The sequence below is a fragment of the Amphibacillus jilinensis Y1 genome (assembly GCF_000306965.1).
GTDB lineage: Bacteria > Bacillota > Bacilli > Bacillales > Amphibacillaceae > Amphibacillus_C > Amphibacillus_C jilinensis.
On the sequence record NZ_JH976435.1, the window covers coordinates 309,880 to 367,550 of the forward strand.

Genomic DNA, 57,671 nt, shown 5'->3' on the forward strand with positions numbered 1-57,671 from the left:
TAAATAAATTAGCTTAAAATAATGATATTTCTTGACAAAACAGCAGGATTTTGAAAATAGTATGTGACGTTTTCTTGACATTACTTATACGCACTATTAGAATTAATGGTGTATAATTCATTTTTTTAAAATTATACACAACTATTAATGACGCATTTTAAATGAGTAAGACAAGTACATGCCGACTTAACTTAAGTTTAAAAATGAATAGCAAGAGGAGGTGAAACCATGAATTATACGGACTTTTTGGTTATCGTCATCTCCAGTTTGGCTATCCTAATCGTCGGTATTGTTGTTGGCTATCTGATTCGTAAATCAATTGCAGAGAAAAAGATTTCAAGTGCAGAAGAGTTGGCTAAACAGATCGTAGCTGAGGGGCATCGCAATGCAGAAGTTGCTAAGAAAGAAGCCCTTTTAGAAGCGAAGGATGAGAATCATAAATTTCGTCAGCAAGCAGAGGACGAACTTCGCGAACGACGTGTTGAACTTCAGAAGCAAGAAAATCGTCTCATGCAAAAAGAGGAGAACCTTGATCGCAAAGACGAAACGTTAGATAAACGTGAGCGTATGCAAGAGAAGAAGGAAAACTCATTAACAGAAAAACAACAACAAATTGAAGAAATGGAAGGCAAAGTGGAGGCCTTGTTGAAAGATCAACAGGCTGAACTGGAGCGCATTTCTGGTTATACATCGGATCAAGCAAAACAAGTGATTTTGGAACGGGTCGAAAAAGAAGTTAGTCATGAAACAGCACTTATTATTAAAGAGGCAGAAAATCGTACAAAAGAAGAAGCAGACAAAAAGGCTAAGGAGATTTTATCACTCGCTATGCAACGTTGTGCAGCCGATCATGTTGCAGAAACGACTGTGTCTGTAGTAAATCTACCAAATGATGAAATGAAAGGCCGAATTATTGGTCGTGAAGGTCGGAATATTCGAACTTTAGAAACCTTAACAGGTATCGATTTAATTATTGATGACACGCCAGAAGCTGTCATTTTATCTGGTTTCGATCCAATTCGTCGCGAGACAGCGCGAATTGCCTTAGAGAAATTAGTGCAAGATGGTCGTATTCACCCCGCACGTATTGAAGAGATGGTTGATAAGTCGAGACGTGAAGTGGATGAATATATTCGGGAAGTCGGTGAACAGACGACTTTCGAAGTAGGTGTACATGGTTTGCATCCTGACTTAATTAAGATTCTTGGACGCCTCAAGTACCGTACAAGCTATGGTCAAAATGTTTTGAAACACTCAATTGAAGTGGCCCATTTAGCTGGTTTACTTGCATCAGAGTTAGGGCAAGATGTTATGTTGGCTAAGCGAGCTGGACTATTACATGACATCGGAAAAGCGATTGATCATGAAGTAGAAGGTAGTCATGTTGAGATTGGAAAAGAGCTTGCAATGAAATACAAAGAAAAAGAAGTGGTTATTAATGCTATTGCCTCTCATCATGGTGATGAAGAGCCTACTTCTATTATTTCAGTCCTCGTTGCAGCTGCCGATGCTTTATCCGCTGCACGACCAGGTGCGAGAAGTGAAACATTAGAAAATTATATTAAAAGACTGGAAAAGCTTGAAGAGATTTCTGAATCTTATGATGGGGTTGAGAAATCATTTGCTATTCAAGCTGGGCGAGAAGTTCGAATCATGGTTAAGCCGGATGAAATTGATGATCTTGAATCCGTGCGTATTGCTAGGGATATTCGTAAGCGAATTGAAGAAGAATTGAATTTTCCTGGACATATTAAAGTAACCGTTATTCGTGAAACACGTGCAGTAGAGTATGCAAAGTAAATATGCTTTCATAGTAAAAAAGCGAAAGGAGCGACCAATATGTGGTCGCTTCTTTTTGACAAGAGTAGGAAACTATGTGAAACTGAGTGTTATATAATTAGAAGTATAGAGTGAAGGAGCACATTAATGCGTATTTTATTTATTGGAGATATTGTTGGATCAATGGGGAGAGACCAACTTCAAACCTACTTACCCAAATTAAAACAGAAGTATCAACCTCAACTAACCATTGTAAATGGAGAAAATGCGGCTTCAGGTAAAGGCATTACTGAGAAGATTTATAAGCAATTTTTAGACTGGGGTGCTGACGTTTTAACGATGGGGAATCATACTTTTGATAAAAAAGAAATTTTTGAATTCATCGACCGTGCGAAGCGAATGATTAGACCGGCAAATTTTCCTGTTGGTACACCAGGTAATGGAATAACGTTTACTAACGTGAATGGTACAGAAGTAGCAGTAATTAATTTGCAAGGCAGAACGTTTATGCCGACTATTGACGACCCATTTCGAAAAGCTGATGAACTGATAGCAGAAGCCCGAAAAAGAACGTCAATCATTTTTGTGGATTTTCATGCTGAAGCTTCGAGTGAGAAATTGGCACTAGCTTGGTATTTAGATGGACGTATCAGTGCTTTAGTTGGTACGCATACGCATGTGCAAACAGCTGACAATCGAATACTTGATCAAGGGACTGCCTACATCACTGATGTGGGTATGACAGGTCCTTATGATGGAATTATTGGTACTGAACGTGAGGCGGTCATTAAGAAATTTTTAACCAATCTTCCTGTGCGTTTTGAAGCCATGAAGCATGGAAAACATCAGCTCAGTGGTGTAGTTATTGATATTGATCCTGTTTCAGGTAAGGCCAAACAAATTAATCGTATTTTGATTACCGAGGATCAACCTTTTTTCAGTTAATCATTCGATTAAAAGTAAGCATATCAGCAATTTGTGAGAATATAGTAAAAGTGGAACGACTTTAGAAAACCAAGGAGGTAGCAAAAGTGGACGTATTAAAAGTTTCAGCTAAATCAAACCCAAATTCAGTAGCAGGTGCCTTAGCAAATGTGTTGCGCGAACGTGGTTCGGCAGAAATTCAGGCCATTGGTGCAGGTGCACTTAATCAATCTGTGAAGGCTGTAGCAATAGCTCGTGGTTTTGTTGCACCTAGTGGAGTTGACTTAATATGTATCCCTGCTTTTACAGATATTAAAATCGATGATGAAGAAAGAACAGCAATTAAACTCATTGTTGAACCTCGTTAATTGGCTTTCCTGTTTGTATCTTACAAACAGGATTTTTCACATTTTAAGGAGAGTGACTGACGATGTTAATCGATGCACATTGTGATTTGTTATATCAACTTTGGCAGCATTCATACGATATTAATCAATCAAAGCAGCTTCAATTTGATTTAACGAAGTGGCGTAATAGCCCTGTGCGTATTCAGGCTTTTGCTATATTTGTACCTGATGATGTTCCAGAGTATAAGCAATATGATGTGGCATTGAAAATGGTGGAGCTTTTTTATGAAAAAATCATTACACCCAATCCTGACATAGTGCAAATTAAAACAAAAAAAGATATTGAAGATTTAGAAAATCATCAACGTGGTGCCATCTTAACTTTAGAAGGTTGTCATCCAATAGGAAGAGATTTAAACAAATTAAAGCAATTGCTTGATTATGGTGTCCGAATTGTCGGGTTGACATGGAATAACAACAATGCTATTGCTGATAGTATTGATCATCCTCATGGAAAGGGATTAAGCAGTTTTGGTTATGAAGTCATTGATTTATTAAATGACGAACAAATTTGGACAGATGTTTCACATTTATCTATCAAAGGATTTTATGATGTTATATCTACTGCACATGGCGTGATGGCATCGCATAGCAATGCTTTTTCGGTATGTCCACATAGGCGTAATCTTGATGATCAGCAGATAGCCGCACTAATCAAACGTGAGGGTTGGATTGGTGTTACTTTTGTTCCTTACTTTACAAAGCCAAATGAGCCAGTGCAAATTAATGATGTCATGAAACATATTGATTATTTTCTCGAATGCGGGGCAAGAGATCATCTAGGTTTTGGCTCTGACTTCGATGGTATATCAACGACCATTCAAAATTTAGAAACAGTTGAAAATTATGTTAATATAATAGAGGCACTAGATAAAAGATACGATAAATCAACGGTTAAGCAAATTACTGGTGCAAATTTTATAAGAAAATTCCCTAGATTGAAAGAGTAAATCAAGCTTTTTCACACAAAAAAGTATGCTAACGTGTTAAAATGGACAAAGATGTACGTGTAAGGAAGGAGTCATTTTCAAATGAACGAAAAACAACGTAAAGAAAGTAGTCAAATAAAACAAGATACAGATGCAAACTTAGATCGTTTAAAAAAGATGGATTCAGATGAGTTGATCGGTAAGTATTTTCAGACAACTTATGAGCCACCAAATTTAAAGAAAGCTAAAAAGCGGCTCAAGAAAGATGTCGATATTCATTACGACTTTAGTATTCCGGAGGATATGAAAGGCATCGGAAAAGACAAAAAATTTCTGATTCGCACATATGGATGTCAAATGAATGAACATGATACCGAAGTTATGGCGGGCTTATTAACGGATTTAGGCTATCAACCCGCAGAAGATACGAATGATGCAGATGTGATCTTATTAAATACATGTGCGATACGGGAAAATGCTGAAAATAAAGTTTTTGGTGAAATCGGTCACTTAAAACCGCTTAAAATGGAAAATCCTGATCTGATTATCGGTGTATGTGGCTGTATGTCTCAAGAAGAATCTGTTGTTAATCGTATTCTTAAGAAACATCCTTTTGTTGATATGATTTTTGGCACCCATAATATTCATCGTTTACCAAGCTTGTTAAAAGAAGCGATGTTTTCTAAAGCAATGGTTGTTGAGGTCTGGTCCAAAGAAGGCGACATTATTGAGAATTTACCAAAAGTCCGCAAAGGTAATATTAAAGCATGGGTTAATATCATGTATGGTTGTGATAAGTTTTGTACGTACTGTATTGTTCCATATACAAGAGGAAAAGAGCGCAGCCGTTTACCAGAGGATATCATTCAAGAAGTACGCCACCTTGCAGCTCAAGGTTATCAAGAAGTGACTTTACTTGGACAAAATGTGAATGCTTACGGGAAAGACCTTGAGTTCGAATATGGTTTAGGTGATTTGATGGAAGAAATACGTAAGATTGACATCCCTCGTGTTCGTTTTACAACTTCTCACCCACGCGACTTTGATGACCGTCTGATTGAAGTATTGGCTAAAGGTGGTAATTTACTTGATCATATTCACTTACCTGTTCAATCCGGTAGCTCTGATGTATTACGAATAATGGCACGCCGTTATACACGTGAAGATTATTTAAGATTGGTTCGTAAAATTCGTGAAGCAATGCCAAATGCAACATTAACGACAGATATTATCGTTGGCTTTCCAAATGAAACTGATGAACAATTTGAGGAAACAATGACATTAATGAAAGAAGTGGGATTTGAAGCGGCATATACTTTCATTTATTCACCACGTGAAGGTACACCGGCTGCACGATGGGAAGATAATATCCCAATGGAAGTGAAGAAAGAACGTCTTCAACGACTTAACGCCCTTGTTAATGAGCAATCCAAATCAGCTATGGAGAAGTATGAAGGGCAAATAGTTAAGGTTTTAGTAGAAGGAGAAAGCAAAAAAGATCCTGAAGTATTATCAGGTTATACTGAACGGAATAAGTTAGTAAACTTCAAAGCATCTAAAACACTTATTGGTAAAATTGTTCCGGTCAAGATTACAAAAGCTAAAACATGGTCATTAGACGGTGAACTCGTTGAGATGACGTCCGGAGTGTATTAAAAAGTGACATACTCAAAAGAAGAAATCTTTAAAAAGGTTGAAGAAATTACCAATGACTTAAATGCATTAGAAGAAGTGGAGCGCTATAAAGCACTCGAAGAACGCTTGAATGCTAATCAGAAAGTTAAGGACAAAATTAATCAAATTAAAGCATTACAGAAACAAGCTGTTAATTTACAAGCCTATGGAAAGCATGAGGCTGTTAAACAAATTGATCGACAAATTGATACAATCCAAGCTGAAATTGACGATATTCCCATTGTTGCAGAATTTAAAACCTCACAAGTTATTGTTAATGATGTGTTACAATCACTAATTGGTAATATAGAGACTCAAGTTAGTGATAAATTAGATCAAAATGAATAAAGAAGGTTCGTTATCAAATCGCACCGATGACTTTTATCGGCTAGCGCAGCTTAACAAATCTCCCGACTACAATCGGGGGATTTGTTGTGTTTTGAGAACGAAAAAAAGTGGGTGAGGGCTACAGAACATAGGTCATGTAAACGTTACCACACGCTGTGGTGATTTTAGTCTATGATCTTACCCGTCAACTGATGGTTAGTTGGGTGAATTAGGGTACTAGCGGCCGTTATCACTCACCTTTGTTTTTTACGGACTGGTTATCTATGATAAATTCCGTCGCAAATTACCGAGTGAGCTGTTAGCTTCAGACATGAGCTGCTCTGGATTTATAAAAATAATCTGTGTTTACAGTAGCAACGATTAGGCAAATGCATAGGATGAACTATGTGGTAAGTGTCACTTCGCCTAGCTATATTGAATAAACTGAACATGAAGAAAGAGGAGGTTATTGTCTATGTCATTTCTTGATCAAGATTATCGAGAAATTATTACAAAAGCTGTCATCGGTAAGGGTCGTAAGTTTACGCAAGATACCCATATTATTAGTCCAACACATCAGCCATCTAGCATTTTAGGGTGTTGGATCATTAATCATTTATATAATGCCAAACGCAAAGGTGACGAGGTAGTAGAAGTAAGTGGGAGCTACGATATCAACGTTTGGTATTCATACAATGATCATACAAAGACAGAAGTTGTTACTGAGCGAGTGACGTATTCAGATCCCATTAAACTTGCTGTTAAAGATAAGCAAACAGTAGGATCTCACATTGAAGTTCATGCCAAACCGTTACAACAACCCAATTCATTATCCTGTACGATAGAGAAAGCAGATCGAAAAATTAAAACGGAAGTAGAACGCGAATTTTTAGTTGAAGTTATCGGTGATACAAAAGTAGCTGTTCGTGTTGATCCAAGTGGTGTTGTAGAAGGCGAAGAAGATTGGGTTGATCAGTTAACAGATGATGAGTTAATCAATTTAGAACCTAATGATACGAATTGACAGGTTAAGCGTACATGTTGTTGTACGCTTTCTTTTTTTATCACAGATAACCATCCGTAATCAAAAATGTAAAATTTAATAATATTCTTTGAATCTACAGGTAAAAACCAGAGTTAATGATATGCTATAATAATAGTATTGAAATTTTTATATAGTTTAGGAGATCGATTAATGAGTAATTATACGCCAATGATTGAGCAATATTTAAAAATAAAAGCACAATACCAAGATAGTTTTCTCTTCTTTCGTTTAGGTGACTTTTATGAGATGTTTTTTGATGATGCATTAAAAGCATCTCGAGAGTTAGAGATTACGCTTACAAGTCGTGATGGTGGAGGAGAAGAACGTATACCTATGTGTGGTGTGCCTTACCATGCAGCAAGTAATTACATAAAAACACTAATTGAAAGAGGATTTAAAGTTGCAATATGTGAGCAGGTTGAAGACCCTAAAGTTGCCAAGGGTGTTGTGAAACGAGAAGTTATTCAACTTATTACGCCAGGTACAGTGATGGAAGGCGCAATGCTTGACGAAAAAGAAAATAATTATTTAGCAAGTATAACAAGTTTTGAACAAGGACATTATGTCCTGGCATACAATGATTTGTCCACAGGCGAGACGAGTGCAGCGCTCGTTCAAACAGGTTGGGATAGTGTGTTAAGTGAACTCTATAATAGACCGATTAGAGAAGTTGTTATTTCAAAAGACTTACCCGTAGATCATCAAGTTGATCTCACCAATCGGCTTCAAGTAACATTGTCATATGTCGAAGAAACAACATTAGAGCAATCTTACGAACATTTGGTAGAAAATATTGACAATGAGAAACTGAAGATAGGATTTGGTAGGCTTGTTCAATATATTCAAGCTACCCAGCAACGAGCACTTGATCATTTAAAGCCACTTCAAGTTATTAAACTAAACGAATATTTAGGGCTTGATATGTATTCAAAGCGTAACTTGGAGCTGACTGAAACCATTATCAAAAAAGGAAAGCAAGGGAGTTTGCTGTGGGTTCTTGATCAAACAGTAACTGCAATGGGTGCGCGTAAATTAAAAAAATGGCTAGAACGTCCATTACTTAATCAAGATATACTCACAAGACGTTATCAACTTGTAGATGGATTGATGGCTGATTTTATCTCGCGTGAAGATTTACGTGAACAACTAAAATCCATTTACGATTTAGAGCGCTTAGCTGGGCGAGTTGCTTTTGGTAATGTTAATGCACGCGATCTATTACAATTGAAATTATCAATTACAAAAGTACCTGGGTTAAAGGAAATATTAGCACAATTTTCGGAAGAACAATTAGTGAAGCGTGGAGAAGCTTTGGATTCATTGACGGAGTTGCTAGACTTGCTTGAAACCAGTTTGACTGAAGACCCTCCCTTAACCATTAAAGAAGGGGGCATTATTCGAGATGGTTTTAATGAAGAGCTTGATAAATATCGAGATGCCTCACGAAACGGGAAACAATGGATTGCTGAACTAGAACAACAAGAAAAGCGAGCAACGAATATAAAATCTTTAAAAATTGGTTACAACCGGGTTTTTGGTTATTATATAGAAGTGACCAAGGCCAATCTTCATTTGCTACCCGAGGGGAAATATGAACGCAAGCAAACATTAACCAACGCAGAACGCTTTATTACACCAGAATTAAAGGAAAAAGAGCAATTAATTTTGTCAGCAGAGGAAAAGAGTGTCGATTTAGAATACGATTTATTTATTCAATTACGAGAACAAGTTAAAGCTTACATTACACGTTTACAGACCTTAGCTGATCAAATTAGTGAGCTTGATGTGTTACAAAGTTTTGCTTTGGTGAGTGAACAATATGGTTATGTTAAGCCGACATTAACAAACGAACATACGATGTCAATTGTAAAAGGGCGGCATCCAGTCGTAGAAAAGGTGATGAAAGACGAGGAGTATGTGCCTAATGATGTATTAATGGATCAATCAAGTCAACTCCTTTTAATAACTGGGCCGAATATGTCTGGTAAAAGCACATACATGCGTCAAGTCGCATTAATTGCAATTATGGCCCAGATCGGATGCTTTGTGCCTGCTGAACATGCTACATTACCTGTGTTTGATAAAATCTTCACTCGAATTGGTGCCGCAGATGATTTGGTTGCAGGACAAAGTACATTCATGGTTGAGATGCTTGAAGCAAAGCATGCACTAACGCAAGCGACAGAAAATAGTTTAATTTTGCTTGATGAAATTGGGCGTGGGACAAGCACCTATGATGGTATGGCTTTAGCACAAGCCATCATAGAATATGTTCACGATCGGGTAGGTGCCAAAACGCTTTTTTCTACGCATTACCATGAATTAACAAGTTTAGAAGATCAATTAGAGCAATTAAGAAATATTCATGTCCGTGCTGAAGAATATGAGGGGCGTGTAGTCTTTCTCCATCAAATTCAAGATGGGGCCGCAGATAAAAGTTATGGTATTCATGTCGCTAAACTTGCGCAATTACCAGAAGAGTTAATTGAAAGAGCGCAAGTTATTTTAACTGAGTTAGAAATGGAACCAGAATCATCTGAAGTTCAGCAAGACACGAATCAATTAAGCTTTTTTACAACTGAACCTACTTCAATAGAAAAGAAACAATCAACTTCAAAGATCGAGCAAGCACTTAAAGCACTTGATTTAATGGAAATGACGCCGATGGAAGCTATTAATGAACTGTACCGATTGCAAAAGCTAGCGCGAAAGGATGAATCATAATGCCAATTGAAACAATGCCAGATATTTTGGCCAATAAAATAGCAGCAGGTGAAGTGGTTGAGCGCCCTGCTTCAGTGGTCAAAGAGCTTGTTGAAAATAGCATTGATGCAAAGAGTTCGGTAATTAAAATAGAAGTTGAGGAAGCAGGGTTGCGCAAAATAAAAATTACAGACAATGGAACGGGGATGGATGAGGTTGATGCAGGACGCGCTTTTTTACGTCATGCGACAAGCAAGATTCGGACAGAACAAGATTTGTTTCATGTTGCTACATTAGGTTTTCGTGGTGAAGCACTAGCTTCTGTCGCTGCAGTTAGCCAGTTGACGATAAAAACATCTACAGGGGAAAGTGCAGGGACGATTATTTATCTTGAAGGTGGAAAAATGGTCAGTCAAGACAAAGGTGACGCAAGACAAGGGACAGAGATTACGGTGCAACACCTTTTCTATAATACCCCAGCGCGCCTGAAATATATGAAAACCATTCATACCGAGCTTGGACACATTACTGATGTTGTTAATCGTATAAGTTTGTCTTATCCAAACATACGTTTTGAATTATATCATAATGAAAAATTATTATTTCAATCAAATGGTCGTGGTGATTTGCTTCAGATTATTGCTCAAATTTATGGCGTTTCTGTTGCAAAGAAAATGCTTAAAGTAGACCATAAGACCTTAGATTATCATATTACCGGGTATATTGCTAAACCTGAGATTACAAGAGCGTCACGTCACTATATGTCAACGATCATTAATGGACGATTTATTAAGAGTATCCCATTAAATAAAGCGATCCTTAATGGCTATCATACGCTTTTACCAATTGGGCGTAGTCCGATTGTTGTCATGCAAATAGAAATGGATCCGATCTTAGTTGATGTTAATGTTCATCCTGCAAAGCTTGAAGTACGCTTTAGTAAAGATAGAGAATTATTTCAAGCAATTGAAGAGACGGTTCGTCAGGCTTTCCGAACAGAAACGCTTATTCCAACAGTTACGCAGCCGAAAAAAAATATAACCCAAAGTACACAAGAAAGCTTTAAGTTCGAACATCAGCAAGAAAAACAGCCTTCATCAGAACTCGAATCAACTATACAAACAGAGAATAAACCAACGGATACACATCAGTCACTTGATATTATTTTAGATGCAGCAAAAGAAGAAGTGTCAGCTTATCAAGCGGATGTCGATCTGGAGGAGCCTAGTCCTGCGCAAGTCAATCAAAATGTCTCTTCGAAAAATGAGCGGGTGCCCGTGTTATATCCAATTGGCCAACACCATGGCACTTATATTCTAGCTGAAAATGAGCAAGGATTGTATATGATTGATCAACATGCTGCACAAGAGCGGATTAAGTATGAATATTTCCGTGATAAAATTGGTCAAGTAGAGAGCGAATTGCAAGAGCTACTCATGCCGTTAACTTTTGACTTTTCGAACCAAGAGGCGCTTATGATCAACCAGTATCAAGAACAATTGAAAGAGGTTGGCCTATTTTTTGAACATTTTGGACAAACGACTTATTTAATACGTGCACACCCACAATGGTTTCCTAAGGGGTTCGAAGAAGAAGTCATTCGTGATATTGTAAATCAAGTGATGGAGGAAGGTAAAGTTGATTTAAACAAACTAAGAGAAGAGTCAGCCATATTAATGGCTTGTAAACGTTCAATCAAAGCGAATCATTATTTGAATTATGATGATATGTTTCAGTTGTTAGAATCATTACGCGAAACGACGGACCCTTTTACTTGTCCCCATGGAAGGCCGATCATTATTAACTTTTCAAACTATGACATTGAAAAAATGTTTAAACGTGTGATGTAAATGTAACAATGAGATATAAATGGAACGTTTAGCACGGATAAGCGACGTAAAACGCCTACTGATTGTAGGTTCGTTTTATCCATTTAAAAAGATTAAGGGTGCCACGTTGGTGTTAGCTTCTGTAAATTTAAAGCTATGTTTGCCTCCGAGGTATTGCTTAGGCGTTGTGAGTACGTGCACGCAAAATATTTACAGATGATGAAATCACGAACAATTGGTCGTAACTAAAACTTATTATACGAGGGGTAATTGAAATGAAACAAACAGTCGTTGCCATTGTAGGGCCGACAGCTGTTGGTAAAACAGAGTTAAGTGTGGAGATTGCTCAACGTTTTGATGGTGAGGTCATTAGCGGAGACTCTATGCAAATATACAGAGGAATGGAAATTGCAACAGCCAAAGTAACTGATGAAGAAAAAGCGGGTATTCCCCACCATATGCTTGACATTAAAGATTCAGATGAGTCGTTTTCTGTAGCTGAATTTCAAGAAAAAGTTCAGCATTACATTACGATGATTGCAAATAAAGGGCGCCTTCCAATTATTGCGGGAGGGACCGGATTATACATTGATGCCGCGCTATCTGATTATCAATTTTCGGAAGAACGTCGTGATCCAAGTTATCAAGCGAAAATCGAGGCATCAATCGAACAAGACGGGGTTGCGAATGTTTATGCGCGTTTACAGTCCGTTGATCCTATTCAAGCGGCTAAAATACATCCTAATAATGTAAGGAGGATTATTCGAGCTCTAGAAGTCTACGATCGTACAGGTCAAACGATAAGCGAGATGCAAGCCCGACAATCCCAGACCTCACCGTATCATCCTATTTTGATTGGTTTGGAAATGGATCGCCACCTTCTTTATCAACGCATTAATGAACGGATTGATCATATGCTTACATTGGGCCTTGTAGAAGAAGCGCATTATTTTTACAAACAAGGTTTAGAGCATGTACAATCTATGAAAGCGATTGGTTATAAAGAGTTTATCCCTTATTTTAAAGGTGAATGCGATCTTGATGAGGCTGTCTCATTACTTAAACGTAATTCAAGGCGTTATGCTAAGCGTCAATATACGTGGTTTAGAAATAAAATGAAAGTGAACTGGTACGACATTACTCCCGAGACAAAAGAGCAAGTTTTCGAAAAAATTTATTCAGATCTAGCAGGAATTTTAAGACTCACCTAGAATTATATTATATTAGAGATAGAATAGAGGAGGAATAGTATGGCTCAATCTGTAAATATTCAAGACCAGTACTTAAATGCCCTAAGAAAAGACCATATTCAGGTAACTGTTTTTCTAACCAATGGTTTTCAATTGCGTGGTCTTGTTAAAGCGTTTGATAACTTTACTGTTTTATTAGAAACAGAAGGAAAGCAACAATTGATATTTAAACATGCCATTTCAACTTTTGCACCTACTAAAAATGTAGCTTTGGAGAAGGAATAATTATCCTATGTTAACAAACTAACACATCGCCCTTTAGAAGAGATCTAAAGGGCGATGTGTTTTTTGTTAAGGGGATAAAGATTTTAAAAAGCCAATTATAATGAAAGCTAACCTCTGCGCAAAAGGACAAGCAAATGTTAGCTTTTATTATTTATTTAGTGTTAATACAAAGCAAAACTTGCGTATAATACATAAAGAAAGAGGTGATTAGACAGATGGTGATGAGAACGAATCAAATTAATATTGTCTTACATGATACACACCTTAATCAAGCTGAAAGTGAAAATGGAGTCGATCCGTTTGAATCCATTAATCAAGTGATGCATGGGTTTATTGGTATGGACAATCTCCGCGAGAAAATGAAAGAAATTTATGCGCATATTGAAATAAACAAAAGACGTAAAGAAGCAGGGCTTAAGACGGAACAACAATCATTACATATGCTATTTAAAGGAAACCCTGGAACCGGAAAAACAACGGTAGCTCGTACTTTAGCTAAATGGTTTGTCGATTTGAATATTTTAGAGAAAGGACATATTATTGAAGCCGATCGAACAGACTTGGTAGGTGAATACATCGGGCAAACAGCGCATAAAACGCGATCATTAATACATCGTGCTCTTGGAGGGGTATTGTTTATCGATGAGGCATATGCTTTGGCGTATGGTGGAGATAAAGATTTTGGAAAAGAAGCGATTAATACCTTAGTTAAGCAGATGGAGGACCATCACCAATCTTTTATCCTAATCTTAGCAGGCTATCCTGAAGAAATGAAGTTTTTTTTGCGTAGTAATCCAGGATTAGTGTCACGCTTTCCTTTTATTTTAGACTTTGAAGATTATCAATTAAGCGAATTAATGGAAATTGCAAAAAAAATGGTTAAAGATCGTGATTATCACTTAACTGAAAAAGCTGAATTAAAACTTCGTCGCTTAATTGAGCGTGAATTGCATAGGTATACAACGCATCCATTTAGTAATGCTCGTTTCGTTAGGAATATCATTGAAGAAGCCATCCGAAAGCAATCGATTCGTTTAGTTAAAGAAAGGGTATATGAATTAAATAAGTTAATATTGCTAACATCTGACGATATATAAGAAAAAAGTTAACATTATTCGTGAATATATTGTATGAATGTGCTTACTGTAACATATTTTTTTGTTAAAATAGAAGAGGTGTATTGTAGAAATGAGGTATAAAAATGCAAGAAAATGTGCTAATCATTGCTGTGCAGAGAAAAAAAGATGATGAATGTCGATTTAAATATTCGCTAGAAGAACTAAAGTCGTTAACGGAAACAGCTAAAGGTCAAGTCATTGAAGAGGCCATACAAAAACGAGATCATCCACATCCAGCCACGTATTTAGGGGCGGGTAAATTAATTGAAATCAAGGAATTGATTGATATAAAAGCAATTGATTTAATTATTGCTAATGATGAATTATCAGCTTCTCAGACTCGGAATTTACAGGCTGAATTTGACCTTCCTGTCATTGATCGTAGCCAATTAATTTTAGACATTTTTGCAAGTCGAGCAAAAACAAACGAGGGTAAGCTTCAAGTTGAACTAGCTCAATATCAATACCTGTTACCAAGATTGCATGGGCAAGGTCTAGCGCTTTCAAGACTCGGTGGAGGAATTGGCACGAGAGGACCGGGGGAAACCAAGCTAGAATCTGATCGAAGACATATTAATAGGCGAATTGATGAGATTAAACGAAAGTTAGTAACCGTTACGAATCAACGCCATCAGTATCGATCACGTCGAAAAGCTAACCATACCTTTCAAATTGCTATTGTCGGCTATACAAATGCAGGAAAATCAACACTTTTTAATCGACTAACACAGAGTAATGCTTTCGAACAAGATCAACTGTTTGCGACATTAGATCCGCTTTCAAGGCAATTGAAGTTGCCTTCGGGTCTTAATGTTATCTTGACAGATACGGTTGGATTTATGCAAGATTTGCCAACTGATTTAATCGCTGCTTTTCGATCTACACTTGAAGAAGTAACAGAAGCTGATTTGATCTATCATGTTGTTGACGCTTCCCATCCTGAGCAACATCATCAGCAACAAACCGTTAATCAATTACTACAGGAATTAGGTGCTGATCAACTTCCTACTTTAACTTTATACAATAAGGTTGATTTAATTGCTGCTGATTTTATCCCTTTGCACAAGCCGTCTCTAACAATCAGTGCATTGTCAGTGTTGGATTGTAAGAAGGTACTCAAGGAAACAGAAGAATTAATCAAACAACAATGGAAACAATACTCTGTTCAAATCCCAGCTCATCAAGGGAAGAGGTTACAACAATTAAAGCAACATTCAATTATTACTGATGAAACGTTTATTGAGGGAGAGGAACGTTATTGGTTGCAAGGTTATCTGCCTGATGACCATCCTCTTTCACCAAAGTAACAGTGGCGTATCTTATGATACATTTGAATTCGTTTTAGGTTTTCGGGGCGAAATTTGAGGATTTTTGATTGATTGTGGGGTGAATTATCATGCCATCCCATCCCATTAACAAATGTAAATGAAGTAAATTTGAATTATCAATTAACGAACAAACATAGTGATTGCTATTTGGCGTTCAAAAGAATATGCCGACCGTTCTTTATTCTTGATTAGCCAAATACAAGAAAGGGTTACTTTTATAAAAAATCGCTTCTGTGTTGATTGTCCTTGTAGATAACTGTTTGTTAATTTGTAAAACAATATGAATCTTATCGTCTGGTTTTACAAGATGCAAGTATTGATGAACGGCTAATGAACCAATTCGTCTGTCATACGCAGCATATGTTCAAGAAGGGCTTATTTTAAATTTGTAGATCGTGGTATATCAAAATCCAATACTATACTTACAGGAAATGACGGCTTTAAATAATAAACAGACAAAACGTATTAAACTAAATTTTTTGAAAATTTCAATGTAAAAAAAGCTAACATCTGTTGACAACTATTTTTCCGTATGTGTATAATAAGATTATGGAAAGCAAGAGAGGAAAGGGGAGAATGTTATGAGTGATCTAGATAGACGTTCGCAGCCCTTATTTTCCATAGGTATAGTCAAGGATTTGACTGATTTGACCGCTAGACAAATTCGTTATTACGAAGAGCATCAGTTAATTCACCCAGCTCGAACAGAAGGAAATCAACGATTATTTTCTTTCAATGATGTCGATCGGTTACTGGAAATTAAGGAATTGATCGAGAAAGGGATTAATCTTGCTGGTATTAAACAAGTTTTACAGCTTAAAGATTTACCGACTACAGAGCAGGGATCAGCAAGTGAAGCGGATAAAAAACCTGAATTATCTGAGAAAGAACTGCGTAAACTATTACGGAATGAATTAATGCAGTCAGGCCGACTTGGAAAAACCTCGTTGCGTCAGGGAGAATTGTCACGATTCTTCCATCAATAAAGAATAGCTAAAGGAGAGGACAGAGATGGGAACAAAGTTTACCGTAGAACAAATTAAGCAGAAAATCAAAGAGGAAAACGTTAAGTTTATTCGACTCCAATTTACTGATTTACTAGGGACGATCAAAAATGTTGAGATTCCTCTAAGTCAATTAGACAAAGCATTGAATAATGAAATGGTATTTGATGGTTCTTCAATTGAAGGCTTCGTTAGAATTGAAGAGTCGGACATGAAACTATACCCTGATCTTGATACTTTTGTTGTCTTCCCTTGGACATCAGAAAAAGGTAGAGTAGCGCGTTTTATTTGTGATATTTATACACCAGAAGGGGAGCCGTTCTTAGGTTGTCCACGCGTTAACCTTAAACGAAACCTTAAAAAAATGGAAGATATGGGATTTACAGCCTTTAATATTGGAACTGAACCAGAATTCTTTCTATTTAAATTAGATGAAAAAGGCGATCCTTCCTTAGAACTTAATGATAAAGGTGGTTATTTTGACCTTGCGCCTACAGATTTAGGTGAAAATTGTCGCCGTGATATCGTACTTGAATTAGAAGAAATGGGCTTTGAGATTGAAGCTTCACACCACGAAGTAGCACCAGGACAACATGAAATTGATTTTAAATATTCTGATGCAGTTAAGCATGCTGATGATATTCAAACATTTAAATTAGTGGTTAAAACAATCGCTCGTAAACATGGCTTGCATGCAACCTTTATGCCAAAACCATTGTTTGGTGTAAATGGTTCAGGGATGCACTGTAATATGTCACTATTTAAAGGGAAAACAAATACATTCCTAGATGAGGACGGCGAATTAAAATTAAGCAAAACAGCTTATCAATTTATTGCTGGTATTATTGATCATGCACAAGCATTTACTGCGGTTACAAACCCAACTGTTAACTCATACAAACGTTTAGTGCCGGGTTATGAAGCGCCTTGTTATATTGCTTGGTCAGGTTCAAACCGTTCACCGCTTATTCGTATTCCAGCATCTCGTGGCTTAAGTACACGTGTTGAGGTGCGTAGTGTAGATCCATCTGCTAATCCATACTTAGCTCTTACTGCTTTACTTGCAGCAGGTCTTGATGGTATTGAGCGTAACTTAGAAGCACCATCACCAGTTGATCGCAATATCTATGTCATGGACAAAGAAGAGCGTGAAGCAAATGGTGTTAAAGATTTACCAGCTACACTTTATGAAGCACTTGTTAACCTCTCTAATGATGAAATCATTACTCATGCGTTAGGTGAGCACTTATTCGAACACTTTATTGAATCTAAAGAAATCGAATGGGATATGTTCCGCACACAAGTACACCCATGGGAAAGAGAACAATATATCCAAATGTATTAATCAGTTAAACCCTAGAGCCATAATGGTTCTAGGGTTTTGTTTTTGAATCACTTAATTTTTGTTTAGAGATCTGGGATAAGCTACGAACGCCATGAGAAAAAAAGTAGTCAGAAAATAAGCCCCTTACTGGTTAGTGAGGGAGGGACTTTTTCCTTACCTTAACTTAGAAGACAGTACTTATTCTAAGAAGCTTTTTATTTATTAATTCTTTTAAAGTTACACCTTCAATCTGTACAGATGATAAGAATGTTTCATTTTTATCATCATAATACTCACTCAGTCTGTTTTTACCTTTCCAAAGAACTCGTCCTTTTTTGTCATGGGCTATAAAATATTCTTGATTATTATAGCTGAACTCAATTTCCCTCCCTGTGTCTAATTGATATAAAAAGTGCTCATAACTAATAATTTCGCCAGTAGGTAATTCATCAAAGTTTTGATTTTTATTATTCATGTTATACTTCACCTCGTTATTTAATGCTTACTCCTAACTCCATTTTTCCATGTGTGTCTGTGGGGGAATTTATAATTTCCAGAGTGTCTGTAATCTATATCCAGTTCAGCATTTCCTTTTTTATTGTAATATCTTCTCTGTTTTACGCCCTTCCCATCTTTTAGATCTTTTGAAGATAAAGGCTTTCCGGTTTTAGGAAGACTACTCTTACCTTTTGCTACAGTTTGTGTTGAATGATTTTTTGTCTTAGCACCATCTCTTTTTGCTCTATCATATGATTTTTTTGCAAAATAAGTAGCTACCTCATTATAAAGGATAGATCCGGCTTTAATAGTTAATCCGGCTATGACTAGAGTACCAGCCGTTGTAATAACTACTGTACCAATCCCAGGGATAAAAAAAGAGCCGGCTGCTACTTCTAAGGCAATGAAAGGACGAAAAATCCCCTCTGTGTTCTCATCTTTAAGGTCATAAATGACTTCAACTACATCCTCGTGGTAGGGGTCAAAGAATTCCTCTGGTATGTAAATGATCTCGTCTGCTGAGAAATGATTTGGATCTAATACTTCCTCTGGAATATTGTTAAGGTCAGTAATTCCGATATTAACAATATCTATGTAATCTTCATCAATTTCCAAATCTACAAAAGGTTCAATAGTCCCTGATTCAACCGCATAAACAAGAGACGTACTAAAACTTGAAAAAGTTAGAACAAAAACAACTGATAGTATTAAAAATTTTTTCATCGATTCTACCTCTTATAATTGTATTTTGAATCTAAATTAATTGTACTTCCAAAAAAAACTTAGTCAATTCCTTTTTACAATAATTTGGTATTAAAATACATATTGTGTCTAATTTATGAACTAATCTAATAAATAGTAACTAACCAATCGATTACAGTTTTGATTGCTGGATGACTCAATCAAATGTCATTTTAATATTTCATCGCCACGGATTAGCCACAAAAACGCCCACTGATTGAAGGTTCGTTTTACAAATGATCTATCTGATAAAAGGAAGAAGGGTAATCGTAATGTAAAATATATTAAGATTCCTCTTATAGAAATGATGTAACATAAAGCATGCTTTTATTAGCGAAATAGATAGGACAGCATTTCTGCTATCTTATTTATTCGATATCGATAATATCATCAAACTTTAAAAACTCTAAGCCGTCAGCTACTTCAATTTCTAATCGTCTTAAATCGAGCGGACGTATAATTTTACCTTGATACTTTATCATTCGTTTGTTTTTGTAATAGGTGATCTCAACAACAGATTTACGCTCAATAGCCTCTATGATTGCTCGTTCGAGTTCCTCCAATTTATCTTCAGATAATATAGGTTTAATCTCATCGTTTAATTCTTGATAATGTTTACGTATTAATTCTTTATGCTCAGGTAAAATCATTCGACTAGCTTCCCATACTAAATTAGCTTCTTTTGTAAGTTTATTTTTCATGATGTCGATCCCTTCTAACTTTACAGACAGAACATTCGTTCTATATTATACATCTTAACGCATATTCAATACAAACGTATTTATTGGCAGGTTTAGTAGTTTTTAGCTATTTATCAGTAAGATTAAAAAGGATATTTTTACAAACTTTCTTTTTATTGATTGGTAGTATAAAGATAAATATGGTAAAATTATTTTGTTATATTTTAATTTTAAAAAGGGGAGAAAATTTTGAAAAAAATATTAATGGTGTTAAGCGTGTTATTGTTGGCTGTTTTCCTTATTTCAGCATGTTCGCAAGATGAATCCGAACAACAAGATATTGAAGAGAACAATGACCAAGATGGTGTGGAGGAAGCTGATGTAGAGGAAGGGGCACTTGATGTTGATGTCACGATACCCGCTTCTTTTTATGCAGAAGAACTAGATATCGATCAGATTGAAGCAGAGGCTGATGAAATTGGAATTACTGAAGTAACAGTTAATGATGATGGATCAGTTACGTATACAATGCCAAAATCTGTGCATGATGAATGGTTAAGTGATTATGTGACTGAAATTGAAAGTACAATGAATGAGCTTGTTTCAAGTGAGGATTTTGTGTCGATTCGCGATATAACTGCAAATAACGACTATTCAAGCTTTTCAGTTGTTGTTGACCAAGAAGTTTATGAGAATAGCTTTGATGGTATGGCAGCTTTTTCACTCGGAATTTCAGGTTTGTTTTATCAGTTAATGAGTGGAGCTAATCCAGATGATTATAACGTCACCATTGACATGGTTGATGAAACTTCTGGAGATGTGTTTGATAGTATTATTTACCCGGATGATATGAATGAATAGTAAATAAAAGTCACCATATGGTGGCTTTTATTTTAATTGAACAAGTAAAAGGCCTGCTTTAGAGATATAAATAAAACAGCTCGTTCTTCCTATTTACATCAGATCACATTTCAATTAACATAAATTGAGGTTTGTTAGATAGATGACGTTAGTTCACGTTTTCTATCTTTAATAAAAAAATTTATTTTGAATCGTATGGCAAAGAGAACTTTTAGTATAGAATTCAGGTACTGATTGCATTAAAGTGAGGTGGATAAAATAGTTATGGGTTTCAAAAAATATGTGAAAATCGCCATTCTATCTGTAGTTATTAATTTAATGAGCATTTTTAGCGTTGTTTTAAGCGTCTGGTCAATTATTATGCTTTTAATCGCATTATTTGTGAAAAAGAATAAAAAATCCTCAAGAACTCAAAGAGATAAACAGTTAATTGGTATAGTGCAAATCTCTTTAATTGGAGTAGCTATATTTATTAGTACTGGACATACATTTATTAGTGTGGTTATGTTTAATTATATCGTACAGACTTATTTGAGTAGTTTCCAAATCATTTTTATCTTATTAGCAGTCCTAGGTGTAGTTGTTTACTACTATTTTACTATCAACCTATTTAAAGAAGTCTTGAAATTTGTAAAGCAGAAGGATTCTTCATTATAAACGTAAAAAATCCACTAGTCACCTAAAAAACCTAGCTCTATCCCTTTAAATGGAATGCTGAGGTAGGCTTATAGGGATTAGTGGTTTTGTATTTCTTTAATTAAGAAGCATGATTTACTGGTTGTACCTCTACTTTGTTTTTTGCTGCTTCAATGAGAAGGAAAATAGCTGTTAAAATATGTAGAACTATACCTACAAATGGAATGAACCCCACACACGAAGTAACAATACCAAGTATATGGCCACCCTTTTTCATGTTACTTTTAATACTTCATACTAGCCCAACTATTCAGAAAGTAATCCCTGCCCTGAAGTAAAAGTATATGTATCCGGATATATTCATAAGAACATCCAATATGTTGATGATTACAAAGTTTACATGATCTAAAAAACTACATAAAAACAGATCACCCACCCAACCTATTTACGTCAAATCACACTTCAATTAACATAAATACAAGTTTGTTAAATAAAATGCAATCTTTTAAACTTTTATCACTTTGTAAGTTAAATGAGAGTCAGTGAGTAGTTGGAGAGAAATTATAATTAGCTAGAAGAAGTAAGGTCTGTTTTGTCTTAATATATCTTTATCTAGGCGAAATCAAGATGATTTTGAAAGCTTAATTAATACAATAACAACTGGTGATCTTTAATTTAATTGAGGTGAAATTAATTTTCACTAACTCAACTTTCGCACACTGAAAATAGTCATTCAACCTTGATCGTGTTCAATAGACGCGGTATTCAATAGGCTTGTTGACTTTACTTCTGCATGGATGTGCCACACGCGACCTTCTCATACGTTTAACTGCTATTGGAGCATTAGAAGTATAATCAGCATTAAACATGAGCTTAAAGAATCATTTATTTAACATATTTTTTCCATTAATATGTAACGACGGTTGTCTTGGGTAATAAGAAATGCTTAAAAGGTTTTATATTCCAAAATAATCAAGTTATATGTATAATAATACAAAAAAATACAGAGGCATTTGCTTATAAGTTAAAAAAGTTATAAGAAATTTTGGTAGTCACACGCCAATCATAAAACTACAAACCTTATATTAATTCTTATCTATTTGCATGCAAATTACAAGCTGAAATCGCTTATAGTAAAAGTGTGCGTAAACAATAGGTAAAAACAAAAAGTTTAGTGTAATCTTAATAAGACCTATTAACTGTGCAAAACATTTCATTAATACTACTCTCTAATTAATGATTTTGAAAGTGCTCTCAACCGTATAAATAAACGTTAATTGCCCGTTGATTACTGGAGTAAGCACTGGTTAGACGCTGTTTATTTTACTTTATCGTACGCTGACACGTGAGGATTAGTATTCTTGCGTCATCAGTTTTTTTATAGCATCTGTAGTAAGTGATCGATCGCTTAGTAAGTGATAAGATATTCCAAAGATTTCTGTGAAAAATAGACATTAATTAAATGATTTTTTATATATCTAAGTTTGGTGGTCATATTTACTTCTTCAAAGGATTTAAGCGTTGTGAATAAAACTGTAAAGTATGATTACACTTGTATTTCATGTCAATTAAATGAAGTAAAAGTGTAAAATATATAGAATGATTTAACAAAAATGAGAAAATATAATTAGGTCAAAGCTCCCTTTTAAGAAGAAAGAATGTGATGGTAGTATTATAATAAATGAGCTTTTAAGTGACAAATTGTATATAAAACTTTATTTTATAGATGATGTTTTTTCTAATTTGAATTTTATTAAAAAGAAGACATTTATTTATCGTATCAAGATTTTCAACTTCTTTTAGCAAACTATTAGTAATAAATTTTTGAATGAATAGGTCTTTAGTTTCGGCGCATAATCAATTAAGTTTTTGGTTTCGCTTGTTGATTAAGTAATTAAATGTATATTGATGAGCACTATTATTGTAGAAATGAAGCTATTGTATAATCTTTTCCATGAGTTGTCTTTTTAAAAATGAATGCAGGTGTATTAACGCCTGATGTATCCATATATAGAACTTTATATCATTTATTGAAAATTCGAATTTTTCAGGGGGAATTAAATGTAGAAATAGTGATCGTTTATAAAAGAAAAATCCATAACTTTTGTTATGTGAATGCATTTCATAATTCAGCTATTTGGAGTAGAAGACGAACAATATGTAAGTTTTCAATGAGCAAAGGAAGCCGAAGGATGAGCCGCTAAGAGTAAAAACATCAGGTGAAGCTTCACTTAAGAGAATGTTAAATTGAAAGCGTCACATCATGTGTTAACATCGAACTGATCAACATCCTGTTGACCCTAGGCAATGCCTTTAAACAAGCGAAGTCATTAGTAGGTAAAGCGTGTTCAAGCGCTCAAAATCATGACGAATCATCGCACGATTTTATTTATTCATTTAAATAGCGTTTGTTTTTAAAATAGGATTAGATCATAAAGTAAAATCATTATTTTTGATGTATTAAGTTGGTTACTACGAATAGTTGAATACCGTTGTAAGGTATTCTTTCTAATATACTTATTAAGATAGTTGGAAATTCACTTACCTATTCATGATTTAATAGTTATTGATTAGTATTTACAATCTTAAGAGTACATAAGACTCTGACAATGATTTTATAATTGCTATTTTTATTATAAAAAGAGTTAGTGTTTGTTAGTTAGAAATACATACAATACGAATATTATAGCTCATGTTGAAAGAGGTAATGCTAATGAAAACTGCAGGATATAGTGAGTTAGAACTTGCATGGGAAATTGACAATCATCAATTTATTAGGGCCATTCAAGCTGATTCTAATAAGATATTATTGAGGAGGTTGACTGATGATGATGAAATATCTGAGGGGTTATTAATTAAGGAATTTCAGATTCGTCAACAATTTGATATACCTTGTATGTTACCCCCGCTAGAAATAGTTGATAAAGGGATTGCTTTTGAAAATATAGAAGGCCTAAGTTTAAGTGAAGCGTTGAGCAGTCACGCATATTCTATTGAAGAATCACTAAAGATAGCGATTCAACTTGTTAAGTCAGTTGAGCAATGTCAGCATATAAAAGAAGTTAAGTTTATGATTAAACCAGATCGCATTATTTTATCCGAAGATTTGGAAGTTAAAATATTACCTATGGTTTCGACGAAGGAATCATTGGAAAGTAAATATCAGTCGCCTGAAGAATTGCTTAAGAAAAACTATGATCAACGTTCTGAATTATATAAGCTAGGTATGCTGTTATATGAAGTATTTGCAAGAGGTAAAAATCCATTTTCTAGATACAATAATCAGGATTGGACGCATAATCACATAGCTGTTGAGCCGATTCAATTAATAAGAATGAATCGGAAAGTCCCTAAGATGGTTAATTATATAGTTATGACACTTTTATCTAAAAATCCAGAAAATAGATACCAAACATGTGGTCAACTACTTAAAGATTTAACGAAGTGCTTAGTCGCGTTAAAAGATACAGAGAAAATTGACTCATTTCGCTTATCCATTGAACAACTAGATGGATTTTTTAAAATTCCAAAACACTATTACGGAAGGGATAACGAAATTTGTCTAATATATGATTTATTTCAAGACGCTTCCAATGGTTCAGTAGAATTAGTGTTTCTACATGGACCTGTTGGAATAGGGAAAACAACTTTAATAAACAATCAATTTAGAAAAATGGTTTATAACAGAGCATACTTTACTTCGGGTGAATTTGATCAGACCCAAAATCATACACCTTATCAATCATTGATTTCAGCTTTTCAAGATGTAGTTAGTGAAATTTTAACACAAACTAACCAACAAATGGGCAAATGGAAAGAAGTAATTTTGGATGCAATTGGAGATCAAGCACACCTTATTACTAATGTTATACCAGAATTAACGTCAATTATAGGAGAGCAAAAATCAATAAGCTTAATGTCTGTTGAAGAAAAAGAGCAGAAATTTATTCAGGTATTTCAACAATTTATTCAAGTATTTATCAATAGTGATCAACCGTTAGTCTTATTTTTAGATAACTTTCATTTGGCTGATAAACCATTCATTAAACTAATTCGTTCTTTAATAATGAAACCAAACACAAGCAGACTAATGCTGATTTTAGGCTGTAGAGACGATGGTGACAGAGTGCAATTGGAGATGATAAAAGACCAATTTGAAATGATTGATCAGTATGGCGTTCGGTGCACGGAATTGGAATTGTTAAATTTATCAATGAAGGAAGTTAACCAGTTAGTAGCCGACACACTTCATAGTGATCCAACTAAGACTGTAGCATTGACTAAATTAATTTATAAAAAGACAGCAGGGAACCTTTTCTACACGAAACAATTACTAAAAGTTATTTATGCCAACGATTGGATAATGTATAATAATGTGACGCAAACATGGGAATGGGACCAAGAGGCGATTCAATCAGTTAAAGAGCAGAAGTGTTTAATCAATTATATGATTCATAAAATTGATCGACTGCCTAAAGTCGTGAAAAAGGTGTTAAAGATTATCGCTTGTTTTGGTTATGTTTTTGAACGATCAGAAATTGAACGGTTTTCAGATTTCTCAGTTAAAGCAATTGCGGACGCGATACATCGTGCTGAAAAAGAGGGGTTAATTTTTTCTGAAACGCTTAATAATCAGGATCAGCGCTATCATTTTTTCCATAACCAGATTCAACAGGTTATTTATGATTTAAATAGCGAGACTGAAAAAAAACGAAATCATTTAGAATTAGCAAGATTTTTTGTTAATTTAGGGCCACAAGATGATTTGATATTTAAAACAGTCGATCATTTTAACAAAGGCAGAGATATGATTCAAGAAACAAGTGAAAAAGAGCAGCTGATCGAGTTGAATTACAAAGCAGGTTCATTGGCTAAGGAATCAAATGATTATGTTACTGCTCTGCATTATTACCGAAGTGCTGTTATGAGTATGGAGCAACTAAAGTGGGAGAAATGTCATGATTTTTGTTTCAACCTGTATTTAGAGTTAGCAGAATCGGAGTATTATACTGGTCATGGGCAAGAACTTGAAATACTACATGCAAAATTATTACAACGCGCTCACGCAAGTTCAGATATCCTATTGGTATATAGTCAAAAGATTTTAAACTATATTAATTGCGGGAAACCGAAAATGGCTTTAGAAGTAGGAATCAATTGTCTTGAAAAGATTAATTTTGATATTCCAAGAGAACCAACCCCGCAACTTGTTAGAGAAGAGATGGTGTTAACAAGGCAACGTCTTGCTGGGGATTTTAAAAAATTAAGGTATTTACCTAATGTTAAAACCCGTGAAATCTATACCATCATGAAGGTTTTATTTGAATTATTAATACCTAGCTTTTTAATAAATAAAAGCGTTTTTTCTGTTATTATCTGTAAACTCATGCGTTTAATTATAGAATATGGAAGATATGAAGATGCGCCTGCTGTTTTCGCTGTTTATGGTTCTTTATTGTGTCTTGAATCGAAAGCATTTCCAGAAGCTTACTCTATTAGAGATATTGCGTTAAGTATGGTAGTAGAGGAAAATACTCCTTCGGTAAAAAGTAAAACTTATATGGTTTTGGGGAGTGGATTCTATCATTATGGTAACGAGGAGATTATCAATAAAGAAGCATACTTAAAACAAGCTATTGAATTTGGGGGACATATTGGTAGCGGAAACATTTATACCAGCATGGCTATTTTAAAACACACATTTTTATCATATGAGAAAAAAACATTAGTGGATTTGTTAGAATTAACGGATAGATACAAAAGGATCCTACAACAATTTAATGAAGGATTGGTTTTTGATAATATCATGCTCTTTTCACAATTTATTTTGTGCATGAAAGGACGAACGAACGATCCGTTATCAATGGATAGTGATGATTTTAATGAAAAGCATTTTATGGTTGATATTGAAGCTAAAGACACAAAAGATATGACTCTATTTAATTATTATCTATACAAAACCCAAATTTGTTATTTAAACGCAGAATATAGTAAGGCAGTATCATATGCTTTAAAAGCAGATAATTATGTTGAATATTCTGATCATTACAATTATCTAGTTGATCATTACTTTTACAAAGCAATCGTTATGTTGAAATGCTGGAAGGATCAGAGTGGCACTAAACAATTGGAGTGGAATCGTGAGTTGAGGATTGTTCTAGAACAGCTCGCGCATTTTCGGAAATATGATGAGAAATGTTTTGCCTACAAAGAATGGTTGATTCGAGCTGAATACGCTAATGTTTTTGGTTATCTTGATAAAGCAGAAGAGTTATATGAACAAGCGATAACTTCGGCAGAAAAGAACGGAAATCGGTTAAGTAAGGCGTTAACTAATGAACTTACGGGGCAGTTTTATCATGAAAGAGGAAAAATAAGAATTGCACTAATTTTTCTTAAAGTGGCTATTCAAGAGTATAATGAGTGGGGAGCGGGTTGGAAAGCGCGCTTTATTGAACATGGATATTTTGATAGGATGACAGACGATGTCAATCACCTAATAGTAAAAAAAGAAACTTCATCACAAGAAATGAGTCGAGACTTAAGTATTCGTTCAAAGACAAAATTAGACAATATTATTAGAGCATCAGAAGTAATGTCAAAAGAAATAAACTTTTCCGATGCACTTAAAGAATTAATGTGTGCTATTAAACGAGAATCTCTAGCAGAAAAAGTTATTCTTTTTACCAAGCAAGAAAATGTAGTCATTGTCACTTCGATTGTGCAAGGAATAGATGATGTCTTGATGCCCAATAAGCCAATTGATGAATCAAAAGAGATTCCGCATCAAGTCATTAGATATGTTGATCGTACGAAGAAACTTGTTAACACATCTAATAATACACATGCAGAAATCTATAAGGGAACGTCGTATATTATGGAATATTCTCAAAAATCTACATTATGTATGCCGCTCTTTATCCAAGGTCAGTACGTGGGAATTCTCTATTTGGAAAATCGTTGGATTGCCAATCTGTTTTCTGAAGAGCAATTTTCTATCTTGAAATTTCTAGGTACCCAAGCTATGTTTGTCACGAGATTAATAGAACCCTTTAAATCTAATACTATAGATTTGAAACAAGAACTTTATAAGAACGATAATGTGGATGAAGAGCTAATGATTTATGATGATCTCACTGACAGGGAACTTGAGATTATTAACTTAATGGCAGCTGGGCATTCAAACAAAGAGATAGCAAAAATCTTAGGTGTGAAAATCGGAACGATAAAAGTTCATATACATAACATCTTCTCTAAATTAGATGTTAATCGACGCACAATGGCAATCTTTAAAGCGAATCAGTTAAAACTCATAAATTAAGTTTAGAAGGGGGTGTCCTAAATAATCACTACACAGTGACTTTTTATGGACACGCTCTTTCTTTAGCTTTAAATGATTTTTTTAATATAGTTGACGCTATTCGTAATAGACATAGACCCATAACTTAACTTTTGTAGTTCAGATTTGTACTTAAATCATTAGCATGACAAGCTTAAGCGGCTGTTGAATAGCAAATTGAATGTTAATCGTTAAGTGCTGAAAATGAAAAAAGAATAGATTTTATACAGGAATTATAACTTTTGATATACGTAGAGAAAGTCTTTTTGTTGTAAGATAACTATATTATTCAAATCAAGCAGAATGGAGTGGTAAAATGCAAGATTTTGAAGCGTTAAAAGAGATCACTGCATTAATTAAAAAAAGGTTTCTCATGATCATATCAATTGCAATTTTGGCAGGGGTTATCAGTGGGATCTTTACTTTTAGAGTAACACCAACTTATTATTCGAGTGCTCAATTTTTAGTTAATCAAATGAGTGAAGACGAAATTTACCAATCGAATCAAATTAGTGTCAATTTAGATTTAATTAATTCCTATAAAGACCTTATCGTCAGCCAGCAAATATTAGACATCGTATCAGAAGAGTTGGACAGGCCGATTTTTGCTAATTCTATTGAGATAGATAATAGAAGTGGTTCACAAATTGTTACATTAGGTGCTTTTGATTCAAATCCAACAGATGCAGTAATCTTAGCTAATACGGTTGTTGAAGTTTTTCAAAAAGAACTGCCTGGAATTATGCAGGTAGATAATATAAATATTATTAGCAGAGCATCGACGGCACAAAAACGGGGACCTAATAAATCATTAAATATTACAATTGCTATCGTATTAGGTCTAATAATCGGAGCAGGTATTGCTTTAGTATTAGGCTATTTAGATAACACGATAACATCAGAGAAGGATGTTAAAAGACAATTGGATCTTCCTGTTTTGGGTGTGATTGGTCATGCTCAAACAAGGAATACTAAGAAATTTCATGACAATTTTAAGGTTAACGGAAATTAGAAAGGGCGTATTTACGAGTGAAAAGAAATAGAAAATTAGATTATGATCAAGCTGATCGAGTAACGAACAAAATGCAAGATTCACATATTATGGGACAATACTTAACTTTGAGAACAAATGTAGAATGCTTCATGAAAAAAAACAAGATGAAATCATTGATTATTACTTCTCCAGAATTTCAGGACGGAAAGTCAATGGTGAGTGCAAATTTAGCTGTTGCCTTTGCTAAGCGAAATTACAGAACATTAATTATTGATGCCGATATTCGTCATGCAAGTTTGCAGTGTTATTTCCAAGAAAAAAATAATCATGGCTTATGCAGTATCATTAATGGTAAGAAACAGTTTAACGATGTTGTGATTCGTAGCCGGGTGAAGAATCTGGATTTATTAACAGCTGGTTCGATTTCTGCCGACCCGACGGAATTATTGGCATCAAATAAAATGACTGAATTACTAGTTGAAGTAAATAAAATCTATGATTTAGTAATTTTTGATACACCAAACATTTTAGGAGTTGTGGATACGAGAATTTTGGCAGAAGTTTGCGATGTTTCCCTTTTAGTTGTTCGCAGTATGAAAACAAATTTGGAAAAATCCGCTAAAGCAAAAGAAATATTGGAAAACGCAGAAGCAGAACTAATAGGTGTGGTATTAAATGATCATGCCAAAGATGATAAATTAGCAATATTACAAAAATATGATGATAGTGAGATTGATATAGCCTATAGGTAGACTTAAAAAAGTCTACCTATAGTTTTTTATGCTCATGATAGATAGCTTAATTTGCAAATGGATTAAGTTCAGTTTCTTTAAACAGTTTGAGTGCATTTACTCTGGGAAAGGGAAACGTGCCAATACAAAAATGTTTCATTACTTTCAAATGTATTGTTATCTTCGTGTTAACAAGCAAAAAAGTTGATTTGAGTTTGGAGTGAGAATGACTTTATCTAATCATTAAAAATCTCTATGACGTTAATTGTTTTTACCAACGTCATTATTTTGATACCACGTATTTTCACATCTGAAATATCGATATTTATTCTCTTCTGAAATTTTACTTCATTTCCATTTCAATCTACATTTTATTAACTTTTTTCCTATTATGGGCCGTAAGATACTATTTAAGGAATTATTTCTTAAAAAAATTGTCTAAATATAACTTTAGTTATATGTGAATTATTTTTTATTTTGTTATAAATAGTTTAAAGAAAAAAGTGGTGTTATCAAAACAAGTAAACGAATTAATAATCTACGTATATTAAATTTCACAGTACCTAAGATGAATAACGAAGCAACTGTAATAATAACAAGTTAGCTCTCTATATATGAAGTCAAAAAAAGAACTTAAAACGTAATAGAAAAGCTTGTCTTCAGTAAAAGGAAAATAAAATAATGTATGAGTTTATGGGTGATGTATCCTAACCCTTATCAATGGATGCACTCGGTCATACTGTGGGTTATATCAAAAGATAGATAACCTTAGCGCAAGTCAGCAAGGGTGTGGAAGTGAGGACGGGTTAGATGCCCATTTTTAATTAAAATATGCCTTTTCGCTATTTAGTCTATCTGCAGATTTAGGATTGGAGATTTAAATATGAAATGATCACTTACGTAAGCCAAGACGCAACGTTCTTGATATTTGGCTTGAGTAATAAGACCTGAAAATAATTTATAGCAAATCGACAATGATGTTATCTTTCTCTGATTTAAACACTAACAAGCGAGAAGTCAAAAAAAATACATTTAAGTTAGGAAAAAATACCAAAGTAAAAAAGTATACTATCCAAGATATTTATCAAAAAATTTTAAGGAGGTAGGTTATGAAAAAGATAAAAAAAGCAATCATACCAGCCGCTGGATTAGGAACAAGATTTTTGCCGGCAACTAAAGCAATGCCTAAAGAGATGTTACCTATTGTTGATAAACCAACGATTCAATACATTATAGAAGAAGCTGTTGCGTCAGGTATTGAAGACATTATCATTGTAACAGGTAAAGGGAAACGAGCAATTGAGGATCATTTTGATCATGCACCTGAATTAGAACGGAATCTTGCGGAAAAAGGAAAGTTAGATTTACTTGCTCAGGTAGAATATACTTCTAATCTTGCAGATATTCACTATATTAGACAAAGTCAACCTAAAGGATTAGGTCATGCGGTTTGGTGCGCGCGAAACTTTATTGGTGATGAACCATTTGCCGTATTGTTAGGCGATGATATTGTTAAAAGCGATGTTCCTTGTCTTAAGCAGTTAATAGAACAATACGAGAAAACTTATTCTTCTATTATAGGTGTTCAAAAAGTACCAGATGAAGAAACAAGTCGTTATGGAATTATAAACCCTGATAGTTTTGAAGGGCGACGCTACAAAGTTAATAGTTTTGTCGAGAAACCAGAACCAGGAACCGCGCCGTCCAATCTAGCCATTATGGGTCGCTACATACTTACACCAGAAATTTTCAGATTTTTAGATAAGTTGGAAGTGGGGACTGGCGGAGAGATTCAATTAACGGACTCAATTCAAAGATTGAATCATATACAACGTGTATTCGCTTATGATTTTGAAGGTGAACGCTATGATGTTGGAGAGAAACTAGGATTTATAAAAACAACGATAGAATTTGCATTACAGAATAGAGAGTTAGGTCCTCATGTTGAAAAAATGTTAAAAGAAATGATACTTGAAGCAGTACCAAATTAATCTAATTTAATCTAATCAGTGTAGCTATTAACTACTAGAAGCTAATTTGAAATAACTATTTGACTGAAACTGATGACAAGGTTGGTGAAGCAAGTTGCTGATAACAAAAGGTCATACAGAAGAAAAAAAAAATTATAATATTAAATACATTATGATCCCTGTAAATGAATCGCGTTTTTATCGTGTTTCGAAAAGATGTATCGACCTAATAATTGCTGGTGTAGGATTGATCATGTTATCTCCTGTATTTCTTATTATTGGATTTCTAATTAAATTAGATGATAGTCAGACTTCGATTTTTTTTAGTCAAGAACGTTTAGGTAAAGATGGGAAAAGTTTTAACATGTACAAATTCCGCTCTATGGTACCTAATGCAGAAGCATTAAAACATTCATTATTAGCTAATAATGAAGTAACTGGTCCAGTATTTAAAATGAAAAAAGACCCTAGGATTACGAAAATAGGCAAATTTATTAGAAAAACAAGTATTGATGAATTGCCGCAGTTAATTAATGTTTTAAAAGGTGAAATGAGTTTAGTTGGACCTAGACCTCCACTACCAGATGAAGTATTAAAATATTCAAGTTACCAAATGCAACGTTTGAAGGTTGTTCCCGGACTAACTTGTTATTGGCAAATAAGTGGTAGAAGTGATCTTGATTTTGAAGAATGGGTCTATTTAGATTTAAAGTATATAAGTGAAAGAAATCTGTTAATTGATCTTAAATTAATTGTTAGAACCGTTGTCGTTCTATGTGGTTCAAATGGAGCTTATTAATGTTCACCAAATATTTAAAGGATGAGATATAGTATGAATACTTCCGTATTAGTGCCAACTTATAAACGAATAAGCGATTTACGACGTTGTTTATTAGCTTTGCAAAAACAAACTTTGTTACCAGACGAAGTCATCGTTATTGTTAGAGATACAGATTCAGAGACAAGACGATTTATAAGGGGACTTCAATCAACAAAGTATCAACTAGTAGAAAGGACGGTGACCACTCCTGGACAAGTAGCCGCTTTAAATGAGGGTTTGCGAAGTGCGCGTGGTAAATTTATTTGTATTCTAGATGATGATACAGCACCGTATCACACCTGGTTACAAACCATTGTTGATCAATTTCACCTTGCCGATGATATCGGTGGCATAGGCGGGCGAGATTGGATAAATTACAAATCAATGAAAGGAAAAGCAAAAAAAAGAACGGTTGGGAAAATTCAATGGTTTGGGCGGGTGATCGGAAATCATCACCTAGGTTATGGACCTGTTCGCGATGTTGATGTGTTAAAGGGAGCAAATATGAGTTATCGTCGTGAAGCGATCAACGAATTGTATTTTGATAAAAGATTACTTGGAGAGGGTGCTCAGGTACATAATGACATGGCATTCAGCCTAAGTGTGAAGCGAAAGGGATGGCGTTTAATATACGATCCTCGTGCAATGGTTGATCACTTTCCTGCGCGACGATTTGATTTAAATAAACGGGATGAATTTAATGCTAAAGCCTATTATCATGCTATATATAATGAAACATTAATCATATTAGAATATATGCCATCGCGCTGTAGAAGGTTAATCTATATTTTATGGACTGTGTTAATAGGTACACGCGATCGACCGGGTGTTCTTCAATTATTTCGCTCATTAAGTAATCAACCTTATTTAGTGATGGAAAAGTTTAAGATTAATTTAAGTGTAAGATTATCCTTTGTCAAAAAAACAAAGGATAGGCAAGTATCTTAAAGGAGAAGTTTATGAAGAAGAAATTAGCGATCGTTGCGCATAATATAAATAATAAAGGCGGTATGGAGAAACATTTGTTGGAGATGATTAAGCGACTAAAGTATGATTATGCTATTACGGTAATTGCGACCGAATTAGATTGTGATTGTGAAGATGTCAAATTTATGAGAATCCCCATTTCACAACGACCTGTCTTTCTGAAAAGTATATTATTTATGATTATTGTTAGTGTGATTCTCACTTTTAAGAAGTTTGATCTTGTCCATACAACAGGCGCAATTGTCCTAAATCGTGTTGACGTTTCAACTGTCCATTTTTGTCATAAAGCTTATCATCAATTGGGATTACATGATCGAGTGAAGGTCGTTAAATCAAATGCCCATCGATTAAATACTTGGTTTCAAAATCATTTTGCAAGAATAATGGAAAATTTGTGTTATCAGCCTAAACGGATACCACAGTTAGTCGCTGTATCTGAACACGTGAAAGAAGAACTTACTAGATATTTTAATTATGATAATCAAAATGTGTCGATTATATATAATGGGGTCGATACAGAAGTATTTAAACCCGTAAATGAAACAAGAAAGAAGATCTATAAAAGGAAAAGAGGAATGCCAGAGGATGCTTTGGTATTTATTTTTGTTGGTGGAGATTGGACTCGAAAAGGCTTGCCAATTATGATAGAGGTATTTGCGCATCTTCGATCTACTTATCCAACGATTAATGCAAAGTTGTTGGTTGTTGGAAAGGGAGATGAAAAAAGGCTTCTTAGTGGACTCGATTCAAACATGAGAAATCACGTTATTTTTTATGGGTTTCAGGAAAATCCAACTGAATTGTATAATACAGCGGATATATATGTACTTCCAAGCTTGTATGAAACGTTTAGTATTGCTTCACTTGAAGCAGCTGCATGTGGTTTACCTATTATCATGACAGAAGTTGGAATTTCAAGTATTTTAGCAGAAAATGGAGTGACAGGTTTCACAGTTGAAAGAAATAAGCATTCTTTACAAGCGGCTTGTGAGACTTTATCGTTAAATATTCAACTAAGAAAAGAAATGTCGATCAAAGCGCACGAGAAAGCTAAGTATTTAACATGGGATCGGAGCTATATTTTATTTAAAGCACTATATAAAAATATTGTAAATTAAATGATGCATGGAAAAGAGGAGGAACATCTAGTGGCTGTAATTTTTAATAAAAAGTTTGCTCAACTAATTCTATTAGTAGTCATAACATCCTTAATGGTTGGCGTATTATCTATCTCAGCACAAATGATAAGGCCTCTTGTATTTATTGCATTGTTTTTAACCATATCGGGTTTAGTTATCAGCTATCGAGAACGGATGATATATCTTTTTATTATTTATTTAGCTTTCATAGGATTAATTAGACGAGCACTAATCCCGATTGCTGGATGGAGTAGCTATGATCCGCTTCTGATTTTAATCCCGATTTTTACCGTTATGCTTGCCATTCTTATGTTTTGGGAACATAAAAATAATCCACATGAGCAAAGAGAAAAACCAGACAAATTGATGGCTTTACTCTTTGGTATGAGTTGTATCCATATCATTAATCCATTGAGATTAGGTCTAATCGCTTCCATGTTTATTTTAATTCCATGGTTATGGTACTATATTTCATTTTTTAAGTTTAATAAAACGATAGTTAAACATATTATGAACACGATCGAACTATTAGGAGTAATCATAGCCCTGTACGGTTTATATCAGTCATTTTTCGGATTGCTTACATTTGAAATGGATTGGGTAAATATATCAGGTTATGCAGCGTTATACTTGGCTGAAGACACGGTAAGGGCAATTGGGACGTTTCCAAGCGCTCATGAATTTGTTTATTTTATAACAATAACATTTAGCATTTCTTTTGCAAGAATGATCGTTGATCGTTTTAAGATTGTCCATGCTCTTGTAAGTATCACAGCACTAACTGCAATCATTTTAGCAGGATCAAGAATGGTTATCTTCTTTATTTGTTTAGCTATTTTTATGGTTATAATTATCACTCGAAAACGCTTAATAGCGCGAGTTAGTGCAGGGGTCATAGTTGCGATAGGTTTTATAATATTGTGGTCAACATTCCCACAAATTAACCCTTCTTGGTTTGGCTCTGCTGAGCCAGTTATCAAGCATGTAATAGGGGGCCTTACAGATCCGCTCTCGGAAGAGCAAACGGGTATTGGTCATATTGAACGAGTGGTAGATGGCGCCAAGAATATATATACGAATCCGCTCGGCAATGGAATAGCTTCGATTACGAAGGCAGCAGATAAAGCAGAAACTGCGCAAAGCATGTCTACAGAGGTTGATATATCAAATATGATTGTTGCTTTAGGTTTAGGTGGCATTATATACATGGTGGTTATTGGCGTCACAATTCACAGGTCCATTTGGTTAATTTATCATAAAAGGCAAACGGAACATGTAGTTATACTAGGTATTTTAATTAGTACTTTAGGTCAATGGCTTAATGGAGGCTTCTATCTAACCCCAATAATTGTTTGGTTATTTGTTGGATGGATTCATAAAGAATATATGTTGCAACGAGGTGGAGAATATGCGTTTAACGGTGATTAGTCATGCATGTGTTACGGATGTCAATCAACAAGTATATAGTGAAATGGAAAAATTGGGTTATCATGTAGATGTGATCGTACCCAGTAATTTTATAGCTGCGGATTTAACAAACAAACCGATTAAAGTAAAGCGTTGGCCAGGATTTAATGGAGAAATTATTGAGATACCAACAATATTAAATAGAAGTATCCCTTTACATTTTTATCGCAAAAACTTAAAACACGTACTAAAAAGACTAAATCCAGATGCAATTTATTTAGCCGAAGAACCATACTCGCTTAGCTGTTTTCAGTCAATAAGATATGCCAAGGCATTAAAAATCCCGGTTGGATTTTATTCAGCACAGAATATTTATAAAAACTATCCTTTTATAATAAAGCAAATAGAGCAATACACCTATAATTATGCTGATTTAGCGGTTAGTATTAGTAAAGATGTAACAGGTGTATTACGTGATAAAGGTTATCAAAAGTCGTTAATTGAAATTCCTTTAGGTGTAGATGAAGCTCATTTTAATATTGATTATCAGATCAGACAGTATGGGAGAGCAGAATTAGATCTATCAAATGATACGTTTGTTATTGGTTTTGCAGGTCGATTAGTTGAAGAAAAGGGCGTAGATATTCTATTTAAAGCGTTTAAAAAATCACTTGCATTTTTATCGGACATTCACTTAATAATTGTAGGAAGAGGTCCGTTACAAAAAGAATTGAGAGCGTTAGCCACGAATCTTCATATTGATCAACAGGTGAGTTTTATTGATAATGCTGAACATAGTGAGATGTCCAAATGGTTCAACTGTATGGATGTACATGTACTCCCTTCAAAAACTTCGCACAATTGGAAAGAACAGTTCGGTAGAGTGTTAATAGAAGCGGCAGCCTGTGGTGTAGCATCTATTGGTAGTAATTGTGGAGAAATTCCGCAAGTGCTTAAAGCATTACGAATGGATTGGGTGTTTGAAGAGGATGATATAGCTCAATTATCTAATAGAATAATTGTTGCAGCAAAAGCTGAAAAAAACAGGCTCAGTATAAGAGAGCGTGCGATAAACAAATTTGGCAACAAACAAATTGCACAAATGATTATCGCGTCATTTGAAAAAATAGTTGGATAAAAGGTTGTGATTGCGTGATTAAACGTTTATTTGTGTCAATTGATTTTCCACCCGAAAATGGCGGGATACAAAATTATGTTTATGGAATGGTTAAACATTTAAATCCCAGTCAAACATTTGTCTTAACATCAAATAGAATTGGAAAAGAAACATATAAGCGTTTTGATGAATCACAAGCTTATAAAACATACCGGATTGGTATGACTAATCGTGTTTCATTTATAAGGCAAATCCTACAACTCTTTGGCTTGATTTATTATTTAGTTAAAATAAAAAGAGAACACAAAATTGAAGAATTGCACTTTGGAAATATTATGCCTATAGGAGTGATTGGCCCCCTGGCTCGTAAATGGTTAAAAGTAAACTATTACCCATATATTCATGGTTTAGACTTTTTGGAATCTAAGCAAAATCGCTTGAAATATAAGTTATTAATGTATAGTTTAAAGCGGGCAAATAAAATTATTTCTAATAGTCAGTATACGAAAACAAAGTTAATAGAAGTAGGAATTAAACCAGCTGATATTGTTATTATCAATCCAGGAACAATGAGACATGACGATATAGACCTTAATACAACTGCTGTTAGTGAAAAATTCGGGTTAGCAGACAAGGCGGTCTTATTAACGGTGGGGCGACTAGTGAAACGTAAAGGACATGATCTTGTGATTAAAGCGTTACAAGAAGTTATAAAAGGTAATGAAGAAGTCGTCTATGTCATTTGTGGTAGTGGTCCCGAACGGGATAATTTAGAAAAGATAGTAAAAACCTTAGCTATGGAAAAACACGTTGTTTTTACAGGTGCGATAGAAAGAAGTGAATTAGAAACATTATATTCATTGGCTAATTTGTTTATCATGCTTAATCAAGAATTACATCAAGAAGGCGATGTAGAAGGTTATGGTATCGTGTTTTTAGAAGCGGGATTGCATAGAACACCTGTGATTGGAGGTCGTAATGGTGGTGTTCCTGATGCCGTGATAGATGGAAAAACCGGCTTTTTAATTAATCCGTTAGATAAAAAGGAAGTTATTCAGACAATACTAACGCTTTTAAATGATCACGAATTAGCAAGGAAAATCGGTAATAATGGTTATCGTTGGGTTACAGAGCATTGTTTATGGAAACAAAGAGTGAATTTATTAGAAACGTTGGAGTGATGATATGGGGGATAAACAGCCAATTAAAGTCATTTTTATCAATCATACCGCTGTCGTTGGTGGTGCTGAGCGCAGTTTATTAGATATTCTTAGTTATATTAATAAAGGATTATTTCACCCATTGCTTGTTTGTTTTGAAGATGGGGAACTCGTTCGTCTAGCTAGACAAATTAAAGGGATAGAAGTTTCCATTATAAAGTTCCCTGATGAAATTTTGAAATATAACCGAGACCAAAAAAATCGTTTTCGTTTTTTTTATGGCTTTTCTTTATTTTTCCCAATAGTAAAACTTTGGCGATTTGGATTAAGGCATAAAGTAGATTTATATTATACCAATTCTATGAAGGCACATTTTATTGGTTTAATAGTTGGGAAATTGATGTTTAAAAAAGTTATTTGGCATGTAAGAGATATTCTTGACGACGGCTTAAATCGAACCCTATTCACATACTTAGCAAGATATACAGATAAAATTATTTGTATATCTGCTGCGGCGTCAAAACAGTTTAAACAAAATCATAAATTGAAAATCGTTTATAACGGCATCTGTCCTCATGAGGAGGCTAATAAAATTGAATGCTGATAAGGTTGCTATAGTTGGTCAAATTGCGAAATGGAAAGGGCAAGATATTTTTATCCAAGCTGCAAAATGTTTACATCAGAAATATCCCAAGGTAAAGTTTCTAATCATTGGTGATGTTTTATTTAATAAAGAGGAAGAGCTGAATTTTAAACAAGCCATTATTGAAGAAGCTAGTGGTTGTGCAGCCATTCAATTTTTAGGGCACCAAGGAAATGTCAGACCTCTACTAAATGACATTGATATCTTGGTTCATGCTTCCGTACGACCGGAGCCTTTTGGTAGGGTGATTATTGAGGGGATGGCCGCCAAGGTACCCGTGATTGCTTCAGGTATCGGAGGTCCTTTGGAAATTATTGAGCATGGTTTATCAGGGCTTCTTTATCAACCTGGTAATGTTGGCGATTTAGCAGAAGCAATTGAGTGTTTGCTCACCGATAAACAAGGTTATCAAAAAATAGCAAATCAAGCTTATCAACGTTTTGAAAATAAATTTACGATTGAACAAACCGTTTCATTAGTAGAAAAACATATTCGTTTATCCGTATTAAAAGATTGACAATTTCAATTTAAAGCTTAGAGGGTGAAAAAATGAAAGTGGCATTAATATCCAGTGCTGATTTCGATCCGAATACTGGTGTGTCAGGTAGTCGCATTGCACTAAGTGATGCATTAAGAAAACTAGATATCAGGGTCGACACCTATTTTATGGATGATCTAAAGTTGTTTTCGGGTGGTTTACTGGATAGAGTTATCTTCCCATGGCGAGTTGCTTTAAAAATAAAGAAATGGAGAGAGTATGATTTAATCGATATCGCTTCTGGTGATGGTTGGATCTTGACATTTATGAAAAACAGACCCATAGCCGTGTTTAGTAGCCATGGGTTAGAACATCTTGCTCATGAAGAAATCGTTAAAGAGTCCGTGCAAGGACACCTTAAATTAAGTTGGAAATATCCAATATATTGGGGCGGTATTAGATTGCAAGAAGTAACCAGCTCAATAAGAAGATCAGATATGTCGATCGTTTTAAATAAGACGGATAAAGATTATATTGTAAATCAAATTGGTATAGAACTTGATCGTATTCGCATTGTACCTAATGGAATACCAGATTATTTTTTAAATCAGAATGTAAAAATTGAGCGAAAAAATAATGGGCAAATAAATATAGCTCAAGTTGGGAGCTATATTCAAAGAAAGGGGATTGATTATAGTACAAAAGCACTAAATAAAATTTTATCCTTATATCCAAATGTTAGTGTTACCTTTTTTGGAACTGGCTGTCCAGTAGAACAGGTGCATCAAGCATTCAATTATACAGTAACAGACAGAGTTCATGTGATTGAAAATTACAATCATGTTGATTTACCTAACCTCTTAAGGGGATTTCATATTAATCTATTTCCTTCACTGTCAGAAGGGTTTGGGAAAACATTGATTGAAGCAATGTCATGTGGACTGGCACCGATAACGTTTGAAACACCGGGACCTAACGATATTGTTAACAACAATCATGATGCATTAGTGGTTCCGCGCCGGAATATTCGAGCACTAGAAAACGCGATTGAACAGTTGATTAATGATGAGACATTGTTATATAACATACGTCATAACGCTTATCAGACCGCTCAAAAATATAGTTGGTATCAAGCTGCAGAAATCAGACTGAATGCTTATAAACAAGCATTAAAAAATAGAGATAAACGCAAATAAGCTATGAAATATCGATAGATGAAACAATGCTTATCGCAACTTTTATCACAGATAAGTGTTCGTAAAACGCCCGCGAGAAAAGAGAGAACAGAGCTAAATTTATTTAGGCGGGGGCTAATGGACGCTAATGTTCTGATTCACTCAATTACCAATCCGTGGGAGAAGAACGAAAACGTCCACGAATTGAAGGTTCGGTTTATGCATCTTAGCCTGTAAAGGAGTGGGATTTTGAGATTATTACAAATCATAGATAAATATCATGATGGTGGAGGGAAAGAACGTTTTTTGTATGATTTAACACAAAAGATACGAGCTAATGATTCGGAAACTGCTGTGATATGTTTGGATTATAGTGGTACGTCAATTTGGGGGGGGGAGATAGGATGTGAGATGATGACTTTCGATAGAGCTTGGCGCGATAACGTTCAAGCGTTTAAACCAGATGCGTTACTATGGCATGTGAGCCCTAACACAACAGATGAGGTAAAGGAACTTGCACTTAAATATCCACTTTTTTCAATCGCTCATAATGTCACATGTCCAGCAGGGACAAGGCTATTTAGGGATAAAGATGAAATATGCATGTGTTCTACAGGTCTTAAATGCATGGTGAATTGGTATGTTAGAAGATGTGGAATAAACAAGGCGCCTAAAGAAGCGTTTCGATTATTTAAAAAGAGTCAAGCGACCCATGATCTGTTTAAGCAAAGTAAAGCAATCTATGTTGCAACCCAAGCGATGAAACAATCACTAGAATGGGAGGGCATTGATCCGAATCAGATTAAGTTATTTGATATTACCCTTGGATCATTAACAGATGTAGGACCAATAAATAATGTTACACGTGAAGATACTATCCTAAATATACTGTATGTTGGCAGGCTTTCTTATAATAAAGGTGTACAGTATTTAATCTCTGCAATTTCAAAACTTAAAACTAGAGGTATTGATATGGCATGTTATATTGTTGGCGGTGGTTGGTATGAAGATCGCTTGATTAACCTGGTAGAAGATAAAGAACTAAGGCAGTTTATTCATTTTATCGGTAAGGTAGACAGTGTTAAGATTAAACAATATTATCAGAATGCGGACATCGTTGTTGTCCCGTCAATTTGGTATGAAGCCGCGGGGTTAGTAGTACCTGAAGCCAGACAAGCAGGAAAGCCTGTTGTGGTATTTGACAGTGGTGGATTGTCAGAATGGTCAAACATGATGAATCATATTTATGTTGCAAAAAGGAAAGATTCATTTGATCTCGCCAATACAATATTAACGGCTAATGAACAAAGGCACACAGAATATAATGATAATTTATTTAAAACAATGTATACGGACATATACCAACATTTACTAGATCAGGGTTGTGAAAATTATCTTTAACTGAAATAGCGAGGTTGATAATGTGAATCCTAAAATAAGCGTTGTTGTTCCGGTATATAAAGTGGAACGCTACTTACCCAAATGTATCGATAGTATTCTCAATCAAACGTATCGCAACTTAGAAATCATTTTAGTCAATGATGGTTCTCCTGATTATTGCGGTACAATATGTAATAAATATGCAGAAATTGATGAGCGAATTTGCGTTATTCATAAAGAAAACGGTGGACTTTCTGATGCGAGGAATGCTGGATTACGAATCGCAACAGGTAGGTATATTAGTTTTATTGATTCTGATGATTATATTCATAGTGAATTCTATCGTTATTTATTGGAAGCTATGATTGAACACAAGGCCGATATCGTTCAATGTGGCTACACTAAAGTTACAGAAGAATCAGGTCATGATCTGATTAATGAATCGATTGATAAGTTAGATACATGTGTTTTTTTAAAAAAACAAGAGATTCTAGATAATTTATACAATCAAAATTATGGTGACACGGTTGTAGTTTGGAATAAGCTATTTAAATTAAATTTGTTTCAAGATATTGAGTTTCCAAAAGGTAAAGTTCACGAAGATGAATTAACCACGTATAAACTTTTATATCAGGCAAATAAACTCGTAATAATGGATTGTAAAATGTATTATTATTTGCAACGAACATCAAGTATTATGGGAGCAGGTTTTAATCACCAACGACTTAATCAAATAGAAGCTTATAATAATCAGTGGCAATTTTATCATGAACATGGTTTGATCGAGTTACAGAAAAAGGCACTTAGAAGATTAGAGTCTTTAGTCAGAGGATCAATTAATCGTGTGATTATCTATGATATCGATAATCGTGATGTCATAATAAACAAGCTCATTCAGTATTATAAGGATCATCTGCAAGTGTTTGAAAAATATCCGATCTCAATGAAAACGAAGCTGATTAGAAATCTTTATCGCTTTATGCCGGTATTTCTAATTAGAAGATTATATATAGCACTTAATTTCAGAAGGAAATAACTGAATGAATTCAATAACTATTCATACAGTTTTAAAACGAACAAATATAGCGATAAAGTTCATATTCGTTCGAAAATTATACGAGGCTAAGCATATAGATACGCTCGCTAAATCAATAAACGCACTTGCTAGAGTCAATTTGATCAGTAAAGAAATGGTGATCAAGTCAATCTTAGCATCGCGTGGATTGATTTTTTTCATTCATCAAGAGATTTCTTAATATTTTATATCTTTCGTTTTTAAAAATATCATTTTTGATGAAATGCATTCATCTAAGATTAATAGATGAAATTAAAGATATAAAAGATATGCTGGTTAATAAGGAGTGATATCAAATGATGTTATACAAGATTACAAATAAATTGAAGAGGTTTAGCCGCAAATTGAAGAGATTCGGCTATAAATTGAAGAGGTTTAGCCGCAAATTGAAGAGATTTAGCTACAAATTGAAGAGATTCGGCTACAAATTGAGTGTGAGATTCAGTGCATATAAGGTTAGCAGAGCAATAAAAAACAGTAAGGAATGCAATATTATACTAATTGGAACTCCAGAACATGGGAATTTAGGAGATCAAGCCATAGCTTATGCAGAAAAACGTTTTTTAGATGAGACGTGTCAAAATTTTAAACGAATTGAAATTCAATTTAGTGAATTGAAGTATTGTTTATATGCGCTCAAGGAAAATATTATAGATCAAGATATTATTATGCTTCATGGCGGTGGGAATTTAGGAAATGAATACCCAGAAGAAGAGGAACTTAGACGGATGATCATTAAGATTTTCAACAGACAAAAAATAATTCTTTTCCCACAAACAATGTATTTTGATGATTCTGAGAAGGGGACAAAGGAATTTGAGCTAACAAAAAGAATTTATAATTCACATAGAAATCTTATTCTAATTGCACGAGAAAAGCAATCTTACCAGATGATGTGTGATGCCTTTAAGAATAATACCGTTATAATGGTTCCAGATATTGTTATGTACTTAAACCAAACGCAAAAGAAACATCGCCGAGATGTTTTGTTGTGTTTTAGAAACGACGTCGAATCGATATTAAATGATCATCTAAAACAACAAATAATAGATCGTTTTGCTGATGATGAAAATCAGGCAATCATAACTGATACGATGGTAAAATATGGCGTTAGCAAGCGACAAAGAGAGCGAGAACTTAATAAGATTTGGGACGCTTTTAGCCAATCTAAATTGATAGTTACCGATCGATTGCATGGTATGGTCTTTGCAGCTATAACATCAACCCCTTGTGTAGTTCTCAGTAACTATAATCATAAGGTTAGGGGAACTTATCAATGGCTTAAACATCTCCCTTATATAAAATTCGTTGAAAAAGATGAAAATATTTTTCTTTATATAGATGAATTATTAGCTTTAAATTGTGATGCTGCACGCTATAACAATGACTTTACCAAATCGTATTATCAAAAAATCGCGGTTGAAATCGATCAAAGTTGCATCGTAAAGATAGAGAATAAAGTGGAATGACTTAGACAAAATAGCAAATAGAGAAAACGAGGCGAGCCTATGGTCAAGCAGATTAAATTTGGTGTGATCATTACTTATATTGGAACATTAATTAACTTATTAACTGGATTATTAATAACACCAATAACCTTACGTTTGTTTGGACAGGAAGAATATGGGTTGTATGCATTAGCAATGTCAATAATGGGGATGTTGTTTTTATTTGATTTCGGTTTCTCAAATGCAGTCATTAAATATGCAACAAAATTTAAAGAGAAAAATGATGAAAAAGGCTACCAAAATACGATGGCGATGTTTCTCCTATTATATTCAATCATCGGAATCATTCTATTTGTTTGTGCAGTTATCATGTCGTTACAAGCAGATAAAATCTTTGCTAAAGGTCTTTCTGTTGAAGAGATTGAGCGTTTTAAAGATATGTTGATTATTGTGGCTATTAATTTAGCAGTTTCATTCCCACTTAAACTCTTTAGTGGTGTCATTGTTGCCCATGAACGGTTTATTTTTAGTAAAGTCGTAAATTTAATCAGATTCATTGTTAATCCACTAACGATATTGTCTGTACTTTACATGGGTTACACTTCAATCGTTGTATTAGCCGCAATCACAATTGTTAGTATATTCTTGTCACTGCTTGATGTTTATTACTGTATCGTCATACTTAAATTGAAAATTAAATTACATAAAGTTGATTTTCAATTACTAAAGGAGATAGCTAGTTATTCACTTTGGGTTTTTGTTGCTGGTCTTGCAGATATTATTTATACTCGAACAGATATTTTTGTCTTAGGGGCTCTAGTCAATGCAAGAGAAGTTGCTGTCTATCATATAGCAGATGTTATAAATAGTTTATTTAATAAGTTAACAATGGTTTTAAGTGGTTTTCTTTTACCGAAGCTCGTTAAAATGATAACGAACCAAGTGTCTAATCGTCAAATAGATAATATCTTTATTAAAATATCAAGAATACAGTTTTTTCTTGCGGCTTTAGTGATAACAGGCTTTATTTCAGTAGGACATGAATTTATAGTCTTGTGGGCAGGGCCAGATTACCATTTGGCTTATTGGGTCGCTTTATTAATTATTTCGTCACGATTTATCCCCATTGTTCAAGTGCTAGCAACATCTATTTTACAAGCAAAGAACCAACATGTTTTTCAATCAAAACTCTATCTGGTCGTTGCCGTATTCAATTTGTTAATTAGTATTCCTTTAGCAATGATGTATGGTGTTATTGGAGCAGCGATTGGGACCGTTATTGGGAAAATCATTAATACGGTTGTCATGAACATTTATTATGTTCGTATTGGAATTGATATGAAACGTTATAGTAAGGAAGTTTTTATTTTATTTATACCTATGGTAACTATGGGGCTTTTAGGCTATTTGCTTAAAAGTTTTTTTCATGTTTCGAATATGATCGATGTGTTTATTTTTGCGGTTGCATTTAGTGTAATCTATGGCTGGATCATGTTTCGTTTTTATATGAATGATGGTGAAAAGCGTTTTATCATAAATTCTTATCATAAACGCTTCTCTAAAAAAGAGGATCCGAAAAAACGTTGTATTTAACAAATTTATCGTCAATTGGTTGCGTCGCTGTTTTCTAACATTGGCGATACTAACTAACGTTATGCGTTGTTTGACTATTTTTAAATTAATCTTTTCTATTTATTTCAAACCAATAATTGATCTAATGAGGAGGTGTACTCATGAGAGTAGCTATTATTCATGACTGGCTTGTTGTCTATAGTGGTGCGGAAAAAGTTTTGGAACAGCTATTAAAGGTCTTTCCAGAAGCAGATTTATACAGTACAGTAGACCATCTATCGAAAGATAATCGGCGATTTATTCTGAATAAAACCGTTAAAACAACGTTTATTCAGAAGCTACCTTGTTCAAAAAAAAAATATCGTAACTATCTCCCTTTTATGCCGTTAGCGATCGAGCAACTTGATATGTCAAGATATGATTTAATTCTATCTAGTTCTCATGCTGTTGCAAAAGGTGTGATCACAGGTCCAGATCAGCTCCATATTTCATATGTGCATTCTCCAATTCGTTATGCTTGGGATCTTCAACACCAGTATTTAAAGGAAGCGAGAATGGATAAAGGAATAAAAGGTGCACTAACGAGAATGCTACTACACCAAATTCGATTATGGGATTATCGAACAGCGAATGGTGTAGATTATTTTATATCTAATTCTAATTTCGTCGGTCGAAGAATTTGGAAAGTTTATCGTCGTCAATCGACTACGATTTATCCACCCATTGATATAGCAGGCTTTTCGTTAAAGGAAGAGAAAGAGGATTTTTATATAACGGCATCACGAATGGTTCCGTATAAGAAAATAGATGCAATTGTTGACGCCTTTTCTTTAATGCCTCAAAAGAAGTTAATCGTTATTGGAGATGGACCGGAATTTAAAAAAATAAGGGACAAAGCGGGCGTAAATGTTAAAATACTTGGCTATCAAACTTTCGAAGTTTTAAGAGATCACATGCAGCGAGCTAGGGCCTTTATTTTTGCAGCTGAAGAAGATTTTGGTATTTTGCCATTAGAAGCTCAAGCTTGTGGTACACCAGTTATTGCATATGGTAAGGGTGGATCGTTAGAAACCGTGCGAGGAATCGCTCAAATAGCTGAGCCAACAGGTTTATTCTTTTATCAACAGAAACCAGAAGCGATTCGAAGAGCAGTTGAACAATTTGAAAAGATGAGCTTTAATCCACAACATTGTCGAAATCATGCGATTAACTTCTCACCACAAAGGTTTAGGAGAGAAATTAAAGCCTTTGTAGAATCAAAATTATTCAACGCTGATCAAAGCTCTGAAAACGCTGAAGCAAAAGAACGTATGAAAAGCTTTCAAATTTCATCCGTTTCTTGGAATAAGAAGACATACTAACTTGAGTGTTAGTATAGAAAGGAATGATATGAGTGGTAAATCTTATGTGAAAAAGATAGACAATATTTATTCAATCAAAGGATAATGTAATAACCAGCATTGAAGTCAAGCAAAAAGTGATTAATATGGAGATAAGTAAATGTTAATATTTAGTCCGACTAAAGTATGGTGGTGTTGATCAACATCTTAGATTTAAATGAATTAAAAATAGAATAAGGTGATCTTCAATGAACACGATTAGTAATAGGGAAAAAAGCATGTCTAATGAACTTGAATTGTTATTAGAGCTTTTAAAAAATAAAAACAAAGAAGTATTATGTAAATTGTCCCCCCTTATTAAAAAAGTGAATTGGACGGAATTGTTTAGGCTAGCTCGATATCACCGGGTCAATCCTATTGTATATAAAAAATTAAAGCAATTAAATACTGAACTTGTTCCTAACCAGATATTAAGGGAATTTCACGATCACTATTTGGCAAATACAATGAGAATGATGCAACTTACTGCTGAAATGGAACGTGTTTGCTCGATTTTTAATCTTCATAAGCTTAATGTACTGGTTTTGAAAGGTCCGGTTTTATCTTATCAATTATATAAAGACTTATCATCGAGAACATCTAATGATCTCGATTTTTTAATTTCGATTGAGGATTTAGATGCTTCAACGGAAATCTTAAAGGATTTAGGCTATCAAATAGCATATGAACCGCCAAGACTTCTTCAAGATTGGAAAGTACAAAATCATCATATTGAATTTTATAATTATGAAAAAAATTGTGAAATAGAAGTGCATTGGAAATTAAATCCTGGGCCAACCAATGAACCTTCATTTTGTGAAATGTGGGATAAAAGGGTTCAAATTCCTGTTACTACAACACCCATTAATAGTTTGTCTGAAGAATACTTACTTTTTCATTTAATTACCCATGGTGCTCGACATGGTTGGTTTAGAATGCGTTGGTTGACTGATATTGATCAGTTACTACGGCTCCATCATCAGCACGGTAAGCTTATTTTAATGTTGAAAAGATACAAATATAGTCATTTGATTGGTCAATATGTTCAACTTGCTAAAGCGTTATTAGATGTTGAGTTATCATCGGATTTAGAGTCTTTTGCGCTAACACGTAGGTCGCAACATCTCGCGAGTCAAGCGTTAGCTTTTATTGACGATAACATAAATATTGACGCTCCACCTGACACTTTTTGGATGAAAAAATCAAAACGTTATTTATATGCAATTAAAAGTCACTCGCAAAAGTGGCAGTTGTTGATTAGAAAAGCACAACCAAATTCTTGGGACGCACAAGTATTACCTTTACCAAGGGCGCTCCACTTTCTTTATTTTCCTTTACGTCCTTTCATTGGAATCTGGCGATGTGTTCAAAAAAAAGATAATCACTAACAGTAGCATTCGGACTTTGACAGGAATTAAACAACTGCTTATTGCTGATTATTTATGGAGCCTGTTTACAACAGTAACTCATGGAGAAGGAATGATGCGCTTAGCGTGTGCTTAACTTGTGATGAGCACATTGTTTTTTGAGAACAGGAGGGAATTTTATGAAGCTTGTTTTATTGTCTGGAGGATCAGGAAAACGTTTATGGCCATTATCAAATGATGCACGGTCAAAACAATTCTTAAAAGTGTTAGAAGATGAAAATGGTAATCTCGAATCGATGGTGCAGCGTGTTTGGAGACAATTGAAAAAAAATAATTTAATTGATGACGCCATTATTGCTACGGGTAAAAACCAAGTAGAGATGATTTATAGTCAAATAGGTGAAGATACCTCTACTGTAAGCGAACCGGAACGAAGGGATACATTTCCAGCTATTGCCTTAGCAACAGTATATTTGTATGATTTAGAAAATGTGAGTCCTGAAGAGGTTATTACTATTCTTCCTGTTGACCCATATGTAGAAGATCGTTTTTTTGAACGAATAAAAGATCTAGAAAATGTGATAGCAACATCTCAAGCAGATTTAGCTTTGATAGGTGTAACGCCGACCTATCCTTCTGAGAAATATGGTTATATTGTACCTAAAAAACAGCAGGACAAAGACTTTTATATGGTGGATTATTTTAAAGAGAAACCAGATCATGAATTGGCACAGGCACTTATTGATCAAAGCGCTCTTTGGAATTGTGGTGTATTTGCTTTTAAATTGGATTACATGCTTAAAGTATTGAAAGAAAAAGGTTTGCCGACTCAATATGAAGCATTATTAAAACAATATCCAATTCTGTTAAAAAACAGTTTCGACTTTGAAGTTGTAGAAAAGGCACAACACATCGCAGCCATTTCCTATAACGGCATTTGGAAAGACCTGGGAACCTGGAATGTTTTAACAGAAGAGATCCCGAATTATTTAGTTGGAAAGGGTGTAGTTGATAAAGATACTAAAAACACTCATGTGATCAATGAATTAGACATACCGATTACATTAATCGGTATTAATGACGCGATCGTTGTCGCTAGTCCCGACGGAATCTTAGTATCACATAAAGAAGCGAGTCAAAAAATCAAATCATACACCCATGCTATAGAGGGTCGACCCATGTATGAAGAACGGAGATGGGGCTGGTATCGCGTACTAGAATACAAAAAATACCCTGCAGGTAATGAAGTTTTGACAAAAAGAATTGGTATTAATGCGGGCAAAAATCTAAGTTATCAAGTTCATTATAAAAGAAATGAAGTTTGGACGGTTATTAAAGGAGAAGGTGTTTTAGTTCTCGAGGATCGAATAAGTCATATTCGAGTAGGTGATGTCATTCATATACCTTTAGCGTCAAAACATGCAGTAAGGGCGACAACTGATATGGAGTTAATTGAAGTGCAAACTGGAAGTGAATTGGTAGAAGAAGATATTTATCGTATCGTTGTATCTTGGAAAGAAATTGAGTCAATTATACAACCGAATGTAATGTCTAAGTAAGTTCAAATACTATAAAAGCAATGATTTTCTGAGAGTTTTCATCAGCGTACCGAAAATCCATATATGGGGGGCTTTATGTTTTATTAATAGGAGATGAGAAAATGGTTAAACAATACAGTGTGTTAATTGCTGAAAAGCATAAGCTCTATAGTGAAATAATCGCAGCTGCTTTTAAAGGAATGGGCAGTTTTAACTCTATTAAAATTGTGAGAGATAGCAATGAGGTTATTAAATTTGTAGAGAGTGCTGAATCAATGCCTAATTTATGTTTGGTTGATGTCCAGATTCAAGATATAGATGGCATATGTTGCACGGAATGGTTAAAGAAATATAATTCTGAGATGAAGGTCGTTCTTTTATCGGATCACAAAAGTAAGTCCCTTTTTGAAAAGTCTCTATTAGCTGGGATAGATGGGTATTTACTGAAAGAATCAAGTTTGGAAAAATTCAAGCAAGAAATAAAACTTGTCTTAGATGGCCAATTTGTTGCACCTAAATATTTGATTAACGATTTATCTGAAAAATTTATGTATTTAACTAATTTAGAAAAGCAAGGCCACATTTATTCAGTGAAAAAGTGTTTAGAATCAAAAAAACATTTGAATTTTAAAGAAAATGATTACCAATTAATTCTATCTATTAACAAAGGCTGGTCTAATAAAAAAATTTCTGAAGAACTTAATGTAAGTGAAGGAAATGTGAAAAATGCTATTTCTCGTATTTATAGAAAATTAAATATTAATAGTCGCACACAATTGATGCAAATGTTTTTTCGAATTACGGATTAATTAGTCTATTCTGTTATTACTTACTACTAATTAGGATAGGGGATAGCAGCAGTAACAAAGGGGATGATATTGATGTTTATAACGATGAAGAAATTCCTAGAACTTCCTTCTTTTAGAAAGAGCTTGTATATTGAAACGTTACTAAATTTAGCACGAGCTCGTGTATTAAGAAGTAGAACGTTTATTAAAGTAGCACCACATTTAGGTGAAGAATCAAAAGAAACGCCACTTACAATCAGTAGTGACCAATTTATAATTAAAGAAATTTCGCGGACGATAGATATTATGAGTAAGTACACTTTTTGGCAAAGTACCTGTCTTGTACAAGCCATTGCAGCCATGAAAATGTTAGAAAAAAGAAAGATAGAAAGCACATTGTATTTAGGAACAGCTCGAGATGAAGACGGGAAAATGATTGCACATGCTTGGTTAAGAAGTGGCCGGTTTTATGTGACAGGTCGGGCGAATATGACTAAATTTACCCCTGTGCGTTCATTCGCTAAATTTATTTAAGTGAATGCGATTTATTATTCAGCTTTGAAAAAGGATTAAGCAATAAAAAAAATTAAAGAATAGAGAAAGGTAATCAGACTGAAAGCAACGGTCTCATTTTGGATTGAGGTAATTATAATGAAAAGAGGTGAAATTTATTGAGTGCTATCGTTGGTATTTATCATTTGAATAAAAAGAAAGTTTCATGTGAAGAAAGTACGCAAATGATGGATGCTTTGAGTGAATATCCGGCAGATAAAACGAATATCTGGCATAAAAATCATATATTTATGGGGTGTCATGCTCAACATATTACGGAGGAATCGATTAGTGAAATACTACCTTTTTATGATGCTGAGCGCGGCTTAACCATAACAGCTGATGCGATTATAGATAATCGTAATGAACTGTTTGAGTACTTGGCTATTGAGAAGCGTAATCAAAAAGAAATGTCGGATAGCCAATTAATCATACACGCTTATTGCAAGTGGGGTGAGGCCGCCTTAAATTATTTGATTGGAGACTATGCTTTTGTAATTTGGGATGAGCGCAAGCAAAAGCTATTTGGTGCAAGAGATCCCTCTGGTTATCGCACACTTTATTATTATCATAGTCATACTCTGTTTGCCTTTAGTACAACGATTGAGCCTTTGTTAACTTTAACAGGAATTAAATCAGAGTTAAATGAGCAATGGCTAGCAGAGTATTTAGCAATATCAGGAATGATTGATACATTAGATGCTCGTATGACACCGTATTTGAAGATAGAACAAATACCGCCTTTTCATTTATTTACTTTGGATAAAAGCAAGATCAAGCTAGAGAAATACGGTTTTTTTCATCCGAAAGAACGCTTGAAGTTAAGATCAAATCAAGAATATATTGAAGCATTTCAAGATGTTTTTCATAAGGCAGTAAATGCAAAATTGCGTACATTTCGAGGGGTTGGATCGCAGTTGAGTGGTGGTTTGGATTCTGGTTCTGTTGCAAGTTTTGCGGCTAGAGAATTAAGAAAAGGCAGCAAAAATTTACATACGTTCACCTATGTTCCAACAAGTGATTTTGTTGATTATACACCAAGTCATTTGATACCTGATGAAAGAGATCTTGTGAAAAAAACCGTTAATTATGTAGGTGGAATGCAGGATTGTTATTATAATTTTATGGGGAGAAACTCTTATTCTGAGATTGATCATTATCTTGATGTTATGGAAATGCCATATAAATTTCTGGAAAATTCATTTTGGCTTAGTGGTATGTTTGAACAAGCACATAATCTGGACTTGGGTGTTTTATTAAACGGAGATAGAGGGAATTTCACTATTTCATGGGGATCATCAACACCTTATTTTGCCATGCTTATTAAAAAGTTTAGGTGGATTCATTTTCAACGAGAATTTAATCAGTACTGTGAGAGAACGCGTAGCTCACGTTCTCGATTAATGCCATTCATTCTAAAAAGTGGGTTTCCAAGCCTAAATCAATTATTTAAAAAGTCTTCATCAGCAACGCAATCTATTATAAATCCGAACTTTGCCACTAATACCAAAATCTTTAGCAAATTAAAAGATTATCATTTTAATAGATCAGGTTGGTTTGCGACCCAAAATGCATATAAACAACGGAAAATTTTATTTGAAGATATTTTGCCATGGAATGCTGGGAATACATTGGATTGTAAGTTATCGTTGCATTACAAATTGTGGAAGCGCGATCCGACTAATGATCTCAGAGTCGTTCGCTTTTGCCTATCCTTACCTGAGGATCAATATGTCCAAGATGGATTAGATCGGGCGCTTGTTCGAAAGGCAACGAAACAGTACTTACCTGATAGCATTCGTTTAAATCAGTCGACTAGGGGGATTCAAGCTGCGGATTGGATTCAAAGAATGATTCCTGTATGGCCGGCTTTTGTAAATGAAGCAAAACAACTATGTAAGGAGACACGTTTGTTAGAATATATCGATGGTGACACGATAGCTTCTTTCGTAAAACAGGCTGAAAGGGGACCTAGTCAAGAACATGCTAGGTTTGAATATAGTCTTTTAATGCGATGTCTAATCGTCAATCGTTTTCTGAAAAAATTTAATTGAAAGGAGGTGAATCAAATGTGAAAAGGGTGGACACAACCAATGTTAGAAGTATTAGATGTTAATGAACCCATGTTCTTTGGTTAGTGAGACGAAGGCAAAGACAAAGGTTGCGAATTTGTGATTGAAAGGAGGTGAATCAAATGAGAAAAGCGTGGACACAACCAACGTTAGAAGTATTAGATATAAGTATGACATTAGCGGGTACGAATTACGTTAATTTTGATGGGAATTTCACTGATGGCTCTCCAATTCCAACAGATGATGATGGTAATCCCTTAATTGGTGAAAGTTAATAATGTATAAAGGTGAATTTCTGGGGATATTGATACTTAATACTAATGGATGTGGACTCTATCTTTTTTGATAGAGTCCTATTTTTTAAAAAATAAAAGGTGATGATTAATGTGAACAACCTAGAGCAACAACATGTATACAAGGGGTTTGGTTTAATAATAGACAGTTATTTAAGGTTGCCAGAAATAGCTCCAGTTAAAGCGTCACATCAGAAGATTGATGTGGTAATAACACGAACTAATTTGGCAGATACATGGTCTCAATTGATAGGAGCTAAAAAGAATAAGACAATTTACGTAAAGAAAGATATGATTATGTTTCGCATCCCTAATGTTGCAACATTTTTCATAGTCAATGGTGATGAAATTCATATTGACCCATTGGCTGATACAAATGAAGATGAGTTAAGGTTATACATTCTTGGAACATGTATGGGTGCTGTTTTATTGCAAAGAAAAATATTACCGTTACATGGGAGTGCAATTGTTATTGATGGTAAGGCTTATGCCATTGTTGGCGATTCGGGAGCTGGTAAATCAACATTAGCTTCAGCTTTTTTAAGGAACGGCTATCAGCTTCTTAGTGATGATGTTATTCCTGTGACATTCACTAATGATAATAATCCAATCGTTATTCCAGCCTATCCTTACCAAAAATTGTGGCTAGAAACGTTGGAAAAATACAGAATAAATTCTAGCGACTTTACCCCTATCTACAATCGCGGAACTAAATTTTCAATTCCTGTTATTGATCAGTTTGCAAATCAAGCAAAAGAATTGGCAGGGATACTTGAATTAACGAAAACGAACGATGGTTCTATTAAAATTAATGCTATTGAAAAACTGCAGCAATTCGATCTGTTGTTTAAACATACATATCGCAATTTCTTTATTCCACAGTCAGAGTTAACAGATTGGCATTTTCGAACGTCGGCAAAGCTTGTTAATAAGATAAAAATGTTTCAAATTCAACGGCCTGTCAATCGATTTACAGCTGATCAATTAGTAGACGGAATTTTAACAATAATTAGAGGAGAGATGTATTCATATGAAGAGAATTGAGGGTGTTGATAAAAATCAGATGATTAAGCAATTAGAAGGGAATATAGTGAGTGATATGGATGGTGAAAAAGTCATGTTAAGTGTGACTAAAGGAAAGTACTTTAACTTAGGTGAACTCGGAGGAGAAATATGGGATATGATAATAGAACCGATTTCTATCCAACAATTAGTATTAAATTTGTTAGAACAATATGATGTTGATCAAGAAGTCTGCTATCAACAAGTTATAGCTTTTATAAGACAATTAGCAGAAGCTGAATTAATTCACATTTATGATTGAACCGTGGATGCTAAGGAGAGGTAACAGATGAAAAATATTTTTTATTTTATTAAGCAAATCCATTTATATAGTGGTAAAGCGTTTTATATAAATACATTTGCGTCAATGGGAATTGGTTTGCTGGATGGTGTAGGTATTTTGTTGTTAATTCCCATGATAAGCATAACAGACATTGTCAATTTAAATACAACAGAATTACCGTTTGCGAGCGTAATCAGTTTTTTGAATGAATTTCCAAATGTGGTGAGTTTATTAATTATATTAACCATATATCTTCTTATTTCAGTAGGACAAAATCTACTAAAACGTTATCTCACCGTCAAAAATTCGATTATTCAACAAGGATTTTTAAGATATTTACAACTTGAAACATATAATTCAATTTTAAAAGCTGATTGGAATTTCTTTCTAAAAAATAGAAAAACAGATCTCATTAATATTTTAACAGTAGAAATCGGTCGTACTAATGCAGGCGCACAAGGTTTTTTAAACCTAATTGCATCCGTTGTATTTACGGTGATTCAAATAGGGATGGCTTTATGGCTTTCACCTTCAATTACAACGTTTGTTTTGGTGTGCGGATTATTACTATTATTCCTCAATCGAAAATTTTTAAAACGTTCGATTGCATTAGGTGAGCGCAATTATGAATTATCTAAACATTATCTTTCAGGTATTACCGATCATATCAATGGAATCAAAGATATTAAAAGTAATTCATTAGAAGGACCGAGAATGGAGTGGTACCGTTGGATTACGAAAGAGATACAAGATCAACAAGTCAATTTCATGGCCTTAAAAGCGACAACACAAGCCAATTACAAAAATGCTTCAACTATTTTTATAGCTGCATTTGTTTTTATATCTATTCATTTATTTTCTGCACAAGCTGCATCATTAACATTAATTATTGTAATCTTTTCTAGGCTATGGCCTCGTGTTGCAGGGATTCAAAGCTCGTTAGAACAAGTAGCACTTACCATCCCCTCGTTAAAAGCAGTTCGATTGTTACAAAAAGAAACAGAGGAAGCAGCTGAATTTATAGATGAACCTTTTCAACAGTCTACTGAGCTGTCAATTAATTATGGTATTCGCTGTGACCACCTCTCATTTCGTTATGCTAAGGGATGTGGGAAACACGCACTAAAAGATATTAATATTTTTATTCCGGCTAATAAAATAACCGCTTTAGTCGGAAAATCAGGTGCTGGGAAAAGTACATTAGTAGATGTTTTAATGGGGCTAAATCAACCAGAGAACGGTCAAACATTAATCGACGGTCATCCTCTTAAAGGTGAACTATTACGTTCATTACGAACTTCGCTAAGTTATGTAGCACAAGAACCATTTTTATTTAATACAACAGTCAGAAAAAATCTTATGCTCGTTGCTCCAAACGCTAAAGCTCAAGATTTATGGGAAGCGCTAGAATTTGCATCAGCGGCGGAATTCATCCGAGGATTAGCAGATGGCTTAGATACCGTAATCGGAGATAGAGGGATTAAATTATCTGGTGGTGAACGGCAAAGACTTGTATTGGCTCGCGCGATTTTACGTAAGCCAGCTGTTTTGATTTTAGACGAGGCAACTAGTGCTCTTGATACAGAAAATGAATTTAAGATTCAACAAGCAATTGAACAG

Annotated in this window: 47 protein-coding genes and 1 pseudogene (1 of these 48 running past the window's edge); 45 read left to right on the top strand and 3 right to left on the bottom strand. The window is 34.5% G+C overall.

The genetic code is table 11. The features are described 5' to 3' along the window. Positions 1–228: 228 nt before the first annotated feature. From rny to glnA, 15 genes are all read left to right on the top strand, one after another. Positions 229–1,800: a ribonuclease Y gene (gene rny / locus B494_RS0108415; protein WP_017471951.1), complete on the top strand. Its 1,572-nt coding sequence runs from the start codon at positions 229–231 to the stop codon at positions 1,798–1,800. 126 nt (positions 1,801–1,926) lie between these two features. After that, positions 1,927–2,724: a TIGR00282 family metallophosphoesterase gene (locus B494_RS0108420; RefSeq protein WP_017471952.1), complete on the top strand. Its 798-nt coding sequence runs from the start codon at positions 1,927–1,929 to the stop codon at positions 2,722–2,724. 86 nt (positions 2,725–2,810) lie between these two features. Then, a complete protein-coding gene (locus B494_RS0108425) occupies positions 2,811–3,071 on the top strand; it encodes a stage V sporulation protein S (protein ID WP_017471953.1) in 261 nt (86 codons plus the stop codon). 62 nt (positions 3,072–3,133) lie between these two features. After that, positions 3,134–4,060: a dipeptidase gene (locus B494_RS0108430; protein ID WP_017471954.1), complete on the top strand. Its 927-nt coding sequence runs from the start codon at positions 3,134–3,136 to the stop codon at positions 4,058–4,060. An 81-nt stretch (positions 4,061–4,141) separates the two neighbouring features. After that, positions 4,142–5,695 (top strand): tRNA (N6-isopentenyl adenosine(37)-C2)-methylthiotransferase MiaB, encoded by a 1,554-nt coding sequence (miaB, locus tag B494_RS0108435; protein WP_017471955.1) that lies wholly within the window; start codon positions 4,142–4,144, stop codon positions 5,693–5,695. A 3-nt stretch (positions 5,696–5,698) separates the two neighbouring features. Further along, entirely contained in the window at positions 5,699–6,061 is a 363-nt protein-coding gene (locus tag B494_RS0108440; RefSeq protein WP_017471956.1) for a YlbF/YmcA family competence regulator, read from the top strand. 454 nt (positions 6,062–6,515) lie between these two features. After that, the gene (gene cotE / locus B494_RS0108445) at positions 6,516–7,064 is read left to right on the top strand and encodes an outer spore coat protein CotE (protein ID WP_017471957.1); all 549 of its coding nucleotides are present in this window, start codon (positions 6,516–6,518) and stop codon (positions 7,062–7,064) included. Between the two features lie 171 nt (positions 7,065–7,235). Further along, positions 7,236–9,809, top strand: coding sequence for a DNA mismatch repair protein MutS (gene mutS, locus B494_RS0108450; protein WP_017471958.1), 2,574 nt, complete (start codon positions 7,236–7,238; stop codon positions 9,807–9,809). After that, positions 9,809–11,638, top strand: a complete 1,830-nt coding sequence (gene mutL, locus B494_RS0108455) for a DNA mismatch repair endonuclease MutL (RefSeq protein WP_017471959.1) — start codon at positions 9,809–9,811, stop codon at positions 11,636–11,638. The genes mutS and mutL overlap by 1 nt, the downstream gene beginning before the upstream one ends. Positions 11,639–11,892: 254 nt before the next feature. Then, positions 11,893–12,828 carry a tRNA (adenosine(37)-N6)-dimethylallyltransferase MiaA gene (gene miaA, locus B494_RS0108460; RefSeq protein ID WP_017471960.1) on the top strand — a complete coding sequence of 312 codons (936 nt, stop codon included), beginning with the start codon at positions 11,893–11,895 and terminating at the stop codon, positions 12,826–12,828. A gap of 39 nt (positions 12,829–12,867) precedes the next feature. Beyond that, positions 12,868–13,092, top strand: a complete 225-nt coding sequence (gene hfq / locus B494_RS0108465; RefSeq protein WP_017471961.1) for an RNA chaperone Hfq — start codon at positions 12,868–12,870, stop codon at positions 13,090–13,092. A 215-nt stretch (positions 13,093–13,307) separates the two neighbouring features. Then, entirely contained in the window at positions 13,308–14,189 is an 882-nt protein-coding gene (locus B494_RS0108470) for an AAA family ATPase (protein ID WP_017471962.1), read from the top strand. A 104-nt stretch (positions 14,190–14,293) separates the two neighbouring features. After that, positions 14,294–15,517, top strand: a complete 1,224-nt coding sequence (gene hflX / locus B494_RS0108475) for a GTPase HflX (RefSeq protein ID WP_017471963.1) — start codon at positions 14,294–14,296, stop codon at positions 15,515–15,517. A 602-nt stretch (positions 15,518–16,119) separates the two neighbouring features. After that, a complete protein-coding gene (locus B494_RS0108480; protein ID WP_017471964.1) occupies positions 16,120–16,524 on the top strand; it encodes a MerR family transcriptional regulator in 405 nt (134 codons plus the stop codon). A 25-nt stretch (positions 16,525–16,549) separates the two neighbouring features. After that, on the top strand, positions 16,550–17,887 hold the full coding sequence (glnA, locus tag B494_RS0108485; RefSeq protein ID WP_017471965.1) for a type I glutamate--ammonia ligase: 1,338 nt from the start codon (positions 16,550–16,552) through the stop codon (positions 17,885–17,887). Between the two features lie 163 nt (positions 17,888–18,050). On the opposite strand, the gene B494_RS0108490 is transcribed toward glnA, so the two are convergent. From B494_RS0108490 to B494_RS0108500, 3 genes are all read right to left on the bottom strand, one after another. Next, positions 18,051–18,341, bottom strand: coding sequence for a hypothetical protein (locus B494_RS0108490; protein ID WP_017471966.1), 291 nt, complete (start codon positions 18,339–18,341; stop codon positions 18,051–18,053). Positions 18,342–18,361: 20 nt separating this feature from the next. After that, positions 18,362–19,087, bottom strand: coding sequence for a hypothetical protein (locus B494_RS0108495; protein ID WP_017471967.1), 726 nt, complete (start codon positions 19,085–19,087; stop codon positions 18,362–18,364). A gap of 386 nt (positions 19,088–19,473) precedes the next feature. Next, the gene (locus B494_RS0108500) at positions 19,474–19,806 is read right to left on the bottom strand and encodes a YolD-like family protein (protein WP_017471968.1); all 333 of its coding nucleotides are present in this window, start codon (positions 19,804–19,806) and stop codon (positions 19,474–19,476) included. A gap of 228 nt (positions 19,807–20,034) precedes the next feature. Between B494_RS0108500 and B494_RS0108505 the strand changes: the two genes are divergently transcribed. The 30 genes and pseudogenes from B494_RS0108505 to B494_RS0108655 all read left to right on the top strand — a co-directional run. Then, a complete protein-coding gene (locus B494_RS0108505; protein ID WP_017471969.1) occupies positions 20,035–20,646 on the top strand; it encodes a hypothetical protein in 612 nt (203 codons plus the stop codon). A gap of 264 nt (positions 20,647–20,910) precedes the next feature. Further along, positions 20,911–21,303 (top strand): hypothetical protein, encoded by a 393-nt coding sequence (locus tag B494_RS0108510; RefSeq protein WP_017471970.1) that lies wholly within the window; start codon positions 20,911–20,913, stop codon positions 21,301–21,303. A 2,692-nt stretch (positions 21,304–23,995) separates the two neighbouring features. After that, positions 23,996–28,603 (top strand): AAA family ATPase, encoded by a 4,608-nt coding sequence (locus B494_RS0108520; RefSeq protein ID WP_017471972.1) that lies wholly within the window; start codon positions 23,996–23,998, stop codon positions 28,601–28,603. A gap of 334 nt (positions 28,604–28,937) precedes the next feature. Continuing rightward, the gene (locus B494_RS19120; RefSeq protein ID WP_017471973.1) at positions 28,938–29,633 is read left to right on the top strand and encodes a YveK family protein; all 696 of its coding nucleotides are present in this window, start codon (positions 28,938–28,940) and stop codon (positions 29,631–29,633) included. A 17-nt stretch (positions 29,634–29,650) separates the two neighbouring features. Beyond that, positions 29,651–30,367 carry a CpsD/CapB family tyrosine-protein kinase gene (locus B494_RS19125; protein ID WP_017471974.1) on the top strand — a complete coding sequence of 239 codons (717 nt, stop codon included), beginning with the start codon at positions 29,651–29,653 and terminating at the stop codon, positions 30,365–30,367. Positions 30,368–31,455: 1,088 nt separating this feature from the next. Then, positions 31,456–32,337, top strand: coding sequence for a UTP--glucose-1-phosphate uridylyltransferase GalU (gene galU / locus B494_RS0108535; protein ID WP_017471975.1), 882 nt, complete (start codon positions 31,456–31,458; stop codon positions 32,335–32,337). Positions 32,338–32,488: 151 nt separating this feature from the next. After that, positions 32,489–33,115, top strand: coding sequence for a sugar transferase (locus B494_RS0108540; protein WP_051128230.1), 627 nt, complete (start codon positions 32,489–32,491; stop codon positions 33,113–33,115). Positions 33,116–33,148: 33 nt separating this feature from the next. Further along, positions 33,149–34,084, top strand: a complete 936-nt coding sequence (locus B494_RS0108545; RefSeq protein WP_017471977.1) for a glycosyltransferase family 2 protein — start codon at positions 33,149–33,151, stop codon at positions 34,082–34,084. An 11-nt stretch (positions 34,085–34,095) separates the two neighbouring features. Further along, on the top strand, positions 34,096–35,241 hold the full coding sequence (locus B494_RS0108550; protein ID WP_017471978.1) for a glycosyltransferase family 4 protein: 1,146 nt from the start codon (positions 34,096–34,098) through the stop codon (positions 35,239–35,241). A 30-nt stretch (positions 35,242–35,271) separates the two neighbouring features. Then, entirely contained in the window at positions 35,272–36,690 is a 1,419-nt protein-coding gene (locus B494_RS0108555; RefSeq protein WP_017471979.1) for a hypothetical protein, read from the top strand. Then, entirely contained in the window at positions 36,671–37,807 is a 1,137-nt protein-coding gene (locus B494_RS20140) for a glycosyltransferase (protein ID WP_017471980.1), read from the top strand. Before B494_RS0108555 ends, B494_RS20140 begins: the two co-directional genes overlap by 20 nt. Positions 37,808–37,821: 14 nt before the next feature. Next, positions 37,822–38,967 (top strand): glycosyltransferase family 4 protein, encoded by a 1,146-nt coding sequence (locus B494_RS0108565; RefSeq protein ID WP_017471981.1) that lies wholly within the window; start codon positions 37,822–37,824, stop codon positions 38,965–38,967. 4 nt (positions 38,968–38,971) lie between these two features. Further along, complete coding sequence (locus B494_RS0108570) at positions 38,972–39,550, top strand: glycosyltransferase (protein ID WP_020379889.1); 579 nt, start codon at positions 38,972–38,974, stop codon at positions 39,548–39,550. Next, positions 39,540–40,106 (top strand): glycosyltransferase, encoded by a 567-nt coding sequence (locus tag B494_RS0108575; RefSeq protein WP_020379890.1) that lies wholly within the window; start codon positions 39,540–39,542, stop codon positions 40,104–40,106. Before B494_RS0108570 ends, B494_RS0108575 begins: the two co-directional genes overlap by 11 nt. A 32-nt stretch (positions 40,107–40,138) precedes the next feature. Next, positions 40,139–41,263 (top strand): glycosyltransferase family 4 protein, encoded by a 1,125-nt coding sequence (locus B494_RS0108580; protein ID WP_017471982.1) that lies wholly within the window; start codon positions 40,139–40,141, stop codon positions 41,261–41,263. Between the two features lie 228 nt (positions 41,264–41,491). Beyond that, positions 41,492–42,643, top strand: a complete 1,152-nt coding sequence (locus B494_RS0108585) for a glycosyltransferase (protein ID WP_017471983.1) — start codon at positions 41,492–41,494, stop codon at positions 42,641–42,643. 22 nt (positions 42,644–42,665) lie between these two features. After that, on the top strand, positions 42,666–43,658 hold the full coding sequence (locus tag B494_RS19135) for a glycosyltransferase family 2 protein (RefSeq protein ID WP_017471984.1): 993 nt from the start codon (positions 42,666–42,668) through the stop codon (positions 43,656–43,658). 335 nt (positions 43,659–43,993) lie between these two features. Further along, on the top strand, positions 43,994–45,166 hold the full coding sequence (locus B494_RS19140; protein ID WP_017471986.1) for a polysaccharide pyruvyl transferase family protein: 1,173 nt from the start codon (positions 43,994–43,996) through the stop codon (positions 45,164–45,166). 39 nt (positions 45,167–45,205) lie between these two features. Next, entirely contained in the window at positions 45,206–46,738 is a 1,533-nt protein-coding gene (locus tag B494_RS0108605) for an oligosaccharide flippase family protein (protein WP_017471987.1), read from the top strand. A gap of 140 nt (positions 46,739–46,878) precedes the next feature. Continuing rightward, a complete protein-coding gene (locus B494_RS19145) occupies positions 46,879–48,078 on the top strand; it encodes a glycosyltransferase family 4 protein (protein ID WP_017471988.1) in 1,200 nt (399 codons plus the stop codon). A 227-nt stretch (positions 48,079–48,305) separates the two neighbouring features. Continuing rightward, on the top strand, positions 48,306–49,484 hold the full coding sequence (locus tag B494_RS0108615; RefSeq protein WP_017471989.1) for a nucleotidyltransferase domain-containing protein: 1,179 nt from the start codon (positions 48,306–48,308) through the stop codon (positions 49,482–49,484). A 158-nt stretch (positions 49,485–49,642) separates the two neighbouring features. Next, a complete protein-coding gene (locus B494_RS0108620; protein ID WP_017471990.1) occupies positions 49,643–51,022 on the top strand; it encodes a sugar phosphate nucleotidyltransferase in 1,380 nt (459 codons plus the stop codon). Positions 51,023–51,123: 101 nt separating this feature from the next. Further along, positions 51,124–51,810, top strand: a complete 687-nt coding sequence (locus tag B494_RS0108625) for a response regulator transcription factor (RefSeq protein WP_017471991.1) — start codon at positions 51,124–51,126, stop codon at positions 51,808–51,810. 72 nt (positions 51,811–51,882) lie between these two features. Beyond that, entirely contained in the window at positions 51,883–52,323 is a 441-nt protein-coding gene (locus B494_RS0108630; protein ID WP_017471992.1) for a lasso peptide biosynthesis B2 protein, read from the top strand. Between the two features lie 137 nt (positions 52,324–52,460). Further along, positions 52,461–54,395: an asparagine synthase-related protein gene (locus B494_RS0108635; protein ID WP_017471993.1), complete on the top strand. Its 1,935-nt coding sequence runs from the start codon at positions 52,461–52,463 to the stop codon at positions 54,393–54,395. 21 nt (positions 54,396–54,416) lie between these two features. Continuing rightward, positions 54,417–54,479 (top strand): annotated as a pseudogene (locus tag B494_RS21725) (paeninodin family lasso peptide); the annotation flags it as partial. Positions 54,480–54,535: 56 nt separating this feature from the next. Continuing rightward, positions 54,536–54,688 (top strand): paeninodin family lasso peptide, encoded by a 153-nt coding sequence (locus B494_RS20800; protein WP_017471994.1) that lies wholly within the window; start codon positions 54,536–54,538, stop codon positions 54,686–54,688. Positions 54,689–54,790: 102 nt separating this feature from the next. After that, positions 54,791–55,750, top strand: a complete 960-nt coding sequence (locus B494_RS0108645; protein ID WP_033193567.1) for a phosphoenolpyruvate carboxykinase (ATP) — start codon at positions 54,791–54,793, stop codon at positions 55,748–55,750. Then, positions 55,737–56,030, top strand: coding sequence for a lasso peptide biosynthesis PqqD family chaperone (locus B494_RS0108650; protein WP_017471996.1), 294 nt, complete (start codon positions 55,737–55,739; stop codon positions 56,028–56,030). The genes B494_RS0108645 and B494_RS0108650 overlap by 14 nt, the downstream gene beginning before the upstream one ends. Before the next feature lie 27 nt (positions 56,031–56,057). After that, positions 56,058–57,671, top strand: partial view of an ABC transporter ATP-binding protein gene (locus B494_RS0108655; RefSeq protein WP_017471997.1) — the 5' portion only. The gene runs 168 nt beyond the window's last position; the window shows 1,614 of its 1,782 coding nt (coding positions 1–1,614); the start codon lies at positions 56,058–56,060; its stop codon lies off the right edge, out of view.

Bases quoted from the DNA above. Each gene is read 5' to 3' on its own strand.
- B494_RS0108630 (WP_017471992.1), top strand. From the start codon at position 51,883: ATGTTTATAACGATGAAGAAATTCCTAGAACTTCCTTCTTTTAGAAAG.
- B494_RS0108580 (WP_017471982.1), top strand. From the start codon at position 40,139: ATGAAAGTGGCATTAATATCCAGTGCTGATTTCGATCCGAATACTGGT.
- B494_RS0108570 (WP_020379889.1), top strand. From the start codon at position 38,972: ATGGGGGATAAACAGCCAATTAAAGTCATTTTTATCAATCATACCGCT.
- B494_RS0108545 (WP_017471977.1), top strand. From the start codon at position 33,149: ATGAATACTTCCGTATTAGTGCCAACTTATAAACGAATAAGCGATTTA.
- B494_RS0108480 (WP_017471964.1), top strand. From the start codon at position 16,120: ATGAGTGATCTAGATAGACGTTCGCAGCCCTTATTTTCCATAGGTATA.
- miaB (WP_017471955.1), top strand. From the start codon at position 4,142: ATGAACGAAAAACAACGTAAAGAAAGTAGTCAAATAAAACAAGATACA.
- B494_RS0108540 (WP_051128230.1), top strand. From the start codon at position 32,489: ATGATCCCTGTAAATGAATCGCGTTTTTATCGTGTTTCGAAAAGATGT.
- B494_RS0108520 (WP_017471972.1), top strand. From the start codon at position 23,996: ATGAAAACTGCAGGATATAGTGAGTTAGAACTTGCATGGGAAATTGAC.
- B494_RS19140 (WP_017471986.1), top strand. From the start codon at position 43,994: ATGATGTTATACAAGATTACAAATAAATTGAAGAGGTTTAGCCGCAAA.
- B494_RS0108430 (WP_017471954.1), top strand. From the start codon at position 3,134: ATGTTAATCGATGCACATTGTGATTTGTTATATCAACTTTGGCAGCAT.
- B494_RS0108490 (WP_017471966.1), bottom strand. From the start codon at position 18,341: ATGAATAATAAAAATCAAAACTTTGATGAATTACCTACTGGCGAAATT.
- B494_RS0108620 (WP_017471990.1), top strand. From the start codon at position 49,643: ATGAAGCTTGTTTTATTGTCTGGAGGATCAGGAAAACGTTTATGGCCA.
- B494_RS0108495 (WP_017471967.1), bottom strand. From the start codon at position 19,087: ATGAAAAAATTTTTAATACTATCAGTTGTTTTTGTTCTAACTTTTTCA.
- B494_RS19120 (WP_017471973.1), top strand. From the start codon at position 28,938: ATGCAAGATTTTGAAGCGTTAAAAGAGATCACTGCATTAATTAAAAAA.
- hfq (WP_017471961.1), top strand. From the start codon at position 12,868: ATGGCTCAATCTGTAAATATTCAAGACCAGTACTTAAATGCCCTAAGA.
- B494_RS20800 (WP_017471994.1), top strand. From the start codon at position 54,536: ATGAGAAAAGCGTGGACACAACCAACGTTAGAAGTATTAGATATAAGT.
- B494_RS0108650 (WP_017471996.1), top strand. From the start codon at position 55,737: ATGAAGAGAATTGAGGGTGTTGATAAAAATCAGATGATTAAGCAATTA.
- cotE (WP_017471957.1), top strand. From the start codon at position 6,516: ATGTCATTTCTTGATCAAGATTATCGAGAAATTATTACAAAAGCTGTC.
- B494_RS0108605 (WP_017471987.1), top strand. From the start codon at position 45,206: ATGGTCAAGCAGATTAAATTTGGTGTGATCATTACTTATATTGGAACA.
- rny (WP_017471951.1), top strand. From the start codon at position 229: ATGAATTATACGGACTTTTTGGTTATCGTCATCTCCAGTTTGGCTATC.
- B494_RS0108500 (WP_017471968.1), bottom strand. From the start codon at position 19,806: ATGAAAAATAAACTTACAAAAGAAGCTAATTTAGTATGGGAAGCTAGT.
- B494_RS0108470 (WP_017471962.1), top strand. From the start codon at position 13,308: ATGGTGATGAGAACGAATCAAATTAATATTGTCTTACATGATACACAC.
- B494_RS19145 (WP_017471988.1), top strand. From the start codon at position 46,879: ATGAGAGTAGCTATTATTCATGACTGGCTTGTTGTCTATAGTGGTGCG.
- B494_RS0108625 (WP_017471991.1), top strand. From the start codon at position 51,124: ATGGTTAAACAATACAGTGTGTTAATTGCTGAAAAGCATAAGCTCTAT.
- B494_RS0108615 (WP_017471989.1), top strand. From the start codon at position 48,306: ATGAACACGATTAGTAATAGGGAAAAAAGCATGTCTAATGAACTTGAA.
- B494_RS0108550 (WP_017471978.1), top strand. From the start codon at position 34,096: ATGAAGAAGAAATTAGCGATCGTTGCGCATAATATAAATAATAAAGGC.
- galU (WP_017471975.1), top strand. From the start codon at position 31,456: ATGAAAAAGATAAAAAAAGCAATCATACCAGCCGCTGGATTAGGAACA.
- B494_RS0108420 (WP_017471952.1), top strand. From the start codon at position 1,927: ATGCGTATTTTATTTATTGGAGATATTGTTGGATCAATGGGGAGAGAC.
- B494_RS20140 (WP_017471980.1), top strand. From the start codon at position 36,671: ATGCGTTTAACGGTGATTAGTCATGCATGTGTTACGGATGTCAATCAA.
- B494_RS0108510 (WP_017471970.1), top strand. From the start codon at position 20,911: ATGGGTTTCAAAAAATATGTGAAAATCGCCATTCTATCTGTAGTTATT.
- mutS (WP_017471958.1), top strand. From the start codon at position 7,236: ATGAGTAATTATACGCCAATGATTGAGCAATATTTAAAAATAAAAGCA.
- miaA (WP_017471960.1), top strand. From the start codon at position 11,893: ATGAAACAAACAGTCGTTGCCATTGTAGGGCCGACAGCTGTTGGTAAA.
- B494_RS0108645 (WP_033193567.1), top strand. From the start codon at position 54,791: ATGATTAATGTGAACAACCTAGAGCAACAACATGTATACAAGGGGTTT.
- glnA (WP_017471965.1), top strand. From the start codon at position 16,550: ATGGGAACAAAGTTTACCGTAGAACAAATTAAGCAGAAAATCAAAGAG.
- mutL (WP_017471959.1), top strand. From the start codon at position 9,809: ATGCCAATTGAAACAATGCCAGATATTTTGGCCAATAAAATAGCAGCA.
- hflX (WP_017471963.1), top strand. From the start codon at position 14,294: ATGCAAGAAAATGTGCTAATCATTGCTGTGCAGAGAAAAAAAGATGAT.